The 45,187-nt window shown below is 40.5% G+C and carries 45 protein-coding genes, 1 pseudogene and 1 riboswitch (1 of these 47 running past the window's edge); of the genes and pseudogenes, 32 read left to right on the forward strand and 14 right to left on the reverse strand.

The features are described from left to right. Positions 1–702: the 5' portion of an alpha/beta fold hydrolase gene (locus B2O97_RS19255; RefSeq protein WP_286767932.1), read on the reverse strand. It extends 243 nt beyond the left edge of the window; the window shows 702 of its 945 coding nt (coding positions 1–702); the start codon lies at positions 700–702; its stop codon lies beyond the left edge, outside the window. A 424-nt stretch (positions 703–1,126) separates the two neighbouring features. On the opposite strand from B2O97_RS19255, the gene B2O97_RS19260 reads away from it, so the two are divergent. From B2O97_RS19260 to B2O97_RS19295, 8 genes are all read left to right on the forward strand, one after another. Then, the gene (locus B2O97_RS19260; RefSeq protein WP_070568301.1) at positions 1,127–2,632 is read left to right on the forward strand and encodes an ankyrin repeat domain-containing protein; all 1,506 of its coding nucleotides are present in this window, start codon (positions 1,127–1,129) and stop codon (positions 2,630–2,632) included. Between the two features lie 118 nt (positions 2,633–2,750). Then, complete coding sequence (locus B2O97_RS19265; RefSeq protein ID WP_070567915.1) at positions 2,751–3,236, forward strand: DUF2271 domain-containing protein; 486 nt, start codon at positions 2,751–2,753, stop codon at positions 3,234–3,236. A gap of 13 nt (positions 3,237–3,249) precedes the next feature. Next, positions 3,250–5,448 (forward strand): PepSY domain-containing protein, encoded by a 2,199-nt coding sequence (locus B2O97_RS19270; protein WP_286767933.1) that lies wholly within the window; start codon positions 3,250–3,252, stop codon positions 5,446–5,448. A gap of 85 nt (positions 5,449–5,533) precedes the next feature. Beyond that, positions 5,534–6,514 carry an FAD:protein FMN transferase gene (locus tag B2O97_RS19275; RefSeq protein WP_286767934.1) on the forward strand — a complete coding sequence of 327 codons (981 nt, stop codon included), beginning with the start codon at positions 5,534–5,536 and terminating at the stop codon, positions 6,512–6,514. Between the two features lie 326 nt (positions 6,515–6,840). Beyond that, positions 6,841–7,398 (forward strand): RNA polymerase sigma factor, encoded by a 558-nt coding sequence (locus tag B2O97_RS19280; protein ID WP_217493552.1) that lies wholly within the window; start codon positions 6,841–6,843, stop codon positions 7,396–7,398. 12 nt (positions 7,399–7,410) lie between these two features. Further along, entirely contained in the window at positions 7,411–7,749 is a 339-nt protein-coding gene (locus B2O97_RS19285) for a hypothetical protein (RefSeq protein ID WP_070567905.1), read from the forward strand. Positions 7,750–7,987: 238 nt separating this feature from the next. Then, on the forward strand, positions 7,988–8,281 hold the full coding sequence (locus B2O97_RS19290) for a hypothetical protein (RefSeq protein ID WP_070567901.1): 294 nt from the start codon (positions 7,988–7,990) through the stop codon (positions 8,279–8,281). Between the two features lie 75 nt (positions 8,282–8,356). Continuing rightward, positions 8,357–8,812: an Hsp20/alpha crystallin family protein gene (locus B2O97_RS19295; RefSeq protein WP_286767935.1), complete on the forward strand. Its 456-nt coding sequence runs from the start codon at positions 8,357–8,359 to the stop codon at positions 8,810–8,812. A gap of 658 nt (positions 8,813–9,470) precedes the next feature. Here the strand turns inward: B2O97_RS19295 and B2O97_RS19300 are convergent. Then, on the reverse strand, positions 9,471–10,055 hold the full coding sequence (locus tag B2O97_RS19300) for a DUF4126 domain-containing protein (protein ID WP_112376080.1): 585 nt from the start codon (positions 10,053–10,055) through the stop codon (positions 9,471–9,473). Positions 10,056–10,321: 266 nt separating this feature from the next. Between B2O97_RS19300 and katG the strand changes: the two genes are divergently transcribed. The 21 genes and pseudogenes from katG to B2O97_RS19405 all read left to right on the forward strand — a co-directional run bounded on the left by katG (position 10,322) and on the right by B2O97_RS19405 (position 29,656). Continuing rightward, entirely contained in the window at positions 10,322–12,601 is a 2,280-nt protein-coding gene (katG, locus tag B2O97_RS19305; protein WP_286767936.1) for a catalase/peroxidase HPI, read from the forward strand. Between the two features lie 408 nt (positions 12,602–13,009). Continuing rightward, positions 13,010–13,411, forward strand: coding sequence for a hypothetical protein (locus tag B2O97_RS19310; protein WP_070567895.1), 402 nt, complete (start codon positions 13,010–13,012; stop codon positions 13,409–13,411). A gap of 82 nt (positions 13,412–13,493) precedes the next feature. Further along, positions 13,494–13,838, forward strand: a complete 345-nt coding sequence (locus B2O97_RS19315) for a hydrogenase maturation nickel metallochaperone HypA (protein ID WP_070567893.1) — start codon at positions 13,494–13,496, stop codon at positions 13,836–13,838. An 11-nt stretch (positions 13,839–13,849) separates the two neighbouring features. Then, complete coding sequence (gene hypB, locus B2O97_RS19320; RefSeq protein WP_112376082.1) at positions 13,850–14,578, forward strand: hydrogenase nickel incorporation protein HypB; 729 nt, start codon at positions 13,850–13,852, stop codon at positions 14,576–14,578. Between the two features lie 155 nt (positions 14,579–14,733). Further along, positions 14,734–15,264, forward strand: coding sequence for a hypothetical protein (locus tag B2O97_RS19325; protein ID WP_286767937.1), 531 nt, complete (start codon positions 14,734–14,736; stop codon positions 15,262–15,264). Beyond that, entirely contained in the window at positions 15,265–16,266 is a 1,002-nt protein-coding gene (locus tag B2O97_RS19330; protein ID WP_286767938.1) for an ABC transporter substrate-binding protein, read from the forward strand. It begins immediately after the preceding gene. Continuing rightward, positions 16,263–17,279, forward strand: a complete 1,017-nt coding sequence (locus B2O97_RS19335) for a FecCD family ABC transporter permease (protein ID WP_236586027.1) — start codon at positions 16,263–16,265, stop codon at positions 17,277–17,279. The genes B2O97_RS19330 and B2O97_RS19335 overlap by 4 nt, the downstream gene beginning before the upstream one ends. Next, entirely contained in the window at positions 17,276–18,118 is an 843-nt protein-coding gene (locus B2O97_RS19340; protein ID WP_070567887.1) for an ABC transporter ATP-binding protein, read from the forward strand. Before B2O97_RS19335 ends, B2O97_RS19340 begins: the two co-directional genes overlap by 4 nt. A gap of 94 nt (positions 18,119–18,212) precedes the next feature. Beyond that, positions 18,213–18,806 (forward strand): GNAT family N-acetyltransferase, encoded by a 594-nt coding sequence (locus B2O97_RS19345; RefSeq protein WP_236560238.1) that lies wholly within the window; start codon positions 18,213–18,215, stop codon positions 18,804–18,806. Next, entirely contained in the window at positions 18,751–21,285 is a 2,535-nt protein-coding gene (locus B2O97_RS19350; protein WP_254667738.1) for a TonB-dependent receptor, read from the forward strand. The genes B2O97_RS19345 and B2O97_RS19350 overlap by 56 nt, the downstream gene beginning before the upstream one ends. Before the next feature lie 186 nt (positions 21,286–21,471). Beyond that, positions 21,472–21,822 (forward strand): hypothetical protein, encoded by a 351-nt coding sequence (locus tag B2O97_RS19355; RefSeq protein WP_070567885.1) that lies wholly within the window; start codon positions 21,472–21,474, stop codon positions 21,820–21,822. Between the two features lie 176 nt (positions 21,823–21,998). Then, positions 21,999–22,301 (forward strand): urease subunit gamma, encoded by a 303-nt coding sequence (gene ureA, locus B2O97_RS19360; RefSeq protein WP_070567883.1) that lies wholly within the window; start codon positions 21,999–22,001, stop codon positions 22,299–22,301. An 18-nt stretch (positions 22,302–22,319) separates the two neighbouring features. Then, a pseudogene (ureB, locus tag B2O97_RS19365) lies at positions 22,320–22,625 on the forward strand (urease subunit beta); the annotation flags it as partial. Between the two features lie 65 nt (positions 22,626–22,690). After that, positions 22,691–24,412 carry an urease subunit alpha gene (ureC, locus tag B2O97_RS19370; protein ID WP_070567879.1) on the forward strand — a complete coding sequence of 574 codons (1,722 nt, stop codon included), beginning with the start codon at positions 22,691–22,693 and terminating at the stop codon, positions 24,410–24,412. A gap of 158 nt (positions 24,413–24,570) precedes the next feature. Then, a complete protein-coding gene (locus B2O97_RS19375) occupies positions 24,571–25,158 on the forward strand; it encodes a hypothetical protein (RefSeq protein WP_139145037.1) in 588 nt (195 codons plus the stop codon). A 3-nt stretch (positions 25,159–25,161) separates the two neighbouring features. Continuing rightward, on the forward strand, positions 25,162–25,737 hold the full coding sequence (locus B2O97_RS19380; protein WP_286767939.1) for an urease accessory protein UreE: 576 nt from the start codon (positions 25,162–25,164) through the stop codon (positions 25,735–25,737). A gap of 42 nt (positions 25,738–25,779) precedes the next feature. Next, a complete protein-coding gene (locus B2O97_RS19385) occupies positions 25,780–26,469 on the forward strand; it encodes an urease accessory protein UreF (protein WP_070567872.1) in 690 nt (229 codons plus the stop codon). Between the two features lie 12 nt (positions 26,470–26,481). Continuing rightward, entirely contained in the window at positions 26,482–27,120 is a 639-nt protein-coding gene (ureG, locus tag B2O97_RS19390) for an urease accessory protein UreG (RefSeq protein WP_046675418.1), read from the forward strand. A 2-nt stretch (positions 27,121–27,122) separates the two neighbouring features. After that, positions 27,123–27,920 carry an urease accessory protein UreD gene (locus tag B2O97_RS19395; RefSeq protein WP_159333069.1) on the forward strand — a complete coding sequence of 266 codons (798 nt, stop codon included), beginning with the start codon at positions 27,123–27,125 and terminating at the stop codon, positions 27,918–27,920. 10 nt (positions 27,921–27,930) lie between these two features. Next, entirely contained in the window at positions 27,931–28,821 is an 891-nt protein-coding gene (locus B2O97_RS19400; RefSeq protein ID WP_286767940.1) for an urea transporter, read from the forward strand. A 28-nt stretch (positions 28,822–28,849) separates the two neighbouring features. Then, on the forward strand, positions 28,850–29,656 hold the full coding sequence (locus B2O97_RS19405; RefSeq protein WP_286767941.1) for a DUF2490 domain-containing protein: 807 nt from the start codon (positions 28,850–28,852) through the stop codon (positions 29,654–29,656). Here the strand turns inward: B2O97_RS19405 and B2O97_RS19410 are convergent. From B2O97_RS19410 to B2O97_RS19465, 12 genes are all read right to left on the reverse strand, one after another. Beyond that, the gene (locus B2O97_RS19410; protein WP_159333066.1) at positions 29,653–30,540 is read right to left on the reverse strand and encodes a helix-turn-helix domain-containing protein; all 888 of its coding nucleotides are present in this window, start codon (positions 30,538–30,540) and stop codon (positions 29,653–29,655) included. The two genes, B2O97_RS19405 and B2O97_RS19410, sit on opposite strands and share 4 nt — an antisense overlap. 151 nt (positions 30,541–30,691) lie before the next feature. After that, complete coding sequence (locus B2O97_RS19415) at positions 30,692–31,204, reverse strand: DUF1572 family protein (protein ID WP_312128594.1); 513 nt, start codon at positions 31,202–31,204, stop codon at positions 30,692–30,694. Between the two features lie 352 nt (positions 31,205–31,556). Beyond that, the gene (locus tag B2O97_RS19420; protein ID WP_070567864.1) at positions 31,557–32,300 is read right to left on the reverse strand and encodes a GIN domain-containing protein; all 744 of its coding nucleotides are present in this window, start codon (positions 32,298–32,300) and stop codon (positions 31,557–31,559) included. Between the two features lie 241 nt (positions 32,301–32,541). Next, positions 32,542–33,198 (reverse strand): thiaminase II, encoded by a 657-nt coding sequence (tenA, locus tag B2O97_RS19425; protein WP_070567862.1) that lies wholly within the window; start codon positions 33,196–33,198, stop codon positions 32,542–32,544. After that, complete coding sequence (gene thiD, locus B2O97_RS19430) at positions 33,185–34,024, reverse strand: bifunctional hydroxymethylpyrimidine kinase/phosphomethylpyrimidine kinase (protein WP_070567859.1); 840 nt, start codon at positions 34,022–34,024, stop codon at positions 33,185–33,187. The genes tenA and thiD overlap by 14 nt, the downstream gene beginning before the upstream one ends. Further along, positions 34,021–34,653 (reverse strand): thiamine phosphate synthase, encoded by a 633-nt coding sequence (thiE, locus tag B2O97_RS19435; protein WP_070567857.1) that lies wholly within the window; start codon positions 34,651–34,653, stop codon positions 34,021–34,023. Before thiE ends, thiD begins: the two co-directional genes overlap by 4 nt. Next, entirely contained in the window at positions 34,643–35,446 is an 804-nt protein-coding gene (thiM, locus tag B2O97_RS19440) for a hydroxyethylthiazole kinase (RefSeq protein ID WP_286767942.1), read from the reverse strand. The genes thiE and thiM overlap by 11 nt, the downstream gene beginning before the upstream one ends. Positions 35,447–35,528: 82 nt before the next feature. Beyond that, positions 35,529–35,621, reverse strand: a riboswitch (TPP riboswitch). A gap of 63 nt (positions 35,622–35,684) precedes the next feature. After that, on the reverse strand, positions 35,685–36,527 hold the full coding sequence (locus B2O97_RS19445) for a VanW family protein (protein WP_254667737.1): 843 nt from the start codon (positions 36,525–36,527) through the stop codon (positions 35,685–35,687). Between the two features lie 139 nt (positions 36,528–36,666). Beyond that, positions 36,667–37,917 (reverse strand): hypothetical protein, encoded by a 1,251-nt coding sequence (locus B2O97_RS19450; protein ID WP_070567851.1) that lies wholly within the window; start codon positions 37,915–37,917, stop codon positions 36,667–36,669. A 33-nt stretch (positions 37,918–37,950) separates the two neighbouring features. Then, on the reverse strand, positions 37,951–38,694 hold the full coding sequence (locus B2O97_RS19455; RefSeq protein ID WP_070568283.1) for a dienelactone hydrolase family protein: 744 nt from the start codon (positions 38,692–38,694) through the stop codon (positions 37,951–37,953). 118 nt (positions 38,695–38,812) lie between these two features. Continuing rightward, positions 38,813–39,658, reverse strand: coding sequence for an NAD(P)-dependent oxidoreductase (locus tag B2O97_RS19460; protein WP_286767943.1), 846 nt, complete (start codon positions 39,656–39,658; stop codon positions 38,813–38,815). A gap of 58 nt (positions 39,659–39,716) precedes the next feature. Further along, positions 39,717–40,346, reverse strand: coding sequence for a Crp/Fnr family transcriptional regulator (locus B2O97_RS19465; protein ID WP_070567849.1), 630 nt, complete (start codon positions 40,344–40,346; stop codon positions 39,717–39,719). A gap of 452 nt (positions 40,347–40,798) precedes the next feature. Between B2O97_RS19465 and B2O97_RS19470 the strand changes: the two genes are divergently transcribed. The 3 genes from B2O97_RS19470 to B2O97_RS19480 all read left to right on the forward strand — a co-directional run bounded on the left by B2O97_RS19470 (position 40,799) and on the right by B2O97_RS19480 (position 45,167). Next, positions 40,799–43,411 carry a TonB-dependent receptor gene (locus B2O97_RS19470; RefSeq protein WP_201638985.1) on the forward strand — a complete coding sequence of 871 codons (2,613 nt, stop codon included), beginning with the start codon at positions 40,799–40,801 and terminating at the stop codon, positions 43,409–43,411. 102 nt (positions 43,412–43,513) lie between these two features. Beyond that, positions 43,514–43,897, forward strand: a complete 384-nt coding sequence (locus B2O97_RS19475) for a hypothetical protein (protein WP_070567845.1) — start codon at positions 43,514–43,516, stop codon at positions 43,895–43,897. Between the two features lie 49 nt (positions 43,898–43,946). Beyond that, positions 43,947–45,167, forward strand: coding sequence for a tetratricopeptide repeat protein (locus B2O97_RS19480; protein ID WP_070567843.1), 1,221 nt, complete (start codon positions 43,947–43,949; stop codon positions 45,165–45,167). Positions 45,168–45,187: the final 20 nt, after the last annotated feature.

Below are 45,187 nucleotides of genomic sequence, written 5' to 3' on the forward strand. Positions count from 1 at the left end.
TGTCGCTTGCAAAGAAAGGTCTAATACGGTATGAAACCCATTGTTGGTAAACAATCCCCCACAAAGTGGATCTTCCAAAAATGAAATACGGTTTGTCTTGCTTACGCTTAACCAATTGCTGTTATTTTGGTTAGGCTCGTTCTTAAATCGAGCATTATTACGTCTGTCAAAAATGCGATTGATCAATTTACTTCTTCCTTTAGGGGCAATACTATTGAGAACAGTGAGTAAAAGGCGAAAGGCCATGGATCCTTTTTGACGTTGGCCTGTCCCCACGATAATGGCCCCCTTAAATTGCCAGCCAATTTTTTGCAAAACACAGCGTGTGACAAAGGATCCCATGGAATGCCCTAAAATAAATTGAGGCAGTTGCGGATAGGTTTCACGTAAGAAGTTACTCATTGTAATGGCGTCATCAATAAGTTGTTCTTTAGCCCCATGCTTTTTAAAATAACCCAATTGATCGACCTGTAGCGCCGTTTTTCCATGGCCTAATTGATCGTAGCTTAAAACCGCAAAATTCTTTGTAGTCAGATAACTGGCCAATTCTTCGTACCGACCACTATGTTCCTGCATGCCATGAACCAAGAGTAATGTTGCCACTATTTGATTATCGTCGGGTACATACAGACGATAGAAAATTTTATGCTCAGGTTCAGTCGTTGCGCTGATTGTATAAAAATTGGAAACTACCTTGCTCATTATACCACTTTATTTTAAGTAAAGTAAGATAATTTTAGTGCATTTGCAAGTTTAACAATCTTCTTTCAGATGTTGTTCGGATGAAGCCGAAAGCCTTTCAGGGCAATTGATCAATAAAAATTAGCACGATTAATTTTTGTGGTTTGGGAATATTTTTTAGATTTGCATTAATTTAGAATTAATTTAAATAAAGTAGTTGATCTATTTTAAACATGGGCTTGGCTGTATGCAGAAATTGTTGCAAACATCGAATTCGGAAAGCATCCATGTTCTAAAAATATACGCGTTTACACATATTCTGATGAAACCAACACGATATATTCCGACCCGTGTTATCGAATAATTAAAGCTCAATTTGCAGAATAATTGAGTAGGGAATGAATAGGTTATGTTGCTCCATCACCTTCAAAAGACAAATAAAAGAATGAAAAAGACACTTTTGGCAGCTTTATTATTCGCTGCATCTTATGCACAGGCGCAGACAAACTCGTTGATGAACGGCGAGTTCTGGAAGGGCAAACCTACATTGACCGTTGTTAAAGCAGAAATCAGCAAAGGAAATAGCCCTTCTCAGCCGAATGCGGCATCCTTTGATCCGGTCACTATGGCTATATTAAATGGTGCTCCGACTGATGTCGTCAAATTCATGATCGAACAAGAAGGGAATAGTGTAACCAAGAAGACACATCACAGCCGTAGTTATTTACACTGGGCAGCGTCAAGTGGAAATGCTGAATTGGTCGATTTTTTAATAGCGAAGGGATCTGATGTCAATTACCAAGATAGCCATGGTTACCCAATTGTCGCTTATGCAGCTTCAACAGGAAATACAAATACTGCTGTGTATGATGCCTTGTTTAAAGCAGGTGTGAATCCCAAACAGAAATATGAAGGTGGTGCAACTTTGATGATGCTTGCAGCGTCTGCAGACAAGGACCTGGCATTGACGGATTATTTCATAAAAAAAGGATTATCTATTCAAGATAAAGATGAGTCGGGCCGTACGGTAACGGATTATGCTGCTAAACTTGGAAATACCGCGCTTATGGAGAAATTCATCGCCCGTGGTGTAAAGCCAACCAACAATGCGTTGTTTTTTGCGACTCAAGGTTCTAGACAAGCTTCTAACGGTTTGGCGGTTTATACCTATTTGGTTGAAAAGTTCAAATTGGATCCTAAGGCGGTAAATAAGGAAGGTGCTACGGTACTGCATGCTTTGGTTCGTAGGCCAGATATGGATGTGATCAATTATTTTTTGGATAAAGGTGTAGATGTCGCAAAAGCTGACAACGAAGGAAATACGGCACTTATGGTGGCTGCTAGTGGTAAAGATGCTAAATTGGTCGAGTTGCTGCTTACTAAAGCGAAAAATGTGAATGCTGTAAATGAAAAAGGAGAATCTGCATTGACTAAAGCAATAGCAAATGGAACTCCTGAAGTAGCTGCGGCATTGGTTAAAAATGGAGCCGATACCAAGGTATTGGATAAGGAGGGCAATAACTTAGCGTTCTATTGGTTTAATTCTTACAAGGAATTGCCACAGGGGGGAAGACCAGGTGGTCAGGGAAATGTGTCACAAGGGGATGAGTTTAAAGAAAAATTAGCGATCCTTAAGACGAACGGATTGGACGTTAATGCTCCGCAAAAAAATGGTAGTACATTGTATCATTTGGCAGTAGCCAAAGAGAATGTGAAGCTTATCCAGAAAGCTAGCGAACTTGGAGTAGACATTAACGCACAAGATAAAGAAGGAACGACGGCACTACATAAGGCAGCTCTCCTAGCTAAAGACGATTCCATATTAAAAACATTGGTTTCGCTTGGTGCAAAAAAGGAATTGAAAACAGAATTCGATGAAACAGCTTATGACCTGGCGAAAGAGAACGATTTCTTAGCTAAGTCCAATGTGCAGCTTGACTTTTTGAAATAAGACAACATCGTATTTCAGTGGTATTTCTAATCATATCGATGAAATATCCCGATAAATAATAGAAATATTGGTAACGCTGAACGGACTACGGATACCTTAAAATTAGATACAATTGAAGATGAATAACATATTTAAAACAACGATAGCCACTCTTTTATTTTCAATGGCAGCCCTAAGCTCTTTCGCACAGGCAGCTAAATATAAGTGCATGATCCAAATGAATGCCTACGAAGGTGAGAAAGCCTACGTCGTGATTTCACTGATTAATCCTAGTGGAGCTTACGAAAAAACACTCGCCGTATTGGGATCTGATAAGCAATGGTATAATACGATCAAGGAATGGTACAAGTTTCAAAATAAGACCAAAGAGAAGCTAAATGCGGTGACGGGTGCGTCAGTTGGTGGCGGTGACCGTGCCATGCGTACATTGGATATTGACGAATCGAAGTTCAACAAAGGGTATAAACTCCGTTTTGAATCTGCTGTAGAGGAACAAAAATATCATACTGCCGATGTTGAAATCCCTTTAACAAAAGAAGCCATTACCGAAAAAGCGAACGGCAAGGGATACATCAAACTTGTCAAGTTAAATAAAATACAATAAAAGAGGGGTAAAAATGCTGGTATCTATTTGGAGGTATGCACATTTAGCCTTAGCTATTGTTTCTTCTGTCTTTTTACTTTTATTATCGATAACTGGCGTAATATTGGCCGTTGACGCTGTCAACGAAAAAATTCCACCTTATCGGGTTGAACATATTGAAACTTTAAACCTTGCGCAGTCCGTAACAGCCTTGCGCAAGGTTTATCCCGAAATCATAGCGATTTCGATAGATCACAATCAATTTGTGAGTATTGATGCCATAGACGCTGATGGCAATAGCGTGAAGGGTTATATTGATCCGAATACCGGGCGTCTGCTTGGTCCCCAATTGAATAAGTCCCAATTTATTCAATGGGTTACAGCTTTACACCGCTCGCTCTTTCTGAAAGTGACCGGCCGGGTGATTATTGGTGTGGTTTCATTTCTGTTGTTTCTTATTACTATTTCAGGAATTGTTCTGATTGTTAAGCGTCAACAGGGCGTTCGACACTTCTTTGCCAAAATCAATCGGGACTTTTTTGCCCAGTATTTCCACGTTGTTTCAGGACGTTTATTTTTGATACCAATTTTGATATTGGCCCTAACTGGTACCTATTTATTCCTGGTACGTATTGAAATCTTAAAGAAGCCGAATCAAACCATCGAATATCCCAATAAGATGAAGGAAGATATCGAATTGGAGGTGGCAAAATTTTCAATATTCCAAAATACAAAACTTGTTGATTTGAAGACCTTGGAGTTTCCGTTTATGGAAGGCGATCCTGACGAATATTTTGTATTGAAGCTTCGCGATCGGGAATTGACCATCAACCAGTTGAATGGAAGCTTGCATAAAGAAGTCAAGTACCCCTTTACTGCATTGGCCGAAGAGTTGTCTTTGGACCTTCATACGGGTAAGACCAATATTATATGGGCTATTGTACTGGGGCTCGCATCGTTGAATATTGTGTTCTTTATTTATACAGGGGTCGTCATTACATTCAAGCGCACGCGTACAAAAATCAAGAATAAATATAAACCTGAAGAAGCGGAGATTGTTATTCTTTTCGGAACGGAAAATGGAAGTACGCTGTTTTTCGCCAATCAGATCCATAAACAGCTCTTGGCGGATGGGCAAAAATCGTTGCTGCTCGGAATGAACCAATATCAGTGCTTTCCAAAGGCAAAACACTTGCTTGTGTTTACTTCGACATACGGGCTAGGAACAGCACCCTCCAATGCACTTCAATTTGAACAAAAGCTCAATAGCCATCCACAAAAACAAGATGTACAATTTTCGGTTCTCGGCTTTGGTTCAAAAGCCTATCCCGATTTTTGTGCTTATGCGCGCGAAATTGATTGTTTACTAGAAAAACAAGGTTGGGCTTCGCGTTTAACAGACTTACATACCGTTAATGATAAGGATGTTGATGAACTTATTTCATGGATACATGACTGGTCTTCGCAGGCCACTATTGCACTCGCTTCTGCACCAGCTATTTATAGTGCTAAAGTTGTCGGACTGACGAAATTTAAGGTGGTAGCGAAGTCTGCTGTTTCAGCGACTAACACGACCTTTACTTTAGTGCTGAAGCCTGCAAGTAAAATTAACATGCAATCGGGCGATTTATTGGCAATCTATCCCGCGCAAGATCAACGTGAACGTTTTTATTCGATCGGCTACAAAGATGGAATGGTGCAGCTCGTGGTGAAATTGTTTCCTGATGGATTTGGTTCTAGCTTCCTCTATCGATTGGAAACTAATCAAACCCTCCAGGCACGTGTCATGGTTAATCCAAGTTTTCATTTCCCGAAAGCAGCAAATGCAGTCGCTTTAATTGCCAATGGTACAGGGGTAGCACCCTTTCTTGGCATGATTTCAGAAAATGAAAGTAGGACGCCTTTGCGTCTGTATGCTGGTTTTCGCCATCGAAATGAAATGACTGCGCACTATGTGGATTTTGCTGATGAGCAGATAAAGCTGGGACATCTGCAGCAGCTTGAACTGGCTTTTTCGCGCGAGGAAAATCCACAATATGTCATGGACCTGATCCGTCGGGATGCGCTATATTTTGTCGAATTGCTTGAAAAAGGAGGTTGTGTATTGCTTTGTGGTGCATTGCGTATGCAGCATGATGTTGAACATACTTTAAATGAACTTCTCCTGGCGCATGTCGGCAAAACTATTGCCGACTACAAAGAAAGTGGACAAATCTTAACGGATTGTTATTAGTAAATTGATGGTACAATGGTAAATCCCGTCACGAAGACTACTTTTGGTATAGATCGACTTTATAATTCCTTTTTGGATCAATCTCATGAAGAACAATAAACAATGTGTCCTGCTTTTAATGCTCTGCTTTGTGTCCATTACTTCGGGGATTGCGCAGGTCTTGGTCAAGCGGCAGGTTACCCTTATGGGCTCTGTTTTTGAAATCAGCTTGGTAGATCGGGATAGCGCGATTACAAATCAGCATATCGATGAAGTCATCTCCGAAATAGATCGAATAGAAAACCTGATTTCAGAATGGCGTCCGCAAACCCAAATAGCAGCGGTGAACCGCAATGCAGGGATTAAGCCCGTTAAGGTGGATAGGGAAGTTTTTGAATTAACAAAGCGAGCGATCCAGTATGCTCAAAATTCAGGCGGAGCCTTTGATATTAGTATTGTTGCCTTGGATAAAGTTTGGGTATTTGGTGGTAGTATGACCACGATGCCTACGGAAGATCTGGTTAAAAGGTCTGTCGCCAAGGTGGGCTATCAACACATCCGTCTCGACAGTGCATCTTCGACAATTTTTCTGGAATTGCCCGGTATGAAGATCGGTTTCGGCTCGATCGGGAAGGGCTATGCTGCTGATCGTGGCAGGGACATGATGAAGGCAAAAGGAATTGAAGCAGGTATAGTTAATGCTTCCGGAGATCTTTCGGCTTGGGGAAACCCACCCCGGGGGGACGCCTGGAAAGTGGGTGTAAACAATCCGTTCAAACCCCATCTAATGGTCAAAGTTCTTCATTTGAATGAAATGGCCGTAGCCACTTCAGGCAGCTATGAGAAATACGCGGAGATCAATGGGAAACGGTATTCACATATTATAAATCCAGTGACAGGTTATCCAGCTACGGGATTAACTTCAGTGACGATTTATGGACCTTCCGCCGAGATTGCAAATGCCCTCAGTACCTCAATCATGGTACTTGGTGAGAAAGAAGGAAAAAAATTAATTCAGCGTTTCCCAGCATACCGTTATATTTTTATTACCGATAAAGGTAAAGTCATTCAGCAGCGGTGGAAGTAATAGACCACACAGCATCATTTTTTTTCTGAAAGTGTCTGATCTTATTGGCCAGAAAGAACCTTCAGTTTGCTTTCATTGCTGTTGGTGTCTGCTAAGTCATGAAGGTTTTGTTTTATTCCCGATAAAGTAGGTTGAATGCATCAGCTATTAGCTGATTATCTCGTATCTTTATCCTAACAAAGCGTATACGAAAGAAGACGGTAGAGAACGTGTGCTTATTGGTCAGAAAGTTGAAGTCAGCAAGAAGAAAGATTCATGAAAATAATTTAAAGTAAAAGTTTGACTAGTTCGTCTATGCTGCTATGGACATTGCATACCAAAATCATATGGCAGAAAAAAATTCCAGATCATTTACGGATATCGTTAAGACTTATGGAAGTCAGCTGCTACGTTTTGTTAAGGGAAGGGTAAAGAAAACGGAGGATGCAGAAGATATCTTACAGGAAGTCTGGTATCAATTTAGCCGTTTGACCAATATGGACGAATTGGAGAATGCGGGAGTATGGCTCTATGCTGTCACACGAAATAAGATTACAGACAGCTACCGGAAAAAGAAAAGTGAATCGCTTGATGAGCTTATAGCGGGTGACGAGGATAGCGAAAGTACGTTTCCTATTCGTCAGCTCCTTTTAGCTGACGACTCCAATAATCCTGAGCTAAAATTATTTAAGGATATTTTTTGGGATGAGCTGATGAAAGCATTGGAGGAATTGCCGGAAAAACAACGTCGGGTTTTTGTGCTCAATGAACTGGAAGAGAAAACTCTTCAGGAAATTGCAGTCATGGAAAATGAGAACCTAAAGACGATTATCAGCCGAAAAGGGTATGCAGTGAAGCACCTGAGAATACGGTTGCGAAGTTTGTATGAAGAATTAAAATTTTAAAAGGATTAAGCTATGAATGGAAGAATGAAAAGACAGCGGAAGGGTAAATTCGCTTTTATGGTTGTCGCTATCATCGTTGGTGTTTTTTTGTTGGTAGCATTACTACAATATTTGTGGAATACATTAATGGTTGATATTTTCAATCTGAAAGCAATTACCTATTGGCAGGCGCTGGGACTCTTTGTCTTGTCGAAAATCTTGTTCGGCAGGGGCTTCGGTAAACCGGGAGGTGGCCGATTCCGACGGGATGTTCCGCCTCAGATGGAAAAAGGAGAAGATCTTTCCGATGAGGAAAGGGAACGTTTGCGGGAGGAATGGAAGCGTCGTTTTGGAGGGCGTTGCGGGTTCTGAAAAAAAGAATAAAAATTTTAAAGTAAAAACTGTTGTTGGGCGTCTTCTTCTATAAAGGCGCCTTTTTTTATGCCGATATCCTAATGGTAAACAAGTAACAGAACGCGAGGATCTGTCAGCAGGGATGTTGGATAAAACAAATAGTTAATTAAAACATACAAATGATCTAGGAAAATTCTATGTGCAATGTGCTGAAAATAGATATAATCCGCAATCATTTTTAAAAAAATGTATTCAAATGAAAAATAAACTTCGATTTATATTGCCACGCCTTATTGTGCTTACGGCAATAGCAGGATTAGCAACATTGATTATTGGGACGATCTTTAAGCTCTTGTTGTTTGGGACAATTCTCTTTGGTATAGGAAGCTTTGCCGCGGCAAGAATGCGTAGAAGAGATAGACAAGCATTCAAAATGGATAGGGCTCCGGTATATCCGAACGTTCACCGTCATTATAACACTGTGGTTGCAATTGTTCCATTACAAGGGCAAAAACGTGCTAAGAAAGCAACAATAGTTCCAGTTTACTAAGGTTAAAAATTGCAAGACGAGGAAATTCATCCCACATCAGTTTACACGTATTATTCAATATTAAAAATTAAAGACATGTTTAAAAGAAATCATTATACCAACGGATATTCAAATCATAATAAATTTTGCGGACAACATTTCAAAGACCGCTTTCAAAAATTCCAACAACAGTTTTTTGATGGTGAAGCCGGGCACAATGCTGGCGTACAGCAAGCTGTTCCTGTAAATATTGCCGAAAATCAAGAATCCTATGAAGTGCAGCTTTTTGCCGCTGGACGTAAGAAAGAACAATTCCAAGTCAGCATAAATGACGGGATACTGAAGATTTCATGTACAGAAAACACCCAGGACAATGCCATAGATTATATCTATAAAGAGCAGGATGGATTGGCATTTGAACGTGAATTCCAATTAAATGAACAAGTACTTACAGATAATGTGCATGCAAGTTTCGAGGATGGGGTATTGACGGTTATCCTTCCAAAAGATCTTGAAAAAGTAAAACGGCCACAAGAGGTTGTTATTGATTAGTAAAAACCAGTTTTGATCTGGGCGCACATCAAGGCTGCTGATGTGCGTAGCCTTAAATCAGCGTAAGAGCTGATGTTGAAAAAGGACAGCATCGAATTTTGCTGTCCTTTTTCTGTCTCTTAATTTACCGCCAACCGGTGCCCAAAAGCAGTGAACAGTAAACGAATTTCGAATAGCTGTTTGGCACTATGGTCCTTATATCCGTACTGCTTTTCTAAGTATTCCCAGAATTTGTCTCGATTGTTGATCATTGCCATAATAACCTATTTGGTCTTAGATCAAGATAATCTCAAAACGGAAATGTACTAACACCAGATTATAGGTAACAACAATTTTTAATCAATTTTTAAACAGTATTCAATCATTGTTTATTCAGTATGCACTGAGCGATCACTGAACAAGAACTGAGCGAGCACTGAACAAGCACTGTCAAAAGGCATAACATGATACCTGCCAGGTCTTCGCTTGATTGAAAGGTATAAAGGTTAGGGATTTGGAGTTTACGCAGCTATAGATCAGCTAGGGCTATAAGATGGTTACAATATCCCTAGTTGGTTTGTGCATGCTAAACTGGCTTCTATCTGTGCTGGTGAGGCTTGGCTTTATTGTAGCTCGTATGGCACTGTGTGAAGTTTATTTAGATGTTATGTTGTGAAAGCTACTCCGTTCTTTTAAGTTTTTTATTGAGTTGCTCTTTGCCAAATCGCCAAAAGAAATAGAATAAGCCTATAACAACTATAATTGCCATAAAGGGCACAAATATGGCGAGTATGGTCAAAATGGTTGAACCGATGGTTTCCATGGTCGAGATCATAAAATTGCCAAAACCTGCCGTCCCAACAGACGAGACTGCACGGGTACCAGCTAGCGCTGTGCTGATGGTCGCCGCGGTACCGCCACCAGCGATGATTGCCATAGCCCAGCGGAAAAAGGGTGAAATATCTGTAAACTGTATGGCAAAAAGTAAGGTGCCGGCTATCGTCGCGAGAGGAATTGAAAGGCTGTCCAATATATTGTCAATAAAAGGAATGTAATATCCTGCTATTTCCAGGATCATGGCTAGGCTTGTAGCTGCCAAAACAATAGGTGAGCCCGCCCAGGCCAATTCATTGCCAACCTGGAACAATTCAAGCCGACAGCCAAGGCTCAATAAGAATAGCGGCATGAAAACCCGGAAGCCGGTAGCTGCAGCCAGACTCAAGCCTATAAAAGCACTTACCAAAAATGTGGATAGCTCACTCATGGTCAATATTTTTGATACAACCTAATTATAGAATAGTAAAAGAATCGCTTTTGTTTTTCAGACTTCCAAAAATCGTCATATTCTAGCTGCTCATTAAAAGATGATTTTTAGCATTTTATATAATTATATATTGTGTATATAGATTTTGATTATAGTGTATCGAATCATTCGATGTACAAGTGGGATCTCATTTGTGTAATTTTATGAAAGTGGGAGTCAAACAATTTGATCACTTAAGATATTATATAAATAAACTTTCTTTTCTTATGGACAACAACGAAAAAGACATTAGCAAATGCCCATTTCATAATGGTACGATGCGCAACGCCGTTGCGGGAGGGGGAACTCAAAATCAGGACTGGTGGCCAAATAGACTTCGTGTAGATCTGTTGAGACAACACGCGAGCAAGTCAAATCCGATGGACGAGGGCTTTGATTATGCGGAAGCATTTAAACAATTGGATTTAGAAGCCGTAAAAAGAGATTTGCATGCCTTGATGACCGATTCGCAGGACTGGTGGCCTGCTGACTTTGGACATTATGGACCATTATTCATCCGGATGGCTTGGCATAGTGCAGGAACCTATCGGGTAAGCGATGGTCGAGGCGGAGCTGGGTCTGGGCAACAACGTTTTGCACCACTGAATAGCTGGCCTGATAATGTGAGTTTGGATAAAGCACGTCGCCTGTTGTGGCCTATCAAACAAAAATATGGTAAAAATATCTCCTGGGCAGATTTATTGATTTTAACAGGGAATGTTGCTTTAGAGTCTATGGGCTTCAAGACTTTTGGTTATTCTGGTGGACGTGTGGATGCTTTTGAACCTGAATTGGATGTCTATTGGGGTTCTGAAAAAACATGGTTGGGCGGTGATGTACGCTATGCTCATGGTTCAGAAGGCGTAGTGGAATCACACGGTGTATTATCTGCCGATGATGATGCAGATGGTAAACAACATTCGCGCAATCTTGAAAAACCGTTGGCAGCGGTACAGATGGGATTAATTTATGTTAATCCGGAAGGACCAGATGGAAATCCAGATCCTATCGCGGCTGCAAAAGATATACGGGATACTTTTGGTCGGATGGCGATGGACGATGAGGAAACTGTCGCTTTGATTGCTGGAGGGCATACGTTTGGAAAAACACACGGAGCAGGTCCTGCCGACAATGTCGGAAAAGAACCTGAAGCAGCCGGCATAGAACAACAAGGGCTTGGTTGGAAAAGTACCTATGGCAGTGGAGTAGGAGCAGATGCGATCACGAGTGGCTTGGAGGTTATTTGGACACAGAAACCGACAGAATGGACCAATCTCTTTTTTAAAAATCTCTTCGAAAATGAATGGGAATTAACAAAGAGTCCTGCAGGAGCGCATCAATGGGTAGCCAAAGGAGCTGATTCGACTATTCCAGATCCTTTTGATCCAACTAAAAAACGTAGGCCAACGATGCTGACGACAGATTTGTCCTTGCGTTTTGATCCAATTTATGAAAAGATCTCGCGTAAATTTTACGAAGATCAAGACGCATTTGCCGATGCATTCGCTCGCGCCTGGTTTAAATTGACGCACCGTGATTTGGGACCACGAGAGCGTTATTTAGGTGCCGAAGTTCCTGCTGAGGAATTATTGTGGCAAGATCCTATTCCTGCTGTCGATCATGCTTTGGTCGATGCTAATGATATTAACATGTTGAAATCTACCCTATTGAGCGCAGGGCTCAGCACTGCAGAGCTCGTAACGACCGCTTGGGCTTCAGCTTCTACTTTTCGTGGGTCTGACAAGAGAGGTGGTGCAAACGGTGCGCGGATACGGTTGGCTCCGCAGCGTTATTGGCAAGTCAATAATCCAACACAATTGCAAAAAGTTCTTACTGCGCTTGAGCAAATTCAACAGGACTTTAATGGAAAGCAACAGGGCGGAAAGAAGATTTCCTTGGCAGACTTAATTGTCTTAGGTGGTGTTGCTGCGATAGAGCAGGCCGCTCGTGCAGCTGGACATGCTGTCAACGTACCGTTCCATCCGGGGCGTATGGATGCATCACAGGAACAGACGGATGTAGAATCCATGGGCTATCTTGAGCCAATTGCGGATGGATTTAGAAATTACCGTAAAGGTGCTTACACCGTGTCTACGGAATCATTATTGATCGACAAAGCACAATCACTTACGCTATCTGTTCCGGAATTAACGGTATTGATCGGCGGACTTCGTGTTCTTCAGGCAAATTTTGATGGTTCTGCATTAGGAGTGATGACAGATAGGCCAGGCCAATTGACGAATGATTTTTTTGTCAATCTATTGGATATGGGAACAGCTTGGAAAGCAATCTCTCCGGACCGGGAAGTTTTTGAAGGATCAGATCGTAAATCTAGTGTTAAAAAATGGGAAGCCGGACGTGCAGATCTTGTTTTTGGTTCCAACGCTGAACTGAGAGCTGTTGCTGAAATATATGGCAGTGCCGATGCAAAAGATAAATTCGTACAAGATTTTGTGAAGGCATGGACTAAAGTGATGGAGTTAGACCGTTTTGATCTGCATCGCTAATTGTTAAGAATATCAGTTTTTCAAGAAGCCAGGTCCGACGCGAACCTGGCTTCTTGTTATTTTAGATTTATCCAGATAACCCTGAAATTAACCTTTTGCTCCGGCGCTAAGATTGGCTCAGATTTTTTATGATGTACCTGACCAATATTTATCGCTATGGTCTACGACATTGACCAATTTATTTAATGAGAATAGCAGCCAAAAAAGAACCAATTTTTGCCTCTAATATCATTTTAATCTCACTTTAACCAAATTTTAATTTAATATATGAAGAATTATGGAATTTTCTTTGGGTGTTTCCTATTTTGTGAAATAAAATTCAAGATTTGTGCTACTTTTTCTTCTTTGATCGGTAGTAACTTTGTAATGGTTTCAAAGGAATCTTTGATACATTGTTAGGTTAAAGCTATGTGGAAGCACTTTATTTTTCTGTTTGCAGCACTGTTGTTATCATTTAAGAATTTAAATGCAAACAGTCTTGTACTGAAAAGTGAAAGTGTCGAATCCCAGTTTTTATCTGCAAAAAATCCTTCCAACAATGCGGACCATACACACATCGTCCATTTTCATAAAGATCATAGTCAATTTTGTTCGCTTTACCCATCGCTTCAATCCATTGTTGCGGAATTGGACGCCGAAGTGGCACAAGATTGGTTGATGGAGCGTTGGTTGGTTACGGTTGATTTGCTATGGCATGAACTACTGCCATCCCCAAAACAGAAAGATTATCGGTATGAACATACCCTTGATCTAGAGCATATACCCATCGCTCGATTTTTGCTGTTTGAGCAAATCAAAATTCCATGCTAAAGCATACGCTTTTCTTTACATCATACAGGCAAAGAGAACTGTCATTTCTTTTCTAAATTTATTTATTTCTTAAAATATACCAATGCACGAGCTAAGTATAGTAAAGGATATTTTTGATACGTTGACCTCGTATTATGAGGCTAGGGTAGATGATATTCAAAAAATTCAGGTCACAGCAGGATTGTTATCCAACGTCCAGCCTGTATTGATCCAAAATGCATTTGATGCTTTTATTGCTGAAAATACGCAATACCAAGATATGGAAATGGAAGTCGTTGTAAACGATATCATTGCATATTGTGAACATTGTCAGAAAAATTTTCCGGTTCATTTTCATCGATTTGTATGTGATTGCGGACAGGCTTCTAGTACAATTGTTCAAGGGAATGAACTCTATATATCAAAAGTAATTTTTAAACAAGACTAATATCGTTTATCATGTCAGACAATACTTCAAATCCTAAAAGTTTAGGTAACCGTGTAGGTTCGGTTCAATGTGAAAATACAACGCTACATTTATTAAAAGCAAATGATTTTGTCGCAAAAGCCATCCGCGATAGACTGAAAGACGTTTGTGTGATCAATGTATGTTCTTCTCCGGGTTCGGGTAAAACTACCTTGATGCAAGAAACGGGAAAACGTTTGGCCAAAGATCTGAATATTGCTGTTTTGGTGGGTGATCCGGAAACCGAACGTGATGCGGTTCGTATGCGTGAGGTAGGCATTAATGCATTGCAGATTGTCACTGGTGGAATGTGTCATATTGAGGCACAAATGATCTTACAAGCCCTGGATCATATCGATATCGAAGGAATAGACCTGTTGTTTATTGAGAACGTCGGGAATTTATTGTGTCCATCAGCGTTTGATTTGGGTGAAGATTACCGCGTGACCTTATTGGCGACCACAGAAGGGGACGATAAACCGAAAAAATACCCACGTATGTTTTTAACAAGCGAATTGATGTTGGTTTCCAAAGCTGATTTATTGCCATATGTACCTTTCTCGGTAGATGCGGTAACGAAAGATGCGCGCGAGGTGAACCCCAATTTGGAAGTTATTACAATCAGTACATTAAATGGTGACGGTCTTGATACCTGGTGTGATTGGTTGAAAGAAAGAGTTCAGGCGAAAAAAGATCAATATAAGGCGCTTGAAGTAAAATAACGGCCAATTGATAAAAAGAGTGGTATAGCAATGATCCGCGCTTCATTGTTATACTGTATATGTTGACATGTTATTTGTGTTTAGAGGAAATAGATTTGACGGAGAACGAAACTGTGTCAGTGCCGTTAACGAAATGAAGAAGATAGGTTTACAATATGAATGAGCTACCTGTACCAATAGATAAAATTGTAGCAAAGCATGAGTTTGCTCTTAGTGAAGTCGATCAAGTGTATCTTGAATGGTATGAAGTCCACAAAAGGCGCCTAACACGCAATACAACGGGCGGAAAGACAATCTTTATGCAATTGGAGCAAGGTGCGGAATGGCGTCATGGCGATGCTTTATTTCATCAGGAAACGCTACAGGCGATCCTGGTTGTCAAGCCTACGTTGACCATAAGATTCAATCCAATAGATTTGGTGCAGCTTGCAGATTTTGGTTATTTTATTGGAAATAGACATCTGCCCATATTCAACGTAACAGATGCCCAATCACTTCGTCTTCCTTACGATGGACGGCTCTATGAGCAGGTCCTGGCAAAGTATGGAACCTCGATTCAATTGGAGGAAGCCTTACTGTTATCCGAGAATTTGATTCGACTGCAGGCGAGAAATAAAAAGAAAGCAGATTTAAGCGGAACAGATGAACATGTTGATCCGCGTAAGCAAATCCTAAAAAATAAGTAGATGAAAGTGAATCGTATTATACCTGTATTGCTTTTGGCATGTTTGTGTTTGGTGAGCGCCTGCCAAAATCGGCAAGCAGGTGCGGTCAGCAATCAAGTGAAAGCTGTCGACAGCCGTGGAAAAGAAGTGGTATTAGCGCATACGGCACAACGTGTGGTTGTATTATTTCCGTCCCTTGTTGATGAAGTCTACATGTTGGGTGCTGAAAATAGCCTTGTTGGTATTCCTGAACAGGTTTATCAGGTCGAAGATACCTATAAGTTTTTATCCAAATTGGATGATAGGATCGCAAAAAAAACACTGGCGACACCTACTTTCGCAGGCCAGGCAAATAATGTGGAAAGCATAGTGAGCTTAAACCCTGACCTTGTTTTGACATTCAATACCGATCAGGATAATATTTCCCAACTAGAAGATCTTGGAATTCCAGTGTTCACTTTTTCTTCGCAGGATGAAAAAAGTATTTTTAATGAACTGACAGGGATGGGAGCATTACTCGGAAAGAAAGCGCGAGTGGAAGAAATTGTTCAGTTTGTTTCGGCGGAGATCAAAAAAATGACTGCTCCCAAGGATCAAATACAGAAGAAGGTTTATTACGCTTGGTCTAAAGGTCGGGTACTTTCGACATCCGGTCGTGGTAGTTTGATTGATATGGCGATCCGCCTTTCGGGCGCAGCTAACGCCTGTCCGTTGGAAATGGAAGCCCCAAATGTCGGCGCAGAGACAATTTATAAATGGAATCCGGACCTCATTATTCTTTGGAATTCTACATTGGCAGACGTCTATAACTTAAAGGAACTCGCGGCCTTACCTGCAGTGCGAAATAAACAGGTATTTGTGATGTCACCGTCGTTTCCATTCGACCCACATACCGTCAAATTTATGCTTTTTGCCAAACAGATAAGGCATTGGTGTTTTTCGGATTATACGAAACAGCAACTTGACCAGGATATGGCTATCGCTTTTGAAAAACTTTACGGTAAAGCAGGATTACTTCAATGATGCATCAATTAAAAAAGCTGTTATTGCTCGTTGTTCTGCCATTGTTGGTTTTATTGTTTTCCCTACTGGTGGGCTCAAGCCAGAACATTGGTTTTGTTGAGCTCTGCCAACGCATTGGATCGGAAGTGGGGGGATATTTAGGTCACCCTACTGCGGTATTGAAGGATAATATGGATACGATATTGTGGCAGGTACGTTTACCACGGATTCTGCTGACCTTTATGGTCGGAGCTGCTCTAGCGTCTTCTGGCGGAATCTTGCAGGCCATTTTTAGGAATCCAATCGTTGATCCCTTTACATTGGGTATTTCTTCGGGATCTGCTTTTGGGGCTGCATTGGCTATGTTGTTTCCGCTATTGCCGGTCAATATATCCGCATTTTTGTTTGGTGTATGTGCTGTGGGGTTGACTTATTTTGTTTCAAATGCTGGTTTGAAAACCTCGATTATTGGGATGGTATTGGCAGGAATGGTTATTTCCGGAGTATTTACAGCCATGTTAACCTTGTTGCAATACATCAGTGATCCCTATAAATTACAAGCTATTGTACAATGGACAATGGGGAATCTGCATACGGCCTCCTGGTCGAAAGTACAGCATGCTTTTCTGCCGATAACAATAGGATTGGCTATCCTGATCCTGTTTCGTTGGAAGCTGAATCTTTTAGCCTTGGGCGATCAAGAAGCAATTGCTGTTGGCGTCAATCCGAAAATATTGAAGCTGGGATTTATTGCTGTAGCTACACTAATTACAGCATCAGCCGTTGCAGCTGTAGGGGTAATAAGTCTATTTGGATTAATTGTTCCACACATCAGCCGGATGATCTTTGGCCCCAATAACAATATTGTTGTGTGGGCAAATATCAGTATTGGTGGTACTTTTCTTCTACTGATCGATGATTTTTCTAGGGCGGTCATGCCATTTGAAATTCCGATCGGTGTATTTACAATGATTATTGGCGCTCCCTTGTTTATTTACCTGATGCGTCGTAATGAAATCAACTGGAATTCATGAGTAATTCGATTCATATCAACAACCTTTCTTTTGCCTACGGTAAGGATATCATTTTAAATGATGTAACCATGTCATTCCCAAAAGGAAAGCTTTCTGTTATTCTCGGTCGGAATGGAAGTGGTAAATCTACGCTGTTCAATATTATTGCAGGGCTGGAAAAAAAATATGATGGATCGGTTCTTATTAATGAAACGGAGCGTCGCAATTGGAAGGTTGGTCGGGCTAATTCATTGAAATTGGGTTTTCTGAACCAGTTCCATCAGACCACATTTCCTTTTAGCGTTGTTGATGTTATTCTGACGGGACGGGCTTCATTTTCTCGTTTTTCACCAAGTAAAGAAGACTTCGAGGCAGTAGAACAGATCTTGGATAAATTTAACCTCACACACTTAAAGGACAAACCCTATACGTCGTTGTCTGGAGGGGAGCGACAATTGGTGTTACTATGTCGGGTATTGGTACAGCAACCTGATTTATTATTGCTTGATGAGCCTACGAATCATTTGGATCTGAAATATCAGATTGCGGTTCTGCAGACCGCCAAAGAGCTGGTCAAGGAGGGGACAACCGTGTTATGTGTAATGCACGACCCTAACATGGCGTTTCTTTTTGGTGATCAGTTTTATCTGATGAAAGACAATAGGCTCGTGGACCTCCATGGTCTGGATCGGGAACAAGTAAGAAATTTATTGGAACAGACCTATCAACTTCCTTTGATTAGTTTGGAAAATCAAAAGAAATGGATGTTTGTTCCGATGCTGAGTGGTGCTGCGGCATTTGAACCCATTGAGGGGGCAGAACATAGTCCAGCAACCGTCACTGAGCTGAATACACCCTGATGAAGTGTGGAGTAAGCGCCTTTGTAAAAACATCATGGTTTGTAGGTGAAATGCCCAGTTTACGGGGCGATTATTTTAAAATAGCGATAACACTATGAATATATTTAAAGACAGTGGTCATATATTGATTGAAAATAAACGGATGAGTAAGGGATCTCTTCCCGCTCAACCTCAGTTGAAAAATATAACCATATCTCGTGTTGAAGAGGAGGATATTGATGTCGTATTACCTTATGTCATTGAATTTCGGAAACAGTTGTTTCCGATGTTGGATTCCAATAAGCTTCCTAAGGATCTACTCGCATTTTCAGCAGTGTATCTTGAGGCTGAAGCTGCTGCATTCTTGCAGGCAAAAGATCATCGGGGTAATTTGATCGGCGTGGTTGGTATGTCGGCTTATGACTACCGTTTTCCGCATTTGGATATAGACAGAAGGAAAACGGTGGAAGTTGCCCGGCTTTTTGTGGATCCGAGTTACCGTAGGTCAGGTTTAGGAACAGCCTTGTTCAAAAGTTTGGTCGCTGTAGCTAAGGAGAAAAGTATAGAAAGGCTTTATTTACATACGCACCCATTCTTGACAGGAGCCTATGAGTTTTGGGGAAAACAAGGCTTTCAATTAAAGGACTATTGTAATGAATCGAATTTTCCAACGATACACATGGAATTATTCGTTGATCGTATTGCTTAAACCCAATTTGGGTAATCCAAAAAAAAGAAAAATTATTCTAATGAACAACATGATGAAAGCGCTAGCTTTCGCTTTATTGACAAGCGCTTCCGTACCGGGAGCCGTATATGCACAACAAGGTGTAGCATTATTTGGAAAAATTCAGGATGAAAACGGTGATCCCATCGCTGGGGTTACACTGACCTTAGTCGATGGACAACAACAGACAAGTTCTAATGCTCAGGGCGAATTTAGTTTTACCGGAATAATTTCCTTTCCTGTACAGTTACGTGCAGATGCAATTGGGTATAAGCCTGTATTGCTGGATTTGAACGCCGCTAGCTGGAATGCAAAAAAAGGAGTTCGATTACTGATGGTGGCCGGTGATAATACCTTGGATGAGGTATTGGTAACAGGTAGACGCAACAATTCTTATCTGACAAACGACATGGAGTTGGGCGGAAAATTTGCTGGAAAATTAAAAGATCTTCCACAATCTGTTGCTGTTTTAAGTAAGGAATTTATAGAGGATAAGCAGGCATTCACCACAGGGGCATTGGTTCAGGATTTGGCTGGTGTGACCGAAGCATCTTCCTATGATGATGTTGTCATTCGTGGCTTTAAAAGCGGTTATGAAACGGGTGTACGGCTTGTCAATGGCTTACGCTCGGGGTATGGTTATGGTAACAGTTATTATAATTCTCCCTTAACAATCAATCTTGAAAATATCGAGGTTTTGAAAGGGCCAGGAGCATCTTTGTTTGGAGATATCGTACCGGGTGGTACAATTAATATGACGACCAAGAAGCCTTTGGAAGATTTTAGAGGGAATGTGAATTTTTCAGGTGGTAGTTTTGAAACGATGCGAACAACTGTGGATCTCGGTGGACCTCTGGACAGTGCCAAACGTATTTTATATCGTTTTAATGCGGGTTACGAAGATACAAAGACTTTCCGCGATGTAAATCGCCAGAAACGAATCATGGTGGCTCCTTCGTTCACCTTTAAACCAGCTGAGGGCACGGTGGTGGATATTGATATGGTGTATAATCAGTTCAACGGTTATCTTGATCGGGGAATGGGTATTAAGGAAAATAACTTTTATGCTTTGCCAAGATCATTTACGTTGAGCCAGCCTTCCGATTTTTATAATTCCAAGACTTTTTCGTTAAGCGGCCGCTTGTCTCAGCGTCTGGCAGAACATGTTAGTTTGAATCTGAGCTACATGAAATCCATCTATCAGGAGGATGTCAACGAACATCGGACAATGAACACCTTTGCTGATGCGCCACATAATACCATTATGAATATGCGTTTTTTTGATCGTCATGGACGTGACTATACAGATAATGTTGTGGGTTATGTTAAGTGGGATCTTTTGGGCGATAGAGTCGATCAGCATTTTGTTGCAGGAGTTGATTTTGCACAATATCGGGGCGACAAAGAAAATCAATTGCGGGAGGCGCGGCAGCAAACTGTAGATGGCAAAGTCGTCCCGTTGACTTTTGATTTGAACAATCCCACTTATACCACGCATGATCTAACGAATTATGTGTGGCGCACGGGAGTCGCTTATCCTTTTTTGAGCCCTTATAAAACAACGGGTAAATATATTCAGGATCAAATCAGCATTGACGAGCGATTGAAACTTATTGTAGGTCTTCGTCATGAGCACTATTCTTCTGAGACACTTGACGGACAAAATCGCTTTCATGCAACGCAAAATGCCTTATTACCTCGTTTTGGTGTAACCTATGGAATCAATAAGCAGATTAACTATTTTGCAAGTTATTCACAAGGATTTGTACCTGTGGGCGCCAATTTTATTCAGAACTATAAAGATTATGGTGCCGATAAACCCTTTGATGCTGAGCGGAGTTTCCAGGTGGAAACGGGGATGAAGGCCGGTTTTTTTAAAGAGCAATTGCAAGTTGATCTATCCTTATTCCGAATTGAACGACGGAATATGCTCATTGCCACAGGGGCTATCAACGATTCAGGGTTGCCGGAGTATAGACAATCTGGCAAAGCGCTATCGCAGGGTGTCGAACTCGATGTGCGTGGGCAGTTGACACGTGAGTTCCAGATTATGGCCAATTATACCTATAGTGATACGGAGGTAAAATCATCTTCTGTTCCTTCTGAAATCGGGCAGTCCCTACCGGGAGCACCTAAAAATATGGCGAGTGCCTGGTTGAAATATGTGTTTTCAGCTAGTACATTAAAAGGTTTGGGTTTTGGTGCCGGTGTTTATTATGTAGATCGTAAAAGGATGGATAACAGTATCGGAAAGGATAGCGAAGGAAATGCACTCTGGGGGCAATGGCCTTCGTATACCACTGTAAATGCTGCTGCCTATTACCACATTGGTGCGATGAAAATGGCCTTAAATCTGAACAATGTATTCGATAAATATTACTTTTTAGGTGGTTTTGACTACACGAGAGCCTTTGCTGGTGCACCGCGAAATGTCATGGTATCAGTGGGTTACTCTTTTTAATGCTGAAATAGTAATCTAAAACCGACAAAGCGGGCTTTTTCAACAAATTTGGACTATTTAATTCAAGATTTGTGCTAGTCAAGTAGCCCGCTTTGGTTGTAAATTTGAACAACAAATAATAGTATTGTGAACGCAAGAATGAGGTATAGTTTAATCTTTTTAGTTTTTCTTTTTAGCACCCTGCTCATGAAAGGAATAGCTATGCCATCACATTCTACTGTTCAGCATTTACCCCTCGTCCGCCTAAGTCTGTCTGTATTTCCTTCTCATGTAGATAAAGCTTTAGGACAGTCAGAACGGGAAAATCTGTTAGCCGCGGTTAAAGATCATGATGTCTATGATATCACCGAACAGATGGACCTCAAAGATGAATGGAGCAAGCTGCTCTATTGGGGCGTGCTTTCAATTTGTCTTTTTGTATTCTGTTATCCTGTACGTCTCAAAATTCAGAATAACAGAAGGCCTTATATGGATCGATTGATCCTTCCGCCAAAATATATTCTTTTCCAAAGTTTAAAGATCCCATTTCTGGGGTAAAAATTTCCATTTCTTACAAGGGTTGAGAAAAGACAGACCTTGCGCTGTGTAGGGGTGTAATCTGTCCTATTCATCACGATTTTGAACGATTTTTTTAAGTCGTATGACCTTGTCGTGACCTGTACCCACCGTGACTTGTTTTTAATTCGAATAACAACAATTTAAATAATATTTATATGCATTTATTACCTAGAGAGACAGAGAAGCTATTGCTTCATCTTGCCGGCGAACTAGCGAAAAAACGTAAAGCTAGAGGACTTAAATTAAACTATCCGGAGTCTATTGCATTGATCAGTAGTGAACTTTTAGAAGCTGCTCGTGACGGGCGTACTGTTGCCGATTTAATGCAGTTTGGTGCAACATTGTTGACACGTGAAGATGTTATGGAAGGTGTGCCCGAAATGATTCATGATGTACAGATAGAAGCAACATTTCCAGATGGTACAAAACTGGTCACTGTTCATAACCCGATTCGCTAATTGTTAAAAATATAATCTATGATCCCAGGAGAATTTTTTATTGCAGATGGCTATGTGATCTGCAATGAAGGTAGAGAAGTTACAACCATCACTGTGACAAATACAGGTGATAGGCCCATTCAGGTAGGTTCACATTTCCACTTCTTTGAAGTGAACAAAATGATGGAGTTTGATCGCGAGAAAGCTTTTGGTAAGCGCTTAAATATTATCGCAAGTACTGCAGTACGTTTTGAACCAGGCGAATCAAAAGATGTCGAATTGGTTCCGTATGCAGGTGCAAGAAGGATCTATGGCCACAATGATTTGGCAAATGGAGATACCGAAACCGAAGTTGCGAAAGCAAATGCAATGAAAAAAGTAAAAGAACAAGGCTTTAAAAACAAAGTGTTATGAGTTTAAAAGTTAGCAAATTAAATTATAGCGCCATCTTTGGCCCTACAAGTGGAGATAAAATCCGTTTAGGAGATACAGATATTATTATTGAAGTCGAAAAAGACTACGCTTACTATGGCGATGAAGCCAAATTTGGTGGTGGTAAGACTGTGCGTGACGGGATGTGCCAATCTTCCGTTCATACACGTGATGAAGGTACACTGGATATGGTGATCACTGATGCTATTGTTATTGATCACTGGGGTATCGTGAAAGGTGATATTGGTATTAAGGATGGTAAAATTGTTGGTGTTGGTCGTGCTGGAAATCCGGATACCATGGATAATATTACACCAAATATGATTATCGGTGCTTCTACGGAGGTGCATGGTGGATCAGGATACATCTTAACTCCAGGTGGTATTGATACCCATATCCACTATATCAGTCCAACACAAGTTGAAACGGCCTTATATAGTGGTGTTACAACAATGATCGGGGGCGGTACAGGTCCAGCGGATGGAACAAATGCAACTACAGTAACACCGGGTAAATGGAATTTACGCCGCATGTTACAAGCTGTTGAAGATCTTCCAATGAACTTTGGTTTTTTTGGTAAAGGAAACGTTGGTACTGAACAACCTATTGTTGAACAAATTGAAGCTGGTGCCTTAGGTGTTAAAATCCACGAAGATTGGGGTGCTACACCAGCAACAATCGACAGAGCGTTGACGGTTGCTGATCAATATGATGTGCAGGTGGCTATCCATACCGATACGCTGAATGAAGCGGGTTTCTTGGAAGACACGATCCAGGCAATCAACGGACGCGTGATCCATACATTCCATACGGAAGGTGCTGGCGGTGGGCACGCTCCGGATATCATCAAATCTGCGATGTATCCAAATGTATTGCCAGCATCGACAAATCCAACACGTCCATTTACAAAAAATACAATTGACGAGCACTTGGATATGCTGATGGTTTGTCACCACTTGAGCAAAGAAATTCCGGAAGACGTGGCTTTTGCCGATTCTCGTATCCGTCCAGAAACGATTGCAGCTGAGGATGTACTACAAGATCGCGGTGTATTCAGTATCATGAGTTCCGATTCGCAGGCAATGGGACGTGTAGGTGAAGTCATCACACGTACTTGGCAGACTGCAGACAAGATGAAGAAACAAGTAGGTCCATTGCCTGAAGATGAAGGTAAGGACAACGACAATTTCCGTGCACGTCGCTATGTCGCGAAATACACGATCAATCCAGCAATTGCCCACGGTATTTCGAAGTACGTTGGTTCTATCGAGCCTGGTAAAATTGCCGATATGGTGATCTGGCGTCCAGCTTTATTTGGCGCAAAACCAGAAATGATTATTAAAGGCGGGATGATTATCGCTTCAAAAATGGGGGATGCGAATGCTTCTATTCCTACACCACAACCAATCATCTTAAGAACCATGTTTGGCGGTTTAGGTAAAGCCGTTCACCAAACTTGTTTTGACTTTGTCTCTAAAATTTCATTGGAAAAGGGAATTAAAGAAGAGTATAAACTGGAAAGAACCTTACTTGCCGTAGAAAATTGTCGGAATATCTCCAAAAAAGATATGATCCACAATGATGCCACACCTGAAATTATCGTCAATCCAGAGAATTATGAGGTAAGTCTTGACGGCGAGATCTTGCGGTCAAAACCTGTTGATACAGTTTCGTTGGGACAACGATACTTCTTGTTTTAACCCTATAACTACTTTTTATGGCGTGATCCGATGTCACGCCATAAGCTATGAAAAACAATAGGTTGATGAAATCATCATGGGCTTATCAAAAGCGCATAAAAGAGAGGGAATACTGATTGCTCATGATGCTTCATTAAGCTAAAATACGATTTACGCTAATGAAAAATTTGAAGACATTTTTAGGCTGTTGTATAGCAATGGCGTGCTTAACCATACAATCGGCCTATGCGCAAAAGGGAGGTATCATGATTTATGGGGCACTGAATTACCACGAAACAACAGCTGGGCATCAATTTAGTGCCGCTCCGGTGGGTGCTGCTTATTTTTTCACTGACAACATGAATGCGGGGCTAAACTATGGATTCAATTCTGTTAAGGATAAAGCACTGGATTTTACGGATCATTCGCATGAAATAGGACCTTTCTATAGCAATACTTGGCCCCTGAGTGAGCATTTTATGTTAATTGGCCAGGTTGATGTGCATTATTTGTGGGGCGATCAACATGTCGCTACCGGTGGTACTATGGTAGATGGTAAATACAATGGCTATCTATTCAGAGTGTACCCGCTTGTGGGTATCGCCTTGGGAAAAGGTTGGGCATTAAAAGCTAAAGTAGCAGAATTGTCTTATAAAAAGAGAAATAGTAAAGATGCTGCAATTCCCAATGATCACGAACTCATTACGGGAATCAATGGATCTACAGTAGGTTTAGGCTTGTCTAAAAATCTATTTATTAAAAATTAAAAAATGATAATCACGGAAATCACAAGGAATATTCAGGGGGAGCAGATCACTAAGCGTCTCGATTTGCTTGCTATTGAATGGTATGAGTCGACCAAACGTATTCAACGTTTACGTACAGCGGAGGGAATGGATATTGCCGTCAAATTGTTGGGTAATACATCCAGCTTGCAGGATGGTGATGTCTTGTACGAAGACGAAGAGAAAATTGTTGTGGTAACGATCAAACCTTGTGAAGTCATCCGTGTCATGGCAATTGATTTCCTGCGAACTGCTTTTGTAAGCAGCGAAATTGGAAACAAACATTTGCCTCTATTTGTGGAGGCAAATGAATTGCTTATGCCTTATGAACGGTCAATGTACGAATGGTTAACGAAACAAGGATTTGACCCGCAGCGTGGCGAGCGCCAACTTTTACGTCAGCTCAATGCAAATGTCGATCCCAAGCATCATCAGAAGATGAAGTCTTCAACGAAGAATATACCGCTCTTGATCAACGACAAGGCCTTCGTGAATTTGCAAGCGCCAACAGCCGGTATCGCTTTAATGCCCAATGATAGAGAAGATTACGCAAGGAGCTGATAAATCCTTGAAGATATATACTTATATAAAAAAATAATGTCAATGAAAAATACATTTCTAGGCAAGTTACTCCATCTCGCAGATCCTACATTACCAATTGGAGGGTTTACCCATTCAAATGGACTGGAGACTTATGTGCAACAGGGCTTGGTCTGTGATAAAGTTACGGCGGACAATTATGTGCGTCATAACCTCTGGTATAATCTGAAGTACAATGATGCTGCTTTGATGAAATTGGCCTATGAAGCAACTTCTTCGCAGGACATGGATGCATTGATCGCGTTAGATCAAGAATGTACAGCATTAAAAAGCCCAAGAGAAATTCGCGATGCCAGTAAAAAACTGGGTGTACGTATTTATAAAATATTCAGTCGTTATCAACAGCAGGATTTTATGCTATCCTGGGGTGAATTAATCCAAAAGAAGGAAGTAGATAGCCATTACTGTTTGATGTATGGCATGTTGGCGTCACTTTTAGAAATTCCTTTGGAAGAAGCATTACATGGCTTTTATTATAATGCCGCCATTACGATGGTGACCAACGCTGTAAAACTTGTGCCATTAGGACAGTTGGATGGCCAAGATATACTTTTTGGTTTACATGATGATATACTTGATCTCTGCAAAGAGACCTTAACCGTTGAACGGAATTTAGTGGGCTTATGCAACATTGGATTTGACATCCGTTGCATGCAACACGAACGATTATATTCTAGAGTTTATATTTCTTAAAAAACAATTAAAATGGAAAATAGAAAATATGTTAAAATAGGGGTTGGTGGTCCAGTAGGGTCTGGTAAGACAGCATTATTGGAACGATTGAGCAGACGGTTGATGAATGAAATTGATCTTGCCGTAATTACGAATGATATTTATACCAAGGAAGATGCGGAATATATGGCCAAAAATAGTTTGCTTCCCCGTGAACGAATTATCGGTGTGGAAACTGGCGGTTGCCCCCATACAGCGATACGGGAAGACGCGAGTATGAATCTCGAAGCTGTAGATGAACTAGCTAGCCGTTTCCCGGATTTGGAGTTGATTTTAATTGAAAGTGGTGGTGATAACCTGACTTCTACTTATAGTCCGGATCTTGCCGATATCACCATTTTTGTCATTGATGTTGCCGAAGGTGAAAAAATGCCGCGTAAAGGTGGGCCGGCAATTACAAGATCAGACCTGTTGTTGATTAATAAAAAAGATTTGGCACCCTATGTGGGCGCAAGCCTAGAAGTGATGGAACATGATGCACGTAAAATGCGTAAAGGTTCTCCATTCCTGTTTTCAAATCTAAAAACCGGCGATGGTTTGGAAGAGATCGTAGGCTGGATTAAAAAATACGCACTCCTTCAAGATATTGAGGAACCTAATTTACTACGTTAATTATGATTTGTTCTTTAGCTATTAAGATAGCACATCGCGAAGGAAAATCCTTTTTAAAAGATGCATATGCGACACAACCGTTTCGTATCGTTCCTGTTGGGCAATATCAAAAAGACAATGCAGCGTACTTGATGATTATGAGTTCATCGCCTGGTTTGTTGGATGGAGATGACCATCGTATTCAAGTTGATATTGCTCCGGGGTCTAAGTTACAGTTACAGACGCAGGCTTACCAGCGTTTGTTTCATATGAAAGGTCATTCGTCCCAAACGATGGAAGTGAATGTAGGCGAAAATGCTGTTTTTTCTTATGTACCCCATCCCGTCGTACCTCAGCATTCGTCTCATTTTTTGAGCCATAACATTGTACATCTTGCTTCAAATTGTCACTTATTGCTGAGTGAAATCGTGACCTGTGGCCGGAAAATGTCCGGTGAAGAGTTTATGTACAATCACTTTCAAAATCTGACAGAATGTTATGTCAATGGTAGGCTCGTGGTGAAGGATAATGTATTGCTTCAGCCAGATCGTATGCCTATACAAGGTCTGGGTATTTTGGAAGGCTATACGCACCAGGGAACGTTGATCTATCTGAATAGTGCCGGCTTGAATCCAAGCGACTGGATCGAGGCTTTCCATGAACAGTACGGGGAAACCAAAGACGTTGCGTTTGGGATTAGCGAATTGCAGCATGACGGTTTTATGGTTCGCGTTTTAGGTAACGGTGCCGAACAGCTTTATCTTCTTTTTAAAGAAATGCAAAGCGCACTATGGGGCAACATATTTTTGAATAACAACTAATTATATTCCAATGAAAAATAACATCCTAGCTTTTATAAAAGCTTTTTTTAAAGGATTTGGGCAGATTATGTTACAGGGTAACATTTGGACGGGTATCTTATTTATCGGAGCCATTATTTATGATTCGGCACTTATGGGCTTTGCAGGGGTTCTCGCTAACATCGTAGGCGTACTGACGGCCAAGTTGATGAAATTTGATGAGGATCATATCAATGATGGACTTTTCGGATTTAATGCTACGCTTTACGGTATTGCTTTGGTTTTCTATTTCCAGACAAACGTTTGGGTATGGGGAGCCTTAATCGTAGGATCTGCGTTGACCACCATTTTGATGGGGTCTGCATTAAAGAAGAATCTGCCGGTATTTACATTTCCTTTTATCTTAATTACCTGGATCGCATTGTATGTGTTGAGTATTCCAGAACTGGCCTTGCGGACTGTACCAGAGCATTTTGTTGATATTCAGGAAATGGATGACTTCCTAATTGAAGGCCATGCCTTTGGTCAGGTTATTTTTCAGGGTAGTTTAATTGCTGGATTGATCTTTTTCATCGGGGTTTTCCTGAGCAATCCCATGGGCGCACTTTACGGTTTCGCTGCTGTTATCATCAGTGTTTATATATCGCACCATGGCCATGAATCTGTAGATATGACCAATAATGGCATTTTTAGCTTCAATGCGGTTTTGGTTGGAATTGCCCTAAGCGGCCCCCGCGTTAGAGATGGTGTATATGTTCTAATCGGAACGATTATCGCAACATATTTCGATCATTTTTTGATTCACAACGGATGGACAACATTGACTTTTCCATTTGTTTTTGCGATGTGGGCTATGCACCCTGTCAAACTTATCGATAAATGGTTGGTGAATAGGTTTTCATCAGCTGAAGGGACTTCCTAGTCCTTTTTTGTGAACTAAAATTTTATGTATGTTTAAATTTCGTTTAATAAAACTATTCCCAATAATGCTCTTATTGGGAATTCATGTAAATACGGTGTACGGACAAGTCAGTCCGCCGGGATTAGGAAAAGCAAGGACCGCATCTTGGTCGGTTTTGGGCTTGCGTAGGAAATTAGACAGTGCTGGAACGAAGGAAGCATTGACCTATATTGGTTTGGGAACTAAAAGTACACCCGACGATTCAAATCCATTTCACAAGCAGGCTATTTGGGTGTTAAACCATGAGGTCTATCATAAATTTGCTAAAAATCAACAATATAGTTATGCGTTGAGTTATCGTCGCCAAAACGTTTACGATGAGGCTGCCCCATATCATAACGAAGGTGTTGAGCAAGAGTTTAGGTTGTATGGACGATATGCGTATACATTGACCCTTAATGATCGTTTGAAATGGAAAAATACATTAAGACAAGAGTTCCGAAAGTTCTTTACAGCCGATTTTCAAAAGGCAGAAGAGAATTTTCAATTTAGGACCCGCTTGAAGTCGCAGCTAAATTTCAAAATTTCGGCTAAAAATAAGCAGGAATTGGCGTTGAGCGCTGAAGGACTTTTTGCAATCAGCAAGCTCTACGAACCTGTTAGTACCTGGTCTAGCTTTGGCTATAAAGAGACCCGTTTGGGTTTTTATTACATGACAGATATTCCAAAGACACCTTTGCGATTGGATCTGGGTTATATGAACGACTTAATTAAAGGCTATGACAAAGTAGATTTTGGGGTTCATTATTTAGCCGTAGATTTAATCTGGAATTTACCTTACCGTAAAAAGCATTAGCCCGCCATAAACTTATGTTTCCGATAGTCACTGGGTGAATACCCAGTGATTTTTTTGAATAGCCTGGTGAAATAGGAGGGCGATTGAAATTTCAATTCAAAGGCTATACCGGCAATATCTCTCGTAGCATCCTGCAGCAGAATCTGACTATGTAAGATACTTATTTCACTAATCCATTGCTTCGGAGGTTTATTTGTCGCTTCCTTTACACATTTATTGAGGTAGTTTTCTGAAATATGCAATAAATTGGCGTAGAATAACACGTTTTTATGATCGATATGAAATTTTTGTACATATTCGCGGAAACGGAAAGCAATATCGAGCTGTCGGCTCATCGGCGCCTTAGTCTCTATATCCGATTTTATCACCTTCAATAGGATACACTGCATCATGGATATGCAGACTTCCATTACGCGGCCCTCGGTAAAAAGTTCCTCTTCCAATAACATCAACATTTGCTGGATCCAATGTGCTACATGTGGTTTAAGTGTGGTAAAAGGATGGGAATTGAAAAATTTAATATCGTTTATGCCAAGCTCAATATCAGTTACAATTTCATTTTCATAAACCACGAAAAAACCTTCTACATCATCAGAGATTGCCAGCGTAGCCGTAATATTACCTTGTTTGATGTTAATGACTTGATTTTCGGTTAAGGTATAAGATGCGCTTTCGAGATGTTGGGTCAGGGACCCCTTCGTTACAAAAATGAGAAAATTAAACGTCGTACGATAGGGGATGACAGGCATCAGGATACTGCGGAGGTAATTCTCGATTCGATAGACTTGAATTTTATTCTCATTGAATAAATTGTGCTCAGAAACATCCGGTAAAAATAACTTTTTGTACTCGTAATTGTTGATGATCTTAATCGAATTTTTCATAGTTTTAAAGACAACCTACTTACCAATGAAATCAAAAAAAAAGGAATAGTTGTATGTATGACAAATATACTTAAAAGTTTGCGGAAATTAGGTTAGCATCCGATGCTTTCCAATCAAGTAATTATTGTGTTAACTAAGTGAAAAAGCTTATTTAAGACAAATTGTCCTGATTCCCTTTTATAAACTCCGACGTGAAATGTTGTTGCTGTTTTTCATGGCTGAATTTCTCCCTATTATAGGACGCTGAACTACCTTTGGGTATTGATAAGGAGGTCCATTTATCATCCAAACATATTTTCCCAATATAGAGCATCTGACCGATGTGGTAGGGATAATGTGCTAGCTGCCGCAAGATCGCTTCCATGACGGTATGTCCTTGATTACGGATATAAATGATTTTAGCGAGATCTTCTTCTTCGAGGGATTCAATTGCTTGAAACAGACAGGACCATCCAGCATTCCAATAGGTAATAAGCTCATCGCGATCTACCCAACTGTTCTCAAACTCCTGGTCGCGGTTTCTATTTTGTTTTTCGCCATCTGTGGTGAGGAAATCGGTCCATCGGGAAAGCATATTTCCACCTAAATGTTTAACAATTAATGCAATGCTATTGCTCGAATCATTGGGTTGCCAAAAGAGTTGTTCAGTGCTTAACTGTGCAATGTTTTATCACCCAAAGATTTATAATATTGAAATTGCTTGATACAAGTCGCTAAAAAATTGTCCATTGCGTCGAAAGTTTGGCATTTACAGGAATATTAATATACAAAAATGTCCTGAAACCGAGACCTAAAATAATTTTTTTAGCTGAAATCTGGTTTTGCTATCGATGTCATTAATTTCCTGATACAGTTTTTTGAGGTGATAAATGTGTGAATTTATAAGGAGAAGGAGAAGGAGAAGTGTGAGCAAAAATGCTAATAAAAGCAAAGGTGATACTGGGGTATGTATCACCTTTAAGCTAACTAAACATTAAACATAAATAAACAGTCTTTTTTAAAGACCACACTAAAAATTACAATACTACTTTGCCACTTGTTGATTTGTCAACTTGGACATTTTTTGGTTGATTTTTTAACGCAATTCTTGCCGATGTAGAAACATTTCCCTGTAAGTTTTCTTTCACGCTGAGCGTAACATTTGCAGACGAATTGGCTTGTACTTGGGCATTTGTTGTCGAGAAACGGCTCATGTCAACCGATGCGGATGAATTGGTGTTCAAATTTAAATTTGAAGCGCTACCCGCAATTTCCTGCTTAGACGAACTGCTTGCCGATACTTGCAAATTTTTACTGCTGACATCTGTCGTTAACTTGCTAGAAGAGCTCGTTGAAAGGTTGATATCATCAGCAATTATTTTTTTAAGCGATATTTTTGCGGAGGAGGATACGTCTACAGAAATTTTGTTTGCCTTAATCGTTTCATCGGTATAGATCGAACTGCTGGATGATGCCGAAAAGCGTGTCGGTATCTTGCTTGAGTAAACAGTTACGCGATTGTTTCTCGCATTTCTGATTGAACTGTTTCTTTTATACTGTACATACAGTGTACCGTTTTTTACAGTCGTTTCGATAAGGGATAAATGTTCGGGATTATCTGCTTCAACAATAACCTCGTTACGATTAGAGTGAATATAATCTACACGTAATGAAGTTGCCGATGAAATGCCATCTGGAGCAGTGATCTTACGTGTTTCGCGTTCTTGTGCCTGAGCTACATATAAAAATGAAATAAAGGCAATGGTTAAGATTCTTTTCATTATTTTTCTGTTATTAGTTTAAATTTATTTTTACTGAAAGTTTCATTTTAATTTCCCTTTTTATCGTTTCTTATGTGCTTATGCATACGCTCTATCGTTAACTGCCACCTATAGTATAATAGTAATGCCAAAACTTTAAATCCGTTTAAAATACTGATTAACACTAGTTTTGTTCCTGAGTGCTATTTTCGTTCATGCTCATTTTTGAACATCAACTGTTCGGTATCGGACAATAGTTTGTTTACCAGACTCTTCGTTTGTAGGCTGCTAACCAGAATTGATACTCTAATTGGGAAGCTGTTATAAATACTTGTCGCATCTTCTCCCGTTTTGTTGCAGTAGTTTCTGCTGCAATTTTGTCAACGTAGTTTTTCGCCTTGATAACGCCCTGTGCAAAATCCTCACCGCTATAAGTTGCTATCCATTTGGAATAGGGATTTCCCTGTGTATTTGCTGTCGATACAATGTGATCTCCGACCTCCTTATAAATCCAAAAACAGGGGAGTGTTGCCGCCATAGCAACCTCAATGCTCTCGAAAGCGGCTACGCTTTTAAGAAAATGAACATAATGATGGCAGGTTGGTTCGATTTTGTTGCTCTTGTCGGCAGGACTTAAACCAAATTCCCGAAAGTAATTTTCGTGTAATGCCCGTTCAACAAGTAGCGCATTGCGACCAAATTCGAAATAGTCCAATGCTTGTTGGTTATCCGTACTTTTTGCACCTATAAAGGCGAGCACACGGCCAAATTCTTCTAAATAGAAAGCATCCTGCTGCATGTAAAATTGAAATTTATCCAGGGGAAGACTACCATCACTAAGCTGAACAATAAACGGCATGGTGAGTATATCTGAATAAATTGATGTTATTGAATCCCAGGCATGATCAGTCCAGTTCATATTGAATAAGTTTAATCGGATTGTGGAAGTGATTTAATGGCCCATTTCCTTTGCCAATGATGAGGTCTTTGCTACCAGCTATTGCTGCGTGTATATAGGCCAATGCGAATTCAACCGCGCTATCGAGACCAACGCCTTGTGCCAAATGGCTCGCAATTGCTGAAGAAAGCGAACAACCGGAACCATGTGTATTTTTGCTGTTAATTTTTTGAGATTTGAATTCAATTGGTGGATTCTTGTGCTGGAACAATAGGGATGTTAATTCTTGACTTTGGAGATGCCCGCCTTTAATCAAAACGGATTGACAACCTTTCGCCAGTAGGCTATTTCCCGCTTTTTTCATCCTCTCGACATCGTCAATAACTTCGTCTACTAAAACACTTACCTCGTCTAAATTTGGTGTAATCAGCGTTGCCAAAGGAAAAAGAAGTTCAATGCAGGCCTGAATTGTATCATCGTGAATGAGCTTGTGCCCGCTGGTCGAGACCATGACTGGATCAAATACGATAGGCCCTTTATATTCTTTTAAATAGCTGCTAATAAGCTCCACAAGTTCAATATGGTGTACCATGCCTATTTTAATTGCATCGGGATAGATGTCGTCAAAAATAGCATCTAATTGGTCCTGGACGGCTGCTGTAGGAATGTCATAAATACGTCTTACACCTTGTGTGTTCTGAACGGGTAAGGCAGTTAACACATTCATGGCATAACAACCTAATGCAGATATGGTTTTGGTATCTGCTTGTATACCTGCACCACCGCTACCATCGAACCCCGCAATGCTGAGTACGGTAGGGACGCGGTATTTTTTATCTTTTGTCATTTTAATAGTTCTTTTAGTTGTGCACTGGCAGCTCTGGGATCTTGACTTTGGCATATGGCCGAAACGACTGCAATGGAGTCTGCACCGGCATTCCAGGTCTCTTCTGCAGTTTGTAAGTTCATCCTTCCGATAGCGATCAATGGTTTTTCCGTCTTATTCCGAAGTTGTTTTAAACCTGCAATTCCCCATTCAGTAATCGTATCCATTTTTGTTCTCGTAGAAAAAATGGGACTTACACCAAGGTGGTCGACAGCGTACATTTGTGGACTTTCCAGCTGCTGCATATCTTCTATGGACCAGCCTATGTTTAATTTATCGCCATATTTTTCGCGAATAGGGAGCGGCTGCAAATCATTTTGACCCACATGTACTCCCCATGCCTCGATTTTTGCAGCGATTGCTACGGCATCATTGATCACGAGCGGAATACCATAACGATCGGTCAGTTTTTTCAAACGCATGGCTTTATCCAAAAATGTAGCGGGATCGTCAGCTTTTTCGCGTAATTGAATAAGATCGACTCCACCAATGATGGCTTCTTCGGCGACATTGAGCCAATGTTGAGGATAACAGTCCCGCTCAGAAATTACCAAATATAAAGGGTAGGGAAAAAGCGGATTAATGCGCATAACATTTGATCTTGAGCTTTGATTTTAGACGTTCTGCATTGAGCTTATAGAGTTCATCATAGAGATTCAATTGCAGGGTACCCGGGCCAGCTGCTGTTTGGGCTGCGAGTTCTCCCGCCAAGCTCAAAATGGAAACGCCGGCAACAGCTGCTTCAACATATTGGTCTGTAACACCTAGAAATGCACCAATAAGTGCAGTATCACTACAGCCAAGTCCAGTTACCTGTGTCATTAAAGGGTTGCCATTAAAAACTTCAACCCGGTATTGCTGTGAAAGGATATAGTCTACTTCTCCAGAAATACAGATAATGGAACCGGTTTGCTCTTGCAATAATTGGCCAAATCGGAGCGCATCTTTACTCGCTGTCGTGCTGTCGACTCCTTTTGTGTTCGGTTGGTTGAAATTGTACAGCGTCATGATTTCTGATGCATTTCCACGAATAACCGTTGGTTTGAGATCCAGTAGATTGGCTAATAAATCATTGCGGAATGCTGATATCCCAGCACCAACAGGATCAAGTACCCATGGCCGTCCAATGGTATTGGCATGTTCGGTAGCAACCAGCATAGCTTCGGCTGTATCTTCACTCAAGGTGCCGATATTAATAACAAGAGCTTGCGCAATATCGACAACTTCGCGTACTTCTAAAGGACTGTGTACCATTACGGGGGACGCTCCTAGGGCTAACAGTGCGTTGGCCGTATTGTTCATCACGACTAGGTTTGTGATGTTGTGTACAAGGGGTTTTTCGACCCTCAGCTGCGCTAATAAATTGATAATTGAATCTTCCATTCTTTTTACATATGCTAAGATGTACGGTGTAGCCTTGGAGGGAAGAAGAGCGATAGACTGCGCAGTAAAGGAGTATGCTGTACAGTGGATTTTTGCTTTTCCCTACGCCGGTATAAACCGAATCAGGTTCAAAGGGACTATCTCAATTCTATACAGAATACCCCCAAAGCCAGACCAAATTTAAACAAAAAAGAGGACTTTTCATATCCGTCATTTTTCGATCACTTAGCTTGTTAAATTAATAGGCCGGATTTTGATCGGCACTAATTTCAATATATTCAACAGGGGTATAAGTAACCCGGGCAAAATTTTTGGTCAAAAGTTCTGTTTCTAAAATCTTTCCACCCTGAAATTTTAAAAACTTCTCGCGCCAAATCTCATTTTTACGAAAGAACTGATTGTCTATTTTAAGAAATTGATGTTCTTTTTCAACGACATGGTATGCAAAATCCAGCTCCTGATCGATCCTCAATTCGCCCTCTAAACATTTCTCTGTAAACCAGAGGTTGATCTGGAAGGTGTAAGGCGTGTTGTTGGTGAATTGATAATCACGGTAGTTATAAAATACGGTAGCCCCACTGCCGAATGGCAAAACACGACCATCGTCAGGAAAAGGATCAAAGGAGTGATGATAACGTTCGCTGACGGTGAGTGGACTATGGATAACAAGCCAATGGATGAGATTGGATATTTGACAGATTCCACCGCCAATACCCGCCCTTGCTTCACCGAAGGATAACTCCATGCCGGGCAGATACCCTTTCTTTACGGTGGGGAGCCCCACGAGTTTACAAAATGAAAAGGTTTCCTTCGGTCTGATCAGAATGCTATTGATCTGTGCTGCTGCAATTTTCAGGTTGGTCACTTTGTTGATCTGCAATTGCATATTATTTTCGCCCAGCTTTTTTAATAATACAGACTGATGCTTTTTAATACGAAAGGGAAGTTTTTCAGCTGATTTAACTTTGCTGTATTTTTTGTCGTCAAATAGCCAGACGGCTTTTCGCTGCATTCTTCTTACCCATACTGCAAAAAAATAGAGCAAGGGGTGCTGTTGACTGATCAATTTTCTTTTTTTCAATACGATGTTTATTTATCGCTATCAAAATTAATGCAGAAATGTATCTTTTGCCGCTTTTTTTGATTTTGTCCTGTGTTTTTACTGTATAGGGGGTAGAACTTTTGTTCCATCGGGTGTATACTGGCTTTTCGCTCTATGTCTATAGCTGTTTTCTTGTTTGTACGTATTTGCCCGTGAGCTTCCCATGCCCGTTATAGTTCAGGTTTTCATACGTACAGTTTCCCAAATCTTTTACAATTGATTTTTGTTGCAATACCCCCTTGAAGTAGAATTCATCAACTGTTTCGTTGGCCCGGTAGGATCGCTTGATTTCCGCTGTGAGTTGGTCATTTTGATCGAAGGTTTGGCGTAGTATATAATCACTTGTTTTCGGATCGCTATACGCATAACGGACCCGACTTTCCCTTTGATCATTTCTGCCCGACAGCTCTTCACTCATGCGATTCTGTTTGTCATAACTGTAAATGGTCCAATCTATCCGTTGGTATAAAAAATGAATGGATTCACTTTTTACAACCTGGAGTTTGCTGTTCAAGTGGTCTATTGTCGCTGTTTGTAATGTTGGATCGTAGGAAACAATGGCGTTTGGGAGATAACGGTAAATGGTGCTGTTGCTCCATTTGCTGTTTTGAAGGTACTGTATGGAGTCGATAAGTCCGAACTGATTATAGCATCTTTTGCTGAAATAATTATTTCCGCCGGAAAGATTGTTGGATGTGAGCTCTTTGCCTTCTTCATATACAGTCGTCACAATTGCTCCAGTTTCCACCTCATTTTCATCGGAAAACTGCTGCATGACATACGTGCCGTCACATTGATTTTTACGCTGACTGTAGTAAAGAGGGAGAGCTGTATTGGCGATAATAGCCGCTGCATATTGCCTGGATGGAATAAATTGCACTTGTGCAATGGAGTCAAAGAAATGTTGGGCATTATATTGTGACGAAGGATTCTTTGACGCAACTTGTGTGCTGTTGCTTAATATGGATTTGGCTGCTGCCAGATAGGTATTACTATCGTATATGATCTTGGGTTTGCCTAAGCCATCAAACAAGATCATGGCATGACGTTGTTTCAATGACAATACATCGATGGTCCATTGTTGATTTTTAACGCTAAATGTAAGTTTTTTTGCATCGGTTTTTGTGACCAGTAACTTTGTTGTGCTAAAAGGTACTTGCTTGAAAATCGCAGCAGCATTTTTTTCGTGTAAACGCATGATAAAATCAGTTGATTTATCGGACTCATTGGTTACAAACAGAACTGCCTGTGTAGGGCTAGCTATTGTTAACGATTTTACTGTTTGCGATGCTGCAATGGGACTATAAAACAGCAATATCAACAACTGAATGATAATCGGATAAATGTGCAGTTTCGCGTTATAATTCATTTGGGTCGATATTGCTGTTGCTGACTTTGCTATTTAATTTAATACTTCTTTCAAAAATAATAAGGTGTGCTCCCAGGCACGTTTGGCCATCACGGGATTGTATTCCGCTGACTCGGGATTCGTAAACGTATGTCCAGAATTTGCGTAGGTAATTATTTGCCAGTCTGCTTTTCCTTCATTTAATTCCTTGACCAACCCATCGTAATCTTCTTTTGATACACTCTTATCGGCTGCAGGGTGCTCAATGAGTACTTTTGTTTTAATGGAACCATTGGGTCTATCGGCAGCTTTGGATAGGCCTCCGTGGATACTGATCACGGCATTGATGGGGAAGCCGGCTCTAGCCGCTTCTAATGCTCCTGAACCTCCAAAGCAATAGCCAATGATCGCAATTTTTGTCGGATCTGCGCCTTCTTTTTTCAGTTGTTCTAATGCGAGCTTGATGCGATGCTGATAAGCTTTATAGTCCGTCTTGTAGTGGCCTGCAATTTTCGAAGCTGCGGTGTTGTCCGCAGGAATATTTCCCTCACCGTAGATGTCGGCAATGAACGCGATGTAACCTTCTTTTTCAAGAAGCAATGCCGCTTGTTTCGCTTCGTTGTCAATTCCCTTCCACGCAGGAAGAATTAAGACAGCAGGGCCTTTTTTTGCCCTATTGGCGGTTACCATGCCGTTGAGTTTTTGTTCACCATCCTGGTAAGAAACCTGTTTTAATTGTTGGGCCTGCGTAGTCATCGTGACCATAGTAAGCATCAATAGTGTCATAACTGTTTTCATCTGTAAATAATTTGTTCCGCTCATTATTTTGTGTGATCAGAAATGAACCTAATTTGGAGTCCATCTCAACTAAATATAATTTTCAATGTACATTTTTTCCGCTGTCGTCAACCTGAAGTTACGACTTTATAGATTCAATAATACCAATAACATCGAGTTGTCCGAGACCTTGGTCGTGTGCTTTCCCGTAGGTATCGAGTAATGTCTTGAGGAGGGGATATTCGGCACCGGCTTGTTGCGCCAGTCGAATATCTTTCAGCATAAGATCTAGCGCGAAAGCAGGACTGTAGTTTTCTTCCACCAGTAAAGGCGTTTTGACTTTTGTTGCGCCACTGCCACTGGCACTATCATTGATGATTTCGAGCATATCACTCCGTTGAATTCCCAGTTTATCTGAAAATAAGATCGTCTCTGCGAGACCTTGATAGATCGTTGAAAGAAAATAGTTGATCGCAAGTTTGGCGGCAATTCCCTGGCCATTTTCGCCAACATGTTTGATCGACTTGCCCATCTGCTCGAGGTATGGCCGGGCGCGATGAAGATCCTCCTGTTCACCACCGACCATAATAATCAGGGTGCCCTCTGCCGCGGGCTTGGTACTGCCGGCCACAGGTGCATCTATAAATGCGGCTCCTTTTTCTTTGAGTTTGGATGCGATAGACAGGGTGAGTTCACGGGATATGGTACTCATATCGACAAATAATTTGCCCTTGATATCTCCTTGAAGGATTTTTTCATACACTTCACTGACAGCTTCATCATTGCTGAGCATGGAGAATACAATATCAGCATGTTCGACCAATTCGGCTATACCTTCTGTGATCATTGATTGTTTTTCAAAGCCCGCTGCTTTTGCACGGTTTCTATTATAAACAGAAAGGGGGAATCCTGCTTTTTCCAGGTTTTTAGCCATGGGGTGCCCCATGTTTCCTAATCCTATAAATCCTAATTTTTCTATCTTCATCTAAAATTACATTAATAGCTCTTGAAATTTACGTCTATTAAAGATACAAATGTTTTGGTCATTCCACTAATACCCTGATTTCGTTACGAAGGAGCACTATTTTATCTTCCTGTTCCAGTTTTTTTAAAATTCGGGAGACAACTACCCGGGATGTGTTTAGGTCAGAAGCAATATCCTGATGCGTAAGGGTAAGTATTCGGTCGTTGTTCAGCTTTACTTTGGCTTTCAGATATTGAATGATTCGTTCTTCCATATTGGAAAAAGCTAGACTATCAATAGCTTGTAACATTTCGTCCATACGGCTTGAATAGCTTGATATGATGAAATTTCGCCAAGAGGGGTATTTTCCCATCCAAAGGTTGACAAGCTCATTTGGAATCATGGCAACCGTTGTTGTTTTTTCTGCGAGGGCACGAATTTCACTTTTTTTATTTCCGAGACAACAGGCTATTGACATCGTACAGGTTTGACCTTTTTCCAAATAGTAGAGCAGCAGTTCGCCTTTGTCTTCATCTTCCCGGACAATTTTTATTGCTCCATCTAGGAGAAGGGGCATCGACTTGATGTATTGATTGGTATCAATGATGAGATCCCCCTCATGAAACGTTTTGATGTGTGCGTTTTTGGCTATTGCAGTAATTAACTCTGGCTCAAGAATGCCTGTATAAGCTTGTTGGATTGACAACATACGGTATTATTTTAGTTAAAGTTAATTATTTACGGGCTTATTTTATCCCCTGGGGGTGGAAAAGAATGTTGGTGGAAAAGAATGTTGGTGGAAAAGAATGTTGGTGGAAATAATGTGTAGAAAGACCGGTTTTTTTGTGCTGTGTGTGGCGTATCCAGCAGCTAACATATAAAATCGTGAAATTCATAAATTTTGATTTATTCAAAACAGACAAAATGTTATTCTGATTATTTTTAGTGTTTTTTTAAGAATGTGATGAATGTGTTGTATTTATTTTATTTAATCTGTTTTTTTATTGCCTCTTTGTTTTAGAAGTAGCTGTTTTTCTGTGGAAGCTTAAAACTGATTTGTTTTGTATAGCGCTAGGGTCTGATAATCCTATTGTTAAAATTAGTTAAAAAGACAATCAATTCCTAATTTTGCGCCACAAAAACAAAACAATCACATCTAACATGAAAAAGTCTTTACTTTTTTTTGCCCTCGTTTTTGCTAGTTATAGTGCCGTTCATGGTCAAACAGCAAATACTAGTTCGGTTTCAGGAGTTGTCAAAGAAGCTACTGGACAAACGGTTAAAGGAGCAACCATTAAAATTACCCACATCCCAAGTGGACAAGTTGTAAGTGGCTCAGCCGATGCCCAAGGAAAATTTCAAATTTCAAATCTTCAAGAAGGAGGCCCCTACAAAGTAGAGGTAACTTACATTGGCGAAACGCCTGTTGTTTTCGAAAACATCATGCTGAAATCGGGGGAATCGTTGAATATCAATCCAATTTTTACGGCTGGATCTTCAACAAATTTGGATGAGGTTGTTGTTGTTGGTCATGGTGTTATTGATATTGCTGCGGGAAGAAAGACGCCGATTGCCGTTTCGACGATCCGTAAACAGGATTTAGAGGAAAGGGTAGGCGCACAGGATATTACTTCAGCACTAGCTAATACCCCGTCGGTTTATATCACTGGTCAGGCAAAAGGTTTTGGTGAGTCTTCTATGACAACACGTGGTTTTGATCAGTCCAATACCGCATTTTTGTTGAACGGTCAGCCGATCAATGGTATGGACAATGGAAGTGTATATTGGTCAAATTGGTCGGGACTTACAGATATTGCTTCTTTAGTGCAGATTCAACGTGGTTTGGGATCATCTAAATTAGCGATTTCATCTGTCGGCGGTACCGTAAATTACGTGACACAATCTACCGCAATGAAAGAAGGTGGTTTTGTCCGCACTACTGTTGGTAACGATATGTTTATGAAGGCAACAGTAGGTTACAATACCGGTCTGATGAAAAACGGTTTTGCTGTTTCGGCTATGTTTACGCAATGGTCAGGTAACGGTTATATGGATCATACGGAAGGTGCTGGACAAAGTTATTTCTTGTCCGTTGGATACAAAGCAAATGAAAAGCACAACCTGAACTTCATGGTAACCGGTGCACCACAGTGGCACAACCAAGGATATACCTCAAAATTGTCGAACTATCTTGCTAATGGCAGACGTTACAACGACAATTATAAGGATGCAAATGGCGTGATGATGAATGCGCAAAAGAACTTTTATCATAAGCCGGTAGCCAACTTGAACTGGGATTGGACCATCGATGATAAATCATCTTTGTCAACTGTCGTTTATGCGTCGTTAGCTGCTGGGGGCGGTCAATCGTTAAGAAGTGATAAATACAACAAAGGCAAATATTTGGCTGCTGATGTAAACAATCATCAGTGGTTTGGTATAGTTTCCAATTATAACCGTAAGCTTTCAGAGTCCCTGAATTTTAATGTCGGTTTTGATGTGAGAGATTATAAGGGTACACATTATCGTAAATTGACAGATCCGCTAGGAAATACAAATGGTGTTGTATTGGGCGGTAATGTTAATTTCCCTAATAAGCCATTGGTTACCAATACATACTCAACAAATCCTTGGAAAGCTTTCTCAAGCAAACCTGATTCGCGTGAAGATCGTTTAGCTTGGGATTACAATCAATACATCCGTTACGGCGGTCTGTTCGGTCAGTTGGAATATGCGAAAAATGGTTTCACGGCGTTTTTCCAAGGATCGGTTTCTGAACAACAAAACAAACGTTCTGATTATTTTCAATACACGCCAGGTAATGAGGATTCTAAAGACGTGAACAATTTTGGCTACAATACCAAGGGTGGTGTAAGTTATACAATGGGACATCATAGTGTTTTTGGTAACGCAGGGTACTATTCCCGTCAGCCTTATCAAAACAATATTTTCATGAACTTTGCAAATGATATTAATGAAAATGCTGAAAATGAAAAAATCCTTGGTTTAGAGGCTGGTTACAAATTTGCTTCTCGATTCTTGGATGTGAATGTGAATGTTTACCGCACAACTTGGGAAAATCGTGTTACGGGTAGTTCGAGTTTAGCGACGGCAGATGATGTAAAAAAATACAATCCAACAAATGATCCTGGTATTTTGGTCGAAGGTGCCTACCTATATACAACCAATTACGGTGTAAAACAGGTGCATAGAGGGGTAGAAGTTGATTTTGAGGCCCGCCCAATCGAAAAATTGAGCCTAACAGGATTTTTATCGATAGGTGACTGGAAGTACGATGGCGCAGTAAATTCGGTCGTACGTAACGACAACCGCATCGAATTGGGTCGTTCTCAGGTGAATTTAACGGGTGAACACGTTGGTAACGCAGCACAAACTTCTTACGGATTTGGCGCTAAATATAAAATGTTTAAAGGTTTGTCTGTTGACGCAAATTACAGATACTATGAGCGTTTATATGCGTCGAATTATCGTAGGGAAGTTATCGATGGCCAAACCTATGGACGCTATATGAAATTGCCGTCTTTTAATCTTTTGGATGGCGGTCTTTCTTACAATGTTAAGGTAAGTGACAAGAACAGCATGAGTTTCCGTGTCAACATGAACAACGTGTTGAATAAGTTCTATATCTCGGAAGCTACTTCTAGCAACTTGGTGACAGATGTGAACAATAGTTGGAATGGTATTGATACGTCCAATTTTGTTTTGATCGGACAGGGTAGAACTTGGAATGCATCTGTGAAATTTACATTCTAATAAGATTTACGTCGAATACAAAAGGTCCACAATTATTTTGTGGGCCTTTTTTTGTTTTTTAATAAAAACTTAATAATTTTAGGTGATCTAATTGTCAACCTGATGTTGCATAAATTAATTTGTCTGGAAAATTTACAGATCGGTACTGTCCATTTTTCTGCTTTTGTTGTTAATTTGGATGGTGGAAATACAGGCTTTGCTTTATTTATTAACCAAGAAAATGACCCAATCTTTATTTTTCGAAAAGAAAAGAAAAATGAGGTATCTTTCCATGTAAATGAAGAGCAATTCTTTTGGATTGTAAAAAACAGCCAGTTTACACCAGGAGAACGTCAAGACTTTTTTGCTGAATTTGTTGAATTCCTGCGTTTGATGGAAGAGAAGGTTTCCAATTATGTTTTCAAAAACGAAAAATTAATCAAATTTACAAATTCGAGGGATATTGTCCGCTATAAATACTTATACCTGACAGGTGAAATTAGTTGATAAGAATACCCGATTATAATACCTGATCTCCCGTTAGATTTCTTTTGTAATGAAATTTAGCTTAGTTTTGGGTATGAAGCATATGTTTTCAAATCTAGCTGTCATTCTACAAAACAATACTTTTGTGGAATCAGATTTTACACTGCCAGTACCCGTACTTCTTGCTAAGTTTTCTTTTTTACCTATTTCATCATTTTTTCCGGAAGCGAGTTCATCTTTTTCCGCTGATTGGTTAGACACCGTCCAACAGAGCGCGATTAGATCTACATTGGAAGGATTTAATGTCGGAATCAGTGGCGATGGTAATCCTGTCGCTTTACTTGAGGAGGCGATTGCTTTGGACAACAATGCGCTTGCTTATAGTTATTTAGGGCTTTATTATTTTAAAATAGCCGCCTATGACAAAGCTATTGCTGCGTTTACAAGCGCTATTGAAAAGTATAAAGAAGAGCCATTTTTTTATGCGAGCCGTTGTTTAGTCTACAGACAGATCGAGGAAGATGAAGGCGCTTTCTATGATTATCAAATTGCTAAAAGACTGGATTTTAATTACCATAGTGTATTGGAATGGGCGGAGAATCAAGCTGAACTCACTTACTTTGAGGCCGATAATTTGGTTATTCAAGAGCTGGAATCGAAGCCAAAGCACCTGAGTACTGACGAAATAAATTCATTGGGACTTGAATATGTTCATTGCTATAGCTATCTAAAAGCAATCGGTCTTTATTCTTCTGCTATTGCGGAATCCGACAACAAGGATAGCAACCTGTTTGTTTTTAGAGGAAGTTTGTACCTGAAATTGACCTGTTTTGAATTGGCATTGTCTGATTTCAATCAGGCTATTGCTCTTGATGAGAATCGTTCTGCCGCCCATATATTTCGCGCTAAAGTGTTTGAATCCTATCGTAATTACCAAAGTGCGCTGGAAGACTATGCCAAGGCGGAGGAAATAGATCGTGATTCATCGATCGTATACGAAGAAAGGGCATCTTTGTTTGAGCGGTTGGGAAATTTTGAGGAAGCATTATTGGATTTTGATCGCCTTGTTACGCTCAATCCGGAAGATTTTTATGTGTATTCATTACGAGCCGATTTGAATGAAAAGTTGGAGGATTTACCAGGCGCACTGGCAGATTACTCGAAAGCGATCGATTTGAATCCATATTATTCTGATTTGTATTCATATCGCGCAGCAATTCGTGAAAAATTGGGTGATCCTATCGGGGCAAAAGCCGACCTGGATAAATTCAATGAATTGGAAGATGAATAAAAAAGAGGCTGTCTCAAAAA

Source organism: Sphingobacterium sp. UBA865 (genome assembly GCF_002295765.1).
GTDB classification, from domain to species: Bacteria; Bacteroidota; Bacteroidia; order Sphingobacteriales; family Sphingobacteriaceae; genus Sphingobacterium; species Sphingobacterium multivorum.

Coding starts and splice junctions, on each gene's coding strand:
- B2O97_RS19260 (WP_070568301.1), top strand. CDS start 1,127: ATGAAAAAGACACTTTTGGCAGCTTTATTATTCGCTGCATCTTATGCA.
- B2O97_RS19265 (WP_070567915.1), top strand. CDS start 2,751: ATGAATAACATATTTAAAACAACGATAGCCACTCTTTTATTTTCAATG.
- B2O97_RS19270 (WP_286767933.1), top strand. CDS start 3,250: ATGCTGGTATCTATTTGGAGGTATGCACATTTAGCCTTAGCTATTGTT.
- B2O97_RS19275 (WP_286767934.1), top strand. CDS start 5,534: ATGAAGAACAATAAACAATGTGTCCTGCTTTTAATGCTCTGCTTTGTG.
- B2O97_RS19280 (WP_217493552.1), top strand. CDS start 6,841: ATGGCAGAAAAAAATTCCAGATCATTTACGGATATCGTTAAGACTTAT.
- B2O97_RS19285 (WP_070567905.1), top strand. CDS start 7,411: ATGAATGGAAGAATGAAAAGACAGCGGAAGGGTAAATTCGCTTTTATG.
- B2O97_RS19290 (WP_070567901.1), top strand. CDS start 7,988: ATGAAAAATAAACTTCGATTTATATTGCCACGCCTTATTGTGCTTACG.
- B2O97_RS19295 (WP_286767935.1), top strand. CDS start 8,357: ATGTTTAAAAGAAATCATTATACCAACGGATATTCAAATCATAATAAA.
- B2O97_RS19300 (WP_112376080.1), bottom strand. CDS start 10,055: ATGAGTGAGCTATCCACATTTTTGGTAAGTGCTTTTATAGGCTTGAGT.
- katG (WP_286767936.1), top strand. CDS start 10,322: ATGGACAACAACGAAAAAGACATTAGCAAATGCCCATTTCATAATGGT.
- B2O97_RS19310 (WP_070567895.1), top strand. CDS start 13,010: ATGTGGAAGCACTTTATTTTTCTGTTTGCAGCACTGTTGTTATCATTT.
- B2O97_RS19315 (WP_070567893.1), top strand. CDS start 13,494: ATGCACGAGCTAAGTATAGTAAAGGATATTTTTGATACGTTGACCTCG.
- hypB (WP_112376082.1), top strand. CDS start 13,850: ATGTCAGACAATACTTCAAATCCTAAAAGTTTAGGTAACCGTGTAGGT.
- B2O97_RS19325 (WP_286767937.1), top strand. CDS start 14,734: ATGAATGAGCTACCTGTACCAATAGATAAAATTGTAGCAAAGCATGAG.
- B2O97_RS19330 (WP_286767938.1), top strand. CDS start 15,265: ATGAAAGTGAATCGTATTATACCTGTATTGCTTTTGGCATGTTTGTGT.
- B2O97_RS19335 (WP_236586027.1), top strand. CDS start 16,263: ATGATGCATCAATTAAAAAAGCTGTTATTGCTCGTTGTTCTGCCATTG.
- B2O97_RS19340 (WP_070567887.1), top strand. CDS start 17,276: ATGAGTAATTCGATTCATATCAACAACCTTTCTTTTGCCTACGGTAAG.
- B2O97_RS19345 (WP_236560238.1), top strand. CDS start 18,213: ATGAATATATTTAAAGACAGTGGTCATATATTGATTGAAAATAAACGG.
- B2O97_RS19350 (WP_254667738.1), top strand. CDS start 18,751: ATGAATCGAATTTTCCAACGATACACATGGAATTATTCGTTGATCGTA.
- B2O97_RS19355 (WP_070567885.1), top strand. CDS start 21,472: ATGAAAGGAATAGCTATGCCATCACATTCTACTGTTCAGCATTTACCC.
- ureA (WP_070567883.1), top strand. CDS start 21,999: ATGCATTTATTACCTAGAGAGACAGAGAAGCTATTGCTTCATCTTGCC.
- ureC (WP_070567879.1), top strand. CDS start 22,691: ATGAGTTTAAAAGTTAGCAAATTAAATTATAGCGCCATCTTTGGCCCT.
- B2O97_RS19375 (WP_139145037.1), top strand. CDS start 24,571: ATGAAAAATTTGAAGACATTTTTAGGCTGTTGTATAGCAATGGCGTGC.
- B2O97_RS19380 (WP_286767939.1), top strand. CDS start 25,162: ATGATAATCACGGAAATCACAAGGAATATTCAGGGGGAGCAGATCACT.
- B2O97_RS19385 (WP_070567872.1), top strand. CDS start 25,780: ATGAAAAATACATTTCTAGGCAAGTTACTCCATCTCGCAGATCCTACA.
- ureG (WP_046675418.1), top strand. CDS start 26,482: ATGGAAAATAGAAAATATGTTAAAATAGGGGTTGGTGGTCCAGTAGGG.
- B2O97_RS19395 (WP_159333069.1), top strand. CDS start 27,123: ATGATTTGTTCTTTAGCTATTAAGATAGCACATCGCGAAGGAAAATCC.
- B2O97_RS19400 (WP_286767940.1), top strand. CDS start 27,931: ATGAAAAATAACATCCTAGCTTTTATAAAAGCTTTTTTTAAAGGATTT.
- B2O97_RS19405 (WP_286767941.1), top strand. CDS start 28,850: ATGTTTAAATTTCGTTTAATAAAACTATTCCCAATAATGCTCTTATTG.
- B2O97_RS19410 (WP_159333066.1), bottom strand. CDS start 30,540: ATGAAAAATTCGATTAAGATCATCAACAATTACGAGTACAAAAAGTTA.
- B2O97_RS19420 (WP_070567864.1), bottom strand. CDS start 32,300: ATGAAAAGAATCTTAACCATTGCCTTTATTTCATTTTTATATGTAGCT.
- tenA (WP_070567862.1), bottom strand. CDS start 33,198: ATGAACTGGACTGATCATGCCTGGGATTCAATAACATCAATTTATTCA.
- thiD (WP_070567859.1), bottom strand. CDS start 34,024: ATGACAAAAGATAAAAAATACCGCGTCCCTACCGTACTCAGCATTGCG.
- thiE (WP_070567857.1), bottom strand. CDS start 34,653: ATGCGCATTAATCCGCTTTTTCCCTACCCTTTATATTTGGTAATTTCT.
- thiM (WP_286767942.1), bottom strand. CDS start 35,446: ATGGAAGATTCAATTATCAATTTATTAGCGCAGCTGAGGGTCGAAAAA.
- B2O97_RS19450 (WP_070567851.1), bottom strand. CDS start 37,917: ATGAATTATAACGCGAAACTGCACATTTATCCGATTATCATTCAGTTG.
- B2O97_RS19455 (WP_070568283.1), bottom strand. CDS start 38,694: ATGAAAACAGTTATGACACTATTGATGCTTACTATGGTCACGATGACT.
- B2O97_RS19460 (WP_286767943.1), bottom strand. CDS start 39,658: ATGAAGATAGAAAAATTAGGATTTATAGGATTAGGAAACATGGGGCAC.
- B2O97_RS19465 (WP_070567849.1), bottom strand. CDS start 40,346: ATGTTGTCAATCCAACAAGCTTATACAGGCATTCTTGAGCCAGAGTTA.
- B2O97_RS19470 (WP_201638985.1), top strand. CDS start 40,799: ATGAAAAAGTCTTTACTTTTTTTTGCCCTCGTTTTTGCTAGTTATAGT.
- B2O97_RS19475 (WP_070567845.1), top strand. CDS start 43,514: ATGTTGCATAAATTAATTTGTCTGGAAAATTTACAGATCGGTACTGTC.
- B2O97_RS19480 (WP_070567843.1), top strand. CDS start 43,947: ATGAAATTTAGCTTAGTTTTGGGTATGAAGCATATGTTTTCAAATCTA.